Annotated in this window: 55 protein-coding genes (1 of these 55 cut by a window edge); 6 read left to right on the top strand and 49 right to left on the bottom strand. The window is 51.4% G+C overall.

All coding sequences use genetic code 11. From position 1 onward, the window contains the following. A protein-coding gene (locus ACYVUT_RS03900) for an Mbeg1-like protein (RefSeq protein WP_484500006.1) crosses the window boundary here: on the top strand, positions 1–786 show its end. The gene continues 822 nt to the left of window position 1, outside the view; 786 of the gene's 1,608 nt are visible here — the last part of the coding sequence; its start codon lies off the left edge, out of view; its stop codon occupies positions 784–786. A gap of 49 nt (positions 787–835) precedes the next feature. On the opposite strand, the gene yihA is transcribed toward ACYVUT_RS03900, so the two are convergent. From yihA to rpsO, 7 genes are all read right to left on the bottom strand, one after another. Then, positions 836–1,438 carry a ribosome biogenesis GTP-binding protein YihA/YsxC gene (gene yihA, locus ACYVUT_RS03895; protein ID WP_484500005.1) on the bottom strand — a complete coding sequence of 201 codons (603 nt, stop codon included), beginning with the start codon at positions 1,436–1,438 and terminating at the stop codon, positions 836–838. Beyond that, entirely contained in the window at positions 1,428–2,681 is a 1,254-nt protein-coding gene (gene clpX / locus ACYVUT_RS03890; RefSeq protein WP_300616115.1) for an ATP-dependent Clp protease ATP-binding subunit ClpX, read from the bottom strand. The genes yihA and clpX overlap by 11 nt, the downstream gene beginning before the upstream one ends. A gap of 152 nt (positions 2,682–2,833) precedes the next feature. Then, on the bottom strand, positions 2,834–4,162 hold the full coding sequence (gene tig / locus ACYVUT_RS03885) for a trigger factor (protein ID WP_439776201.1): 1,329 nt from the start codon (positions 4,160–4,162) through the stop codon (positions 2,834–2,836). A 182-nt stretch (positions 4,163–4,344) separates the two neighbouring features. Then, on the bottom strand, positions 4,345–5,535 hold the full coding sequence (gene tuf / locus ACYVUT_RS03880; protein WP_300616111.1) for an elongation factor Tu: 1,191 nt from the start codon (positions 5,533–5,535) through the stop codon (positions 4,345–4,347). 181 nt (positions 5,536–5,716) lie between these two features. Next, positions 5,717–6,550 (bottom strand): tetratricopeptide repeat protein, encoded by an 834-nt coding sequence (locus ACYVUT_RS03875; RefSeq protein WP_484500004.1) that lies wholly within the window; start codon positions 6,548–6,550, stop codon positions 5,717–5,719. Beyond that, entirely contained in the window at positions 6,537–8,405 is a 1,869-nt protein-coding gene (locus tag ACYVUT_RS03870) for a ribonuclease J (protein ID WP_484500003.1), read from the bottom strand. Before ACYVUT_RS03870 ends, ACYVUT_RS03875 begins: the two co-directional genes overlap by 14 nt. A 220-nt stretch (positions 8,406–8,625) precedes the next feature. Beyond that, positions 8,626–8,895 (bottom strand): 30S ribosomal protein S15, encoded by a 270-nt coding sequence (rpsO, locus tag ACYVUT_RS03865; RefSeq protein ID WP_002879084.1) that lies wholly within the window; start codon positions 8,893–8,895, stop codon positions 8,626–8,628. A gap of 203 nt (positions 8,896–9,098) precedes the next feature. On the opposite strand from rpsO, the gene rpsT reads away from it, so the two are divergent. Continuing rightward, positions 9,099–9,350, top strand: coding sequence for a 30S ribosomal protein S20 (gene rpsT, locus ACYVUT_RS03860; protein WP_270448164.1), 252 nt, complete (start codon positions 9,099–9,101; stop codon positions 9,348–9,350). Between the two features lie 89 nt (positions 9,351–9,439). On the opposite strand, the gene holA is transcribed toward rpsT, so the two are convergent. The 9 genes from holA to typA form a co-directional block, all read right to left on the bottom strand. Continuing rightward, positions 9,440–10,429, bottom strand: coding sequence for a DNA polymerase III subunit delta (holA, locus tag ACYVUT_RS03855; protein ID WP_484500002.1), 990 nt, complete (start codon positions 10,427–10,429; stop codon positions 9,440–9,442). Positions 10,430–10,458: 29 nt separating this feature from the next. Then, positions 10,459–12,669: a DNA internalization-related competence protein ComEC/Rec2 gene (locus tag ACYVUT_RS03850; protein WP_484500882.1), complete on the bottom strand. Its 2,211-nt coding sequence runs from the start codon at positions 12,667–12,669 to the stop codon at positions 10,459–10,461. Between the two features lies 1 nt (position 12,670). After that, positions 12,671–13,417, bottom strand: a complete 747-nt coding sequence (locus tag ACYVUT_RS03845; RefSeq protein WP_484500001.1) for a helix-hairpin-helix domain-containing protein — start codon at positions 13,415–13,417, stop codon at positions 12,671–12,673. A 120-nt stretch (positions 13,418–13,537) separates the two neighbouring features. Beyond that, positions 13,538–14,578, bottom strand: a complete 1,041-nt coding sequence (locus ACYVUT_RS03840) for a SepM family pheromone-processing serine protease (RefSeq protein WP_484500000.1) — start codon at positions 14,576–14,578, stop codon at positions 13,538–13,540. Further along, positions 14,568–15,062 (bottom strand): pantetheine-phosphate adenylyltransferase, encoded by a 495-nt coding sequence (gene coaD, locus ACYVUT_RS03835; RefSeq protein ID WP_484501484.1) that lies wholly within the window; start codon positions 15,060–15,062, stop codon positions 14,568–14,570. Before coaD ends, ACYVUT_RS03840 begins: the two co-directional genes overlap by 11 nt. Next, positions 15,063–15,614, bottom strand: coding sequence for a 16S rRNA (guanine(966)-N(2))-methyltransferase RsmD (gene rsmD, locus ACYVUT_RS03830; protein ID WP_439774750.1), 552 nt, complete (start codon positions 15,612–15,614; stop codon positions 15,063–15,065). It abuts the gene before it with no gap. Further along, the gene (locus tag ACYVUT_RS03825; protein WP_439774751.1) at positions 15,611–15,952 is read right to left on the bottom strand and encodes a YlbG family protein; all 342 of its coding nucleotides are present in this window, start codon (positions 15,950–15,952) and stop codon (positions 15,611–15,613) included. The genes rsmD and ACYVUT_RS03825 overlap by 4 nt, the downstream gene beginning before the upstream one ends. Next, complete coding sequence (locus ACYVUT_RS03820) at positions 15,942–17,147, bottom strand: FtsW/RodA/SpoVE family cell cycle protein (protein WP_484500881.1); 1,206 nt, start codon at positions 17,145–17,147, stop codon at positions 15,942–15,944. The genes ACYVUT_RS03825 and ACYVUT_RS03820 overlap by 11 nt, the downstream gene beginning before the upstream one ends. Positions 17,148–17,253: 106 nt before the next feature. Beyond that, entirely contained in the window at positions 17,254–19,125 is a 1,872-nt protein-coding gene (gene typA / locus ACYVUT_RS03815) for a translational GTPase TypA (RefSeq protein WP_270448173.1), read from the bottom strand. Between the two features lie 221 nt (positions 19,126–19,346). Between typA and def the strand changes: the two genes are divergently transcribed. From def to rnjA, 3 genes are all read left to right on the top strand, one after another. After that, on the top strand, positions 19,347–19,901 hold the full coding sequence (gene def, locus ACYVUT_RS03810; protein WP_484499997.1) for a peptide deformylase: 555 nt from the start codon (positions 19,347–19,349) through the stop codon (positions 19,899–19,901). Between the two features lie 187 nt (positions 19,902–20,088). After that, the gene (locus ACYVUT_RS03805; RefSeq protein ID WP_439774754.1) at positions 20,089–20,322 is read left to right on the top strand and encodes a DNA-dependent RNA polymerase subunit epsilon; all 234 of its coding nucleotides are present in this window, start codon (positions 20,089–20,091) and stop codon (positions 20,320–20,322) included. Beyond that, positions 20,312–21,991, top strand: a complete 1,680-nt coding sequence (gene rnjA, locus ACYVUT_RS03800; RefSeq protein ID WP_439774755.1) for a ribonuclease J1 — start codon at positions 20,312–20,314, stop codon at positions 21,989–21,991. The genes ACYVUT_RS03805 and rnjA overlap by 11 nt, the downstream gene beginning before the upstream one ends. Before the next feature lie 59 nt (positions 21,992–22,050). On the opposite strand, the gene ACYVUT_RS03795 is transcribed toward rnjA, so the two are convergent. The 26 genes from ACYVUT_RS03795 to ACYVUT_RS03670 form a co-directional block, all read right to left on the bottom strand. Then, positions 22,051–23,397, bottom strand: coding sequence for an FAD-dependent oxidoreductase (locus ACYVUT_RS03795; RefSeq protein ID WP_484499996.1), 1,347 nt, complete (start codon positions 23,395–23,397; stop codon positions 22,051–22,053). A 168-nt stretch (positions 23,398–23,565) separates the two neighbouring features. Beyond that, positions 23,566–25,953, bottom strand: a complete 2,388-nt coding sequence (recD2, locus tag ACYVUT_RS03790; protein WP_484501483.1) for an SF1B family DNA helicase RecD2 — start codon at positions 25,951–25,953, stop codon at positions 23,566–23,568. Positions 25,954–25,966: 13 nt separating this feature from the next. Continuing rightward, positions 25,967–26,620 carry a tetratricopeptide repeat protein gene (locus tag ACYVUT_RS03785; RefSeq protein ID WP_439775537.1) on the bottom strand — a complete coding sequence of 218 codons (654 nt, stop codon included), beginning with the start codon at positions 26,618–26,620 and terminating at the stop codon, positions 25,967–25,969. Further along, the gene (locus ACYVUT_RS03780) at positions 26,620–27,279 is read right to left on the bottom strand and encodes a histidine phosphatase family protein (protein WP_484499994.1); all 660 of its coding nucleotides are present in this window, start codon (positions 27,277–27,279) and stop codon (positions 26,620–26,622) included. Before ACYVUT_RS03780 ends, ACYVUT_RS03785 begins: the two co-directional genes overlap by 1 nt. A 99-nt stretch (positions 27,280–27,378) precedes the next feature. Then, positions 27,379–28,506, bottom strand: a complete 1,128-nt coding sequence (mnmA, locus tag ACYVUT_RS03775; protein ID WP_484501482.1) for a tRNA 2-thiouridine(34) synthase MnmA — start codon at positions 28,504–28,506, stop codon at positions 27,379–27,381. 4 nt (positions 28,507–28,510) lie between these two features. Next, positions 28,511–28,852 (bottom strand): DUF1831 domain-containing protein, encoded by a 342-nt coding sequence (locus ACYVUT_RS03770; protein WP_270448187.1) that lies wholly within the window; start codon positions 28,850–28,852, stop codon positions 28,511–28,513. 54 nt (positions 28,853–28,906) lie between these two features. Continuing rightward, a complete protein-coding gene (locus tag ACYVUT_RS03765; protein ID WP_439775533.1) occupies positions 28,907–30,070 on the bottom strand; it encodes a cysteine desulfurase family protein in 1,164 nt (387 codons plus the stop codon). Further along, the gene (locus ACYVUT_RS03760) at positions 30,071–30,769 is read right to left on the bottom strand and encodes a 5'-methylthioadenosine/adenosylhomocysteine nucleosidase (RefSeq protein WP_484501481.1); all 699 of its coding nucleotides are present in this window, start codon (positions 30,767–30,769) and stop codon (positions 30,071–30,073) included. A 19-nt stretch (positions 30,770–30,788) separates the two neighbouring features. Continuing rightward, positions 30,789–31,007 (bottom strand): hypothetical protein, encoded by a 219-nt coding sequence (locus tag ACYVUT_RS03755; RefSeq protein ID WP_439774639.1) that lies wholly within the window; start codon positions 31,005–31,007, stop codon positions 30,789–30,791. A gap of 3 nt (positions 31,008–31,010) precedes the next feature. After that, positions 31,011–31,568 carry an NUDIX hydrolase gene (locus ACYVUT_RS03750; protein WP_439774638.1) on the bottom strand — a complete coding sequence of 186 codons (558 nt, stop codon included), beginning with the start codon at positions 31,566–31,568 and terminating at the stop codon, positions 31,011–31,013. A 15-nt stretch (positions 31,569–31,583) separates the two neighbouring features. Beyond that, complete coding sequence (locus ACYVUT_RS03745) at positions 31,584–31,793, bottom strand: cold-shock protein (RefSeq protein ID WP_484501480.1); 210 nt, start codon at positions 31,791–31,793, stop codon at positions 31,584–31,586. After that, positions 31,793–34,588 carry an isoleucine--tRNA ligase gene (ileS, locus tag ACYVUT_RS03740; RefSeq protein ID WP_484501479.1) on the bottom strand — a complete coding sequence of 932 codons (2,796 nt, stop codon included), beginning with the start codon at positions 34,586–34,588 and terminating at the stop codon, positions 31,793–31,795. Before ileS ends, ACYVUT_RS03745 begins: the two co-directional genes overlap by 1 nt. Positions 34,589–34,876: 288 nt before the next feature. After that, a complete protein-coding gene (locus ACYVUT_RS03735) occupies positions 34,877–35,704 on the bottom strand; it encodes a YlmH family RNA-binding protein (protein WP_484502042.1) in 828 nt (275 codons plus the stop codon). Further along, entirely contained in the window at positions 35,704–36,006 is a 303-nt protein-coding gene (locus ACYVUT_RS03730; protein ID WP_300615333.1) for a YggT family protein, read from the bottom strand. The genes ACYVUT_RS03735 and ACYVUT_RS03730 overlap by 1 nt, the downstream gene beginning before the upstream one ends. Beyond that, on the bottom strand, positions 36,006–36,452 hold the full coding sequence (locus ACYVUT_RS03725; protein WP_484499983.1) for a cell division protein SepF: 447 nt from the start codon (positions 36,450–36,452) through the stop codon (positions 36,006–36,008). Before ACYVUT_RS03725 ends, ACYVUT_RS03730 begins: the two co-directional genes overlap by 1 nt. Positions 36,453–36,466: 14 nt before the next feature. Beyond that, entirely contained in the window at positions 36,467–37,822 is a 1,356-nt protein-coding gene (ftsZ, locus tag ACYVUT_RS03720; RefSeq protein WP_484501478.1) for a cell division protein FtsZ, read from the bottom strand. Positions 37,823–37,837: 15 nt separating this feature from the next. Continuing rightward, complete coding sequence (gene ftsA, locus ACYVUT_RS03715) at positions 37,838–39,220, bottom strand: cell division protein FtsA (RefSeq protein WP_484501477.1); 1,383 nt, start codon at positions 39,218–39,220, stop codon at positions 37,838–37,840. Positions 39,221–39,278: 58 nt separating this feature from the next. Then, on the bottom strand, positions 39,279–40,124 hold the full coding sequence (locus tag ACYVUT_RS03710) for a cell division protein FtsQ/DivIB (protein ID WP_484501476.1): 846 nt from the start codon (positions 40,122–40,124) through the stop codon (positions 39,279–39,281). 23 nt (positions 40,125–40,147) lie between these two features. Next, positions 40,148–41,260 carry an undecaprenyldiphospho-muramoylpentapeptide beta-N-acetylglucosaminyltransferase gene (gene murG / locus ACYVUT_RS03705; RefSeq protein WP_439775581.1) on the bottom strand — a complete coding sequence of 371 codons (1,113 nt, stop codon included), beginning with the start codon at positions 41,258–41,260 and terminating at the stop codon, positions 40,148–40,150. Position 41,261: 1 nt separating this feature from the next. After that, a complete protein-coding gene (gene murD / locus ACYVUT_RS03700) occupies positions 41,262–42,644 on the bottom strand; it encodes a UDP-N-acetylmuramoyl-L-alanine--D-glutamate ligase (RefSeq protein ID WP_484499979.1) in 1,383 nt (460 codons plus the stop codon). A 6-nt stretch (positions 42,645–42,650) separates the two neighbouring features. After that, positions 42,651–43,610, bottom strand: a complete 960-nt coding sequence (mraY, locus tag ACYVUT_RS03695; protein WP_484499231.1) for a phospho-N-acetylmuramoyl-pentapeptide-transferase — start codon at positions 43,608–43,610, stop codon at positions 42,651–42,653. A gap of 7 nt (positions 43,611–43,617) precedes the next feature. Beyond that, positions 43,618–45,780: a peptidoglycan D,D-transpeptidase FtsI family protein gene (locus ACYVUT_RS03690; RefSeq protein WP_484501475.1), complete on the bottom strand. Its 2,163-nt coding sequence runs from the start codon at positions 45,778–45,780 to the stop codon at positions 43,618–43,620. Then, positions 45,780–46,136 (bottom strand): cell division protein FtsL, encoded by a 357-nt coding sequence (ftsL, locus tag ACYVUT_RS03685; RefSeq protein WP_439776254.1) that lies wholly within the window; start codon positions 46,134–46,136, stop codon positions 45,780–45,782. The genes ACYVUT_RS03690 and ftsL overlap by 1 nt, the downstream gene beginning before the upstream one ends. 11 nt (positions 46,137–46,147) lie before the next feature. Next, the gene (gene rsmH, locus ACYVUT_RS03680; protein ID WP_484501474.1) at positions 46,148–47,092 is read right to left on the bottom strand and encodes a 16S rRNA (cytosine(1402)-N(4))-methyltransferase RsmH; all 945 of its coding nucleotides are present in this window, start codon (positions 47,090–47,092) and stop codon (positions 46,148–46,150) included. Between the two features lie 2 nt (positions 47,093–47,094). Beyond that, entirely contained in the window at positions 47,095–47,526 is a 432-nt protein-coding gene (mraZ, locus tag ACYVUT_RS03675; protein WP_003619156.1) for a division/cell wall cluster transcriptional repressor MraZ, read from the bottom strand. Positions 47,527–47,657: 131 nt separating this feature from the next. Further along, positions 47,658–47,987: a DUF3397 domain-containing protein gene (locus ACYVUT_RS03670; RefSeq protein ID WP_439776256.1), complete on the bottom strand. Its 330-nt coding sequence runs from the start codon at positions 47,985–47,987 to the stop codon at positions 47,658–47,660. Positions 47,988–48,104: 117 nt separating this feature from the next. On the opposite strand from ACYVUT_RS03670, the gene ACYVUT_RS03665 reads away from it, so the two are divergent. Beyond that, on the top strand, positions 48,105–48,227 hold the full coding sequence (locus ACYVUT_RS03665; protein WP_439774665.1) for a DUF4044 domain-containing protein: 123 nt from the start codon (positions 48,105–48,107) through the stop codon (positions 48,225–48,227). A gap of 58 nt (positions 48,228–48,285) precedes the next feature. Here ACYVUT_RS03665 and mreD read toward each other — a convergent pair whose 3' ends face one another. From mreD to ACYVUT_RS03630, 7 genes are all read right to left on the bottom strand, one after another. Next, complete coding sequence (gene mreD / locus ACYVUT_RS03660; RefSeq protein WP_484499975.1) at positions 48,286–48,825, bottom strand: rod shape-determining protein MreD; 540 nt, start codon at positions 48,823–48,825, stop codon at positions 48,286–48,288. Further along, positions 48,825–49,676, bottom strand: coding sequence for a rod shape-determining protein MreC (mreC, locus tag ACYVUT_RS03655; protein WP_439774667.1), 852 nt, complete (start codon positions 49,674–49,676; stop codon positions 48,825–48,827). Before mreC ends, mreD begins: the two co-directional genes overlap by 1 nt. A 51-nt stretch (positions 49,677–49,727) precedes the next feature. Further along, positions 49,728–50,732, bottom strand: coding sequence for a rod shape-determining protein (locus ACYVUT_RS03650; RefSeq protein ID WP_004560533.1), 1,005 nt, complete (start codon positions 50,730–50,732; stop codon positions 49,728–49,730). A gap of 90 nt (positions 50,733–50,822) precedes the next feature. Beyond that, a complete protein-coding gene (locus ACYVUT_RS03645) occupies positions 50,823–51,437 on the bottom strand; it encodes a JAB domain-containing protein (protein ID WP_439774668.1) in 615 nt (204 codons plus the stop codon). Positions 51,438–51,485: 48 nt separating this feature from the next. Further along, on the bottom strand, positions 51,486–52,166 hold the full coding sequence (locus ACYVUT_RS03640) for an HAD family hydrolase (protein WP_484499974.1): 681 nt from the start codon (positions 52,164–52,166) through the stop codon (positions 51,486–51,488). Positions 52,167–52,191: 25 nt separating this feature from the next. Then, positions 52,192–53,457, bottom strand: a complete 1,266-nt coding sequence (locus tag ACYVUT_RS03635; RefSeq protein WP_484499973.1) for a bifunctional folylpolyglutamate synthase/dihydrofolate synthase — start codon at positions 53,455–53,457, stop codon at positions 52,192–52,194. Between the two features lie 4 nt (positions 53,458–53,461). Then, positions 53,462–56,101 (bottom strand): valine--tRNA ligase, encoded by a 2,640-nt coding sequence (locus ACYVUT_RS03630; protein ID WP_484499972.1) that lies wholly within the window; start codon positions 56,099–56,101, stop codon positions 53,462–53,464. Positions 56,102–56,188: the final 87 nt, after the last annotated feature.

Genomic DNA, 56,188 nt, shown 5'->3' with positions numbered 1-56,188 from the left:
TACAACCAGCTGATCAACCAATGGATCGGATCAGCCAGCCTGGAAGAGCGGGAAGCCCTAACCCAAGACCTCTTTGACGCCCTGGCGGCCAGCGGGTCCAGCAAGATCAACCAGCTGGCTAAAAACGGCTTTGGGGGCTTCGGAGCCATCCTTTTATCAGTGACCAACTCTTCAAGGCGGACCAAGTTTATTTTGGGTAACCTCTTTTCTTCTATTTGGCAACTGATCAAAAATCAGCAGATTGGGGCCGCCCTTTTCAGCCGGGATACTCTGACTGGCTGGCTCCTGGTCCTGCTTGGCATCATCAGTCTTACGGCACCAGACTATGCCTTCAAGGCCTTCGGGATTTTGGCCGCGGTCGGGGGGATTATCTTCAGCGTCAACCATATTCTCTCGGTCTCTGTTTCGGCCTTTAAGCCCCAGCAAAAGCGCTTCTTCTTGATCACCTACCTGGTCTTGTTCGCGGCCTCTGTAGCGCTTTTATCGAGCAATCAGCTATTAGTTTTTTTGGCCCACTACTTCTTGGGAGCCTTCCTGCTTTTCTATGCCTATGGCCGGACCCGCAAGATTATTTTGCGCAAGCAGACCGGGGTCTTTAGAACTATCATCACCGTGGCTGAAGCCATCATTTCTTTTGCCTTGGGGATCATCGTCATCATCAACCCAGAATACTTCAACCACCAATCAATCATTGAGATCGGGATCCTCTTGATCATCTACGGAGCCTTCAAGCTGATTGCCGAACTCTTTAACCACCGGCCGCAAATGCCGAAAAAACACCGGTAAACGCAAAATGCTCAAAGGAATAATCCTTTGAGCATTTTTGTTTTGTCTGCTATTCTTCGTCCAGTCTGGCCTCAATCCAGTTCTTGACCTGGTCAACATTCAGCTTGGTCACTGATGAAAATGGCAGGAAGGTCACATTGTCCTTGTTCAAGTTCAAGTGCTTTCTGAAGGCCGCCTCGGTCTTGTTGAAGGCGTTCTTCTTGATCTTGTCCATCTTCGTGGCCACTACTAAAATCGGCAGGTCCAGATACTGGGCATAGTCATACATGGCAATGTCGTCGGCAGTCGGTTCGTGGCGGCCGTCAATCAGCAAAATCAAGCCCTTGAGGTAGGCCCGGGTTTCCAGGTAGTCCTGGATCATTTCCCCGAACTCTTCTCTCTGCTTCTTGGAAACCTTGGCATAGCCGTAGCCTGGCACGTCGACCAGGTAAAAGTCAGCTTGGTCGCTGTCGACCCGGTAGAAGTTCAAGGTCTGGGTCTTGCCCGGCGACGAGGAGGTCCGGGCCAGGTTCTTTCTTTGCAAAAGGGTGTTGATCAAGCTGGACTTACCAACGTTTGACCGGCCAGCCAGGGCTATTTCATCCAAGCCGCCTGCTGGGTACTGGCTGGCTTTAACCGCGCTGACGGCAAATTCTGATTGGTTAATGATCATCGGCAACCTCTTCCAGTTCACGGCGGATCACCTTTGGCTCGCCCATCCCGGTAATCGTTTCCGGCGTGATGATGACCTTGCTGATGTCGCTTTCGCTTGGCGTCCGGTACATGATGTCCATCATAGCATTTTCAATGATGGTTCTAAGGCCTCTGGCCCCCATTTTCCGTTCAATAGCCAGGTCAGCAATCTGCTTGACGGCAGCTGGTTCAAATTCCAGGTCAACCCCGTCAAGGGAGAGCAACTTCTGGTATTGCTTGATCAAGGCATTCTTTGGTTCAGTCAAGATCCGGACCAAATCGTCGCTGTCCAGCCGGTCCAAGGTAGTGATAATTGGAATCCGGCCGATGAATTCTGGGATCAAGCCAAACTTGACCAAGTCACCGGTCGTCAAGAAGCGGTTCCAGTTGTCGTCGTCAACCTTGCCGGATTCTTGTTCTGCCCCGAAACCGATGGTCTTCTTGCCCAGCCGGTTCTTGACGATTTCTTCGATACCGTCAAAGGCCCCGCCGACAATGAAGAGGATGTTGGTGGTATCCATCCGGATCATTTCCTGCTGCGGGTGCTTGCGGCCGCCCTGCGGCGGAATAGAAGCAATGGTCCCTTCCAGGATCTTCAAAAGAGCCTGCTGAACCCCTTCACCAGACACGTCCCGGGTGATTGAAACATTTTCTGATTTCTTAGAGATCTTGTCGATTTCGTCGATATAAATGATCCCCCGCTGGGCTCTCTCCAGGTCGTAGTCAGCATTCTGCAGCAGCTTAAGCAGGATATTCTCGACGTCTTCCCCTACGTAGCCGGCTTCAGTCAAAGTAGTCGCGTCCGCGATCGCGAACGGCACGTTCAAAATCCTGGCCAGAGTTTGAGCCAGGTAGGTCTTGCCTGACCCAGTTGGCCCGATCAAGGCAATGTTAGACTTTTGCAGTTCAGTTGAAGAATCAACATCCATTTGACTGATCCGCTTGTAGTGATTGTAAACCGCCACGGACAGAACCCGCTTGGCCCGGTCCTGGCCAATCACGTACTGGTCCAGTTCTTCTTTAATTTGCATTGGCTTGGGAAGCTCGCGCGCTTCCTTCAGTGAATCCAGACGCAGCTCATCATCAATAATCCGCTTAGCGAGTTCAATGTCCTCGTTGCAGATGTATACGCCGTTGCCGGCAATCATTTTCTTTACTTGGCTGGCAGACTTGCCGCAGAATGAGCATTTCACTTCTTCTGGATCTGTAAACTTAGTAGCCATGTATTCCCTCCTCTATTTGCTAAAGACTAGATTAGCATAAATACGGGCAACTTGCGCGAAATTAGCCTTGTATTTTTTCTTCCATCTTGGCAAAAGAAAACCCCAAAAGGGGCAGGTGCCACTTCTGGGGAATTCAGGCTATTGACAGGCGATTACTTGTCTTCTTCTTCGTCTTCGCTGCCTTCTTCAAGCTTAGCCTTAGCTACTTGCTTAGCGCTGTCAGTGATCAAGTTCATTGCCTTGCGAACGTTGATGTCGTGAGCCAGCATTTCGTCGCTCAAAGCGTTGCGAACTGCCTTTTCGCTCATGTTGTAGCTGTCTGCCAGGTCCTTGATTTCAGCGTCGATTTCTTCCTTGCTTGCTTCGAAGCCTTCCTTGGCTACGATTGCTTCCAAAACAAGGTTGGTCTTAACGCGTTCAGCTGCGTTTGCTGACAATTGGCTGCGCAGTTGGTCTTCAGTCGTGTTAGTCAACTTGAAGTAGGTTTGTGGGTCAATCCCTTGACGTTGCATGTCGCCCAAGTATTGGTTGAGTTGGTTGTCAACGTCTTCTTGAATCATCACGTCAGGAATTTCTTCAACAGTAGCGTTCTTGACTGCAGTAGTGATGGCCGCTTCTTGGATAGCTGCCTTGGCTGCTTCTTCCTTTTCAGACTTCAGTTCAGCCTTGATCTTTTCCTTCAATTCGTCAAGAGTTTCAACTGAGTCGTCAACGTCCTTGGCAAATTCGTCGTCAAGTTCTGGCAATTGCTTTGCCTTAACTTCGTGGATCTTGGTTGCGAAGTGAGCTTCCTTGCCAGCCAGGTCCTTTGCGCCGTAGTCTTCTGGGAAGGTTACGACAACGTCAACTTCTTCGCCAGCGCCGTGACCAACCAGTTGGTCTTCAAAGCCAGGGATGAAGGTGTTTGAGCCCAATTCCAGGGAGTAGTTTTGAGCTGAGCCGCCGTCAAATTCAACGCCGTCAACAGTACCAACGTAGTCGATGGTTACAGTGTCGCCATTTTCAGCCTTGTCGTTCTTCAAAACCATTTCAGCGTTTTGTTCTTGGCGCTTAGTCAATTCAGCGTCGATGTCCTTTTGGTAAACGCGGGTGTTTTGCTTTGGTACTTCGATTTCAGTGTATTGGCCAAGTTCAACTTCTGGTTCAACCGTTACGATTGCCTTCATTTCCCAGGCCTTGTTCTTGTCCATTGATACAGGAACGATTTGAGGTTGGCCAACTGCCTTGATGCCAGTTTCCTTAACAGCAGCGCTGTAAGCTTCTGGCAAAGCAAAGTTCAAAGCGTCTTCGTAGAGAGCTTCTTCACCGTAGTATTGGTTGAAGATTACACGGGAAACGTGACCCTTACGGAAGCCAGGTACACGCAAGCTCTTCTTTACGCGGTTAAAAGCCTTGTCCAGGCTCTTCTTGATTTCATCTTGAGAGATTTCAAAAGAAAGTTCACCAGTAGTCTTACCGGTAGTTTTCCAGTTAGCAGACATTAATCAAATACCTCCAATGTCTATTTTGAGTTTGCTACTTTGCATACTTAAATATCTTACCTTAAAGCCGGTCAAAAAACAATGAAAGTACTACAAAATAGGGCTTTTTTGGATAAAAAAAGGCGTTCTTCTGAGAAGAACACCTTTTTACACTGTTAGAACTAAAATTCAAAAACTAAAAATTAGTCGTCAATTTCAGTAACTTGGCCGGCACCAACAGTTCTACCACCTTCACGGATAGTGAACTTAGTACCAACTTCGATAGCGGCTGGCTTGATCAAAGTAACTGAGAATTCAGTGTTGTCACCAGGCATAACCATTTCAGTACCTTCTGGCAATTCAATTTCACCAGTGATGTCAGTGGTGTGGAAGTAGAATTGTGGACGGTAGTCTGAGAAGAATGGAGTGTGACGGCCACCTTCGTCCTTGCTCAAGATGTAGACTTGACCCTTGAAAGTTTCGTGGGTCTTGATTGAGCCTGGAGCTGCCAAAACTTGACCACGAACGATTTGGTCACGGTCGATACCACGGAGCAATACACCAACGTTGTCGCCGGCTTCACCCAAGTCAAGAGTCTTGTGGAACATTTCCAAACCAGTTACAACTGAAGTCAAGACCTTTTCTACCAAACCAACGATTTCAACGCTGTCGCCAACCTTAACAGTACCACGGTCGATACGGCCTGAAGCAACAGTACCACGACCTGTGATAGTGAAGACGTCTTCAACTGGCATCAAGAATGGCTTGTCAGTTTCACGTTCTGGAGTTGGGATGTATTCGTCAACAACGTCCATCAGTTCTTCGATCTTCTTTTGAGCTTCTTCGTCGCCTTCAAGAGCCTTAAGAGCTGAACCACGAACTACAGGAACATCGTCACCTGGGTAACCGTATTCTGAAAGCAAGTCTCTTACTTCCATTTCAACCAAGTCGATCAATTCTGGGTCGTCAACCAAGTCGCACTTGTTCAAGAAGACTACGATGTAGTTAACACCAACCTGACGAGCCAACAAGATGTGTTCACGAGTTTGTGGCATAGGACCGTCAGTTGCGGCAACAACCAAGATAGCACCGTCCATTTGAGCGGCACCAGTGATCATGTTCTTGATGTAGTCGGCGTGGCCTGGGGCGTCCATGTGGGCGTAGTGGCGCTTTTCAGTTTCGTATTCAACGTGGGCAGTGTTGATAGTGATACCACGTTCCTTTTCTTCTGGAGCTGCGTCGATTTGTGAGTAATCTTCAGCTTGTGCCAAACCCTTCTTAGCCAACACAGTAGTGATAGCTGCGGTCAAAGTAGTCTTACCGTGGTCAACGTGGCCAATAGTACCAATGTTAACGTGTGGCTTAGTTCTAACGTAATGTTCTTTTTCTGCCATTAAAATGACCCTCCTGAAATTTTACAAGAAGTCCGTTGAGACAAAACTAACGGATGATTCTCTGTTGAATATTGTACTACTTTCCTAAGAAGTACGCTAGTAGCAATAGCGCAACTTCTTGAAAATATCCAAAAATGATTATACTAAATGCCGGCAAAAAGTAAAGTGATTTGCAAAAAGATTAATCAGTATTTTTCTGATAGATTTTTTCCAGCAAGTTCTGGCTCTCCCCGCCCCGCTTTTGCCGCAAAAAGCCGGTCAGGTCCCGGGCAAAAGCATCGGGATTAGTGACATAATCCCCCTGGCAGGGGTAAAGCTGGCCAAAAGCGTAATTCCCCTCAGCCAGAATCAAAGGCAATTCGCTGGGGCGGTTTTGGTAGCGGCTGGCCAGAGAAGCGATAAATTCCCGGTAGACCGGGTCCTGCTTAAGCAAATCTGTTTCCGCCGGTACAAAACTCTTCAAGTCCCCCAGGATCATGACCTGCATCTCTTCTTTAACCCCAAGCTTGACCAGGTCCTCGCAAACCGCCAGGCGCAAGGCATAATTGGCCAAAGGATCCAGCAAAAGGCTTCTGGCAAAGGCCAGGTAGGTCGGCAAGTCCAGCTTTAAGAGCTGCTCATACTGACTTTGGCTGACTGCCTGCGTTTTTCTGAAAGCAAGCAGGATTTTCTCTTGTTCTTGCTTTTCTGCTGGCAAAACTGGAAAGTCGATCTCTCCCTCAGTCAAATGCTTGACTTGGAGGGCTTCGATCAAATAATTATTGGCTGCCAGGACTTGGCCATACTCGTCCCGTACTTTATCCCGGGAAAAAAGATCAGGCAATGCCTTGATAAGGGCATAAGCCTGATCTTCCTCCTTGTTTAAGCGCAAAAGGCGGGACAATTCTAGGGCCAGGTCTTCGTCAAAGCCCAGCCTCAGTGCCTCTTCCAGGTGCCCGCAAGCAGCCTGGTAGTCCCCGTCTGCTTCGGCCCGTCTGGCCAATTTCAGCAGGTTCTCTTGGCTAACGCTTGTCATCTGCCTTGTTTTCCTTCTTGCTCTTGTTTACCGGCTTCTTGCCCTTTGCTGCTGGCTTCTTGCCAGACTTGGCAGTCTTATTTGCCGGCTTGGTCTGCTTCTTGCGGTTTGTACGCTTCTTAGCAGTCTTTTCCTTGGTGCCTTCAGCCGCGTCTTCGGCCTTCTTCTGCATTGCCCGGTGCCGGTTCTGGTTGACTTCCATAACGACTGGCAAAACGACTGGCCGGCGGTTGGTCTGCTTGTAAAGGAACTTCTCCAGACTGGAGCGCATGTCCTGCTTGAGCTCAGTCCAGTCGAACTTCTTGTGTTCAAAGTTGGCCTGGATGGCGTCCTTGATGACCTGGATTGAGTCGTTCATCAGCTTGTGGTTGGCCTTGATGTAGACAAAGCCCCGGCTGGTAACTTGCGGTTCGGAAACGATCTTCTTCTTCTTGCGGTCAATCGTGACTACGGCGATGAAGATCCCGTCGTCTGACAAAACTTCCCGGTCGCGCAAAACGATGTTGCCCACGTCGCCGACCCCGGATCCGTCGATCATCGTGTCTTCGCCTGGTACAGCATCCCCGCGGAAGAACTGGCCGCGCTTAGTGTCGTATTCCAGGCAGTCCCCGTTTTGGGTAATGTAGACGTCGTCTGGGTCCATCCCAGTTTCAACGGCTAAGTCCTTGACTGCTTCCAAAAGCCGGTAGTCCCCGATTACCGGAACCAGGATCCGCGGCTTCAAGAGGTCGATCAAGGTCTGCAGGTCCCGGCCAGTCGCGTGGCCGGAAGTGTGCATGTTGCGGCCAAGTTCAATAACCGTGCCGCCAGCCCGGTAAACCATATCGCTGGTGATGGCCACCGTGGTTTCAACGGCATGTGACGGGGTCGTGGCGATAAAGACCAGGTCCCCTTCGTGGATGGTGATCATCCGGTGGCGGTTGTTGGCCATCTTCTGCAGGGACTGGAGCGGTTCGCCCATCCGGCCGGTTTCCAGGATGACCGTCTTTTCATCCGGCACGTCCTTGAGTTCCTTGACCTTCATCAAAAGCCCGTCCGGCACTTCCAGGTATCCCAGCTTCATGGCAGTGTGGACGATCTTGGCCACGTCCCGGCCAGTCAAAAGAACCCGGCGGCCGGTAGCGGCAGCGGCGTTAAAGACCTGCTGAACCCGGTTCAAGTTGGAAGCCTTGCCGGCCACGATGATCCGGCCCTTGGCGTTTCTGAAGACATTGGTGATGTAGGCACCTACTTCATTTTCGCTGGCGTTCGGGAAAACCGCTTCAGCGTTGGATGAGTCCGGCAAAAGGGCCAAAACGCCGTTTTCAGCGATTTCAGCCAGCCGGGTCATGTCAGTCCGGTAAGCTGGCCGGGCTGAAGGATCAAACTTAAAGTCACCGGTGTAGACGATCTGCCCTTGCGGAGCATGGATGACAATCCCCAAAGAGTCCGGCACTGAGTGAGTGGTGTGGAAGAAGGACACGCTGGCATTCTTGAAGTCGATTTCCGTATCGGCGTCGATAACGTTGAAAAGCTGGTTGTTCCGCCGCTTGTTTTCTCTTTGCACGTCGATCTTGGCCAGTTCGATAGTTAATTTTGAGCCGAAAACCGGAATGTCCCAGTCTCGCAGAATGTATGGCAAAGCCCCGATAGAGTCGGCGTGGCCGTGGGTCAAAAAGATCCCCGCGACTTGGTCACCATATTGCTTGAAGAATTCCATGTCCGGAATTACCACGTCGATCCCGAACAATGAGCTGTCCGGGTACTTGAGGCCGGCGTCCAAAACAAAAATTTCATCGTTTACCTGAACGGCAAACATGTCCTTGCCCTGCTCGCGGACCCCGCTGAGAACCATGATTTTTAACTTGTCTGACATAAACCTCTCCTTTTCGTAATCATGTTAAATCAATTCTTTGTCTGATAGATGCTTTATATGGATCTGTCGATCAAAACGCTTATAATCTTTTTAATTTTAACATAAAGGGCATGAGCATGATAGTCACTAAGCCTGCAAAGGAAAAGAAAGAAAAGTGAAAAGCAAAAAAGAGAAAAAGAAAAGAGGCCGGGAAAAGCCCAGCCTCTTGATGAGTCCTTGATTAACGACGCAGACCCAAACGAGCGATCAATGCACGGTAACGTTCCAGGTCGTTTTCTTGCAAGTAGCGAAGCAAGTTACGACGGTGACCGATCTTCTTCAACAGACCAACGTATGAGTGGTGGTCGTGTGAGTGTTCACGCATGTGTTGAGTCAAGTTGTTGATGTCTTCAGTCAAAACAGCAACTTGTACTTCTACGGAACCAGTGTCGCCTTCGTGGGTTGCGTATTCCTTGATGATTTCGTTCTTTCTTTCTTTTGAAACTGCCATGTTTCTGCACCTTTCTTTAAAAAAATTGCCCCGGACAGCGTCAGCCGTTAGGTGAAACGTAAAGACAACGTCCGAGGTTCACATAACAAATATAATCATACCCGATTTTTTAGAAAAAGCAAGCAAAATTTCTTCTTGCATCTGGCGCCGGCTTTCAGTATAATAATTTAGTGAATTTCAATCAGTTATTGGAGGTGAACCTAATGCCACAAATCAAATCTGCTATCAAGCGTGTTAAGACTCAAGCTGTTGCTAACGAACGCAATGCTGCTCAACTCAGCACTATGAGAACTGCCGTTAAGAAGTTCAAGGCTGCTCAAGCTGCTGGTGCGGACAACGCCTCCGAATTACACGTTGCTGCTATCCGTGAATTGGACAAGGCTGCTTCAAAGGGCTTGATCCACAAGAACAAGGCTAACCGTGACAAGAGTCGTTTGGCTAAGCTTGCTAAGTAATTAAACTAGCAATCAACAAAAGAGCGAGAAACAATTCGTTTCCCGCTCTTTTTCTTTTGCCTTTTTCTGTATTTTGTTTCTCTTTTTGCCTAGCAGGTCAAGATAAAAGCCTTTAAAAAGCGGCTGCCCTGGCAGACCCCGCTCTTGTAGCGGTAGTCCAGCTGGATCAGCTGAGCCAGCATCCGCTTCAGCTGGCCGACTTTCGCCCTGGACTTCAAGGCCGTCTTGACCCGGTAAGGGTGGGCGGACAATTCCTTGGCGATCTCGCTTTCACTCCGCCTTCTCTGCCCCATCACCTTCACGCAGAGCAAAAATTCGACCTGGCTGAAAAAGACCGCGACCAGCTGCAAGGGGTAGGTTCCTTCCCGCAGCTGTCCGTCCAGGCGGTCAATCGCCTCTTGGTAGTCACCTTTTAAGGCAGCTTCCAAAATAGCAAAAACATTCTGGTCCAGGCTAAGGTCGATGTTCCGGTCCACCAAGTCCCGGCTGATTTCCTGGCCGTCGCTGATGGCCTTCAGCTTGTTGTAATTGCCCAGGGCCGCGTCCAGAACCTGGTCGCTTCTCTCCATGAGGAGGTCCATGGCCCCCTTGCCAAAGCGGTAGCCTTCCGCCTTGACTAATGCCTGCATGACTCGGCCGCTTTCATAGCTTTTAACCGCGGTAGAGACTGCATTGAAGCTCTTTTCCACCTGCTTGGTCAGTTTCTTGCGCCGGTCCAGCTTCTCATAGCTGGCTACTAAAACGATCACATCGTCGATTTGGTCCAGGTGGCTGAAGATTTCCAGCAATTGGTCCCCTTGCTGCTTATACTTGGCTGGGAATTTCCCCGTCAAAAAAATTGGGTTCTTGACTAAAACCAGTTTTTGCTGGCTGAAGAGGCTAGCCTCCGCCAAAGCAGCGATCAAGTCGTCCAGCGGATCGCTCTCGCAGTCGACCGTCACCTTCTCCAGACCGTGAAAGGCTGCCTGCTGGACATAATTGTGAGCCAGATAGTCATTTAAAAAAGCATCCGGTCCCTGCAACAGGACATTTGGGTTGCCTGCCTGGCTGTTGGGAAACAGGGATATTAAATTTGGCAAGCCGCTTTCCTCCCTCTAAAAGTAAGTCTTTAATAATGATAACATACCCGCCGCCCTTCCAGAAAACTGCTGAAGTATTCCTTGCTGCCGTAATGCCAGCTGATCATCCCTTCCGTTTGGGTATTGAGGTAGGGAATCCCCAATTGGTGCAATTTGGCTAAAGTTTCCGGCTTGGGGTGGTGATAGCGGTTGTTTCGGCCGGCTGAGATAAAGACTAATTTCGGTTGGATTGCCTGCAAAAATACAGTTGAAGAAGACGTATCGCTGCCATGGTGGCCAAGTTTGAAGTAGTCAATTTTTAAATCCGGATACTTCTTGATAATTGCCTCTTCACCTGCCTGGTCCAGGTCACCGGTAAAGCCCCAGTTTTTCCTGGCCAAGCGGCAAGTGAGTGACAAAGAGTCCTTGTTTTCCCCTTTTCCCGCTACTTCTGGGTGCAGAACCTGGAAATTGATCGCTTCTTTTACCTCCATCCCTGCCTTCAGCTCAATCAGCTTGGTCTTTGCCACCCGGCCGGCTATCCTGGCCCGAAAGCTGGGATTTTGAATAAGGCCGGCCCCCATATAAAGGCGTTTGACTGGCATTTCTTCTAAAAGCGGCCCCAAGTCACCAACATGATCAGCGTCCTGGTGGCTGACGAAGACACCGTCAATCTGGCTGATTCCCTGGGATTTTAGCAAAGGAATAGTAATCCGGTCAATCTGGGGCTGGCTCTGCTTCTTTTTGCCAAAAGTCAGCTTGCCCCCGGTATCGATCAAGTAGACCCGGCGCCTAATGGGCGTCGTTAAAAGGATGCTGTCGCCCTGGCCCACGTCGATAAAAGAGACCTGCCCCTCCAAAGGAAAATGGATGCTGACAAAAATTAAGAGATAAACTGCCGCCAGAATATGGCGGTATTTCTTTTTACTCGTAATGAGATACAGGAAGGTCAAAGCAAATAGCAGGGCCAGCTGCCAGCCCTTGACCTGGCCATAGATCAACTGGCCAAAGCCGGTTTTGGCTATATTGGCCAATAGGCCTTCCGCCGTCTCCAAGATTTTTTCAAAAATTGCCGTCAGACCGGGCGGAGCCAGCAAAGCCAGTCCGGTCAAAGGCATGACTATGTAATTGAAATAGGGCACGACCAAAATATTGTAAAAAATCGTACAGACATTGACCTGGTAGAAAAAGTAAAGCAAAAACGGCGTCAGCAGGCCGTTCAGCCAGAAGGCCTGCCTGAAGTTTGGCAATTTCGCCGTCAAGACCAGGCCCAGGGCCAAACAATAGGTCAAGATCCCGCCCGTTTCCAGCAAAAGGCGGGGAGTAAAAAGCTGCTGGCAGCAATAGGTCAAGCCCAGCAAATCCGCCCGGCCGATCCGCCGGCCCTTAAAAGCCAGGCCGGCAGAAAAAAGATAGCTGAGAGTCGCCCGGATAAAACCGGGCTGACCCGCGCTCAAGAAGACCTCAAAAGCCAGCAGGCCGCAGGAGGCGGCAAAAACTTCCTCCTTGGTCATGTGCAGGCAGCTGCCTAAAACTGCCAGGGCAAAGACATAAATACCCACGTGCATCCCCGAAATGCTCAAGATATGGATAACCCCCAGATCCCGGTAGGTATTCAAGTTGGCCTGGTTGTCCCCAGCCGGATTTTCCGCCAAAAGCAGTTCACTGGCAAAAAAGGCCAAGAGCCGCGGCAGGCGCTTAAGATAAGCTTGAATTTTCCAGCGCAGGCCATGCAGGCGGGTCAAAAGACTAACCGGAGCTGGCCTTACCTGATAATTAGCCAGCTTGACCTGCCGGTAGACATGCTGGCTGGCTAAATAGTGGCGGTAGTCAAACTGGCCCGGATTGGTCGCCGGCTCAATCTCGCTGACGGCTCCAGAAACATCCGTTAAGTAAATGCTCTGCCCATTTTCAAGCAGAGCTAGTGCCTCCCTGCTTGCCGGCCCGTAAACCTGCACTTGCTGCGTCGCAGTCTGCCCCCGCCCGCTTAGCCAGCCGTCAGTAATTTTCACCTGGTCAGGATAAAGGCGGATGTCACCTGCCGGCTCGCCCGGCTTCACCTGGTCTTTAGCCAAGACTAAAGCCAGCAGGAGCAAGAAAGAAAGAGCAAATTTAAATAAGCCTCCATATTTTCCCTTGAGCAAAAACAGCAGATAAAGCAAGGCAGCCAAGGCCAAGAGCCTTCCCCATTTTTGCAATTGAAAGACCCCACACAAGCTGACGCTGGCCAAGGCCAAAAGAAAGTAAAAACCGGCTTCCAGGCTAGATCGTAAGCTGATCCTTAATTGCCGCGAAGGTCTTGTCGCCAATTCCCGACACCTCTTTCAACTCATCAATGCTCTTAAAAGACCCTTTTTCCTGCCGGTAGGCAATGATCTGCTCAGCCTTCTTTTCCCCGATCCCGTTCAGCTTCTGCAGATCGGCCGCCGTGGCCGTGTTCAAGTTGATCAAGTCACCAGAAGCTGCGCCAGAAGTTGAAGAAGAAGCTGATGAAGAAGCAACAGAAGAAGCCGGAGTAGTTGCCGAGGCTGAATTAGCGGTCTGGGCCGCTTCCACCTTCTCCCCCTTGCCAGGGATGTAGATCTTGTCCTGGTCTTTTAACAGCTGGCTGCGGTTGATGGCCTTCAATTGGGCATCCTTGGTTAAGCCCCCGGCCTTTTCAATCAAGTCTTCCAGCCTTGCCCCGTTTTTCAACCGGTAGACCCCCTGGTGCTTGACAGCTCCTGAAATATCGCAGACTACTTCGCTATTTGCCGCGGAAGCCGCCGAACTGGCGCTGGAAGCCACTGAACTGACACTGGAACTTTGCAGGCTCTGGCCACTATTCTCACTCATGCTCTGGCTGCTGGACAAAAGAGCTGAATTGTCAGCGGCTGGCTGCCGGTTGACATAGTAAAAGCCCCCTAGCGCCAGCAAAACGATTATGATGTACATTTTCTTTTCGGTCAGCCAGGCAAGCAGGTCCTGCAGCTTTTGCTTGCCTTCCGTTTTTTCGTTTGACTGATTCATTTTTATCACCTCAATAACTAGTACGCCAAATACAGCCTTTTTTCCTAAAAAAGCCGGGAAAATTTACTGAGGCAAAAAAGAACCGAAGACTGGCTTCGGTTCTTTTAATCTGTTTGTTCTTTACTTGTAGTGCTTTTGCAGGTATTTCAAAGCATCGTCAAAAGTTGCCACCGGCACGATCTTCATCTTCGTGCCCAGCTTCTTGGCCGTTCTTTTGGCCACGGCGTAGTTGGTCTGGGACTTCTTGACCCCGGTTTGGTCGGTTGGGGCGAAAAATACTTCTGCTCCTTCCTTATCCGCGGCCACGACCTTCTTGTCCACGCCGCCGATGATGCCGACCTTGCCGCTTGCGTCGATCGTCCCCGTCCCGGCAACCTTATGGCCCTTGGTCAAGTCCTTGCCAGTATAGTTCTGGTAGCAGGCCAGGGAGAACATCAGACCAGCTGACGGGCCGCCGATGTCGCCCGTGCTGATGGTGGTCTTCGGGCTGACTTCAACCTTGACTCTTTCCACCATGCTGATTCCGATCCCCGGCTTGCCGGTGCCTTTAACCTTGACGATTTTCCCGGTAAAAGTCTGCTTTTTCCCGGACCGCAAGACCGTAATCGACACCTTCTGCCCGATCTTCTGCTTTTGCAGGTAGCTCATGAAGCCCTTGACGGACTTGAACTTATGCCCGTTGGCCGCCACGATCGTGTCCCCGATCAAGAGCTTCTTTTTAAAGCTGGAAGTAGACTGCAGATCCATCACATATACGCCCTGATACTTCAGCTTGGGTTTAAGCCCTGCCTTCTTAGCCGCGTAATAGATTGCCGTCTGCTGGCTGGTCTGCATGTACCATTCCTGCAGCTGTTCATATTGTTCAGTGCTTGACCCCCCGGTCACTTCATCCATGGTCAAGCGGTCTTCATATGGCTGGGTAAAAGACCATAAATAGTCGCCTAAAACCGCCCGTCTTTCGCTCACGGTCACGAAGTAGAGGTTGTTCTTGGGCTTAACCCCGGTGGTCTTTAAATAGTCGCCGACCGGCAGGGCATCCCCTGGCGCCTCAATCACGTACTTGGTCGGCATAAGCAGGACCAGGGCCAGCAGGATGACTGTAAATAAGCCAACCAGGGCCCGGCGCCACTGTTTGCTTTGTCCGTCTTTTTTAACTTTCACTTTGCAGCTTCTCCTTCAAGGCTCTGGCAGCCTTTTTGGGCAAAAAGCGGTCCAAGTCGCCCCCAAACATGGCAATTTCCTTCAGCATGCTCGATGCCAAAGCACTATTGGCCGCTTTAGCCATAAATAACACAGTCGGCAGGTCCGGGGCTAGCTCCTGGTTCAGCTGGGCGATCTGCTGCTCATAGAGAAAATCGCTGCTGTTTCGGACCCCGCGGACCAGGACTCCGGCCCCCAGCTCCTTAGCCAGGTCAACCGTCAGCTGGCCAGGCCGGGCCAGGACCTCAACATTAGTCAGTCCTTGTTCTTTTACCGCGGCCTGGATCAAGTCCACTCGCTCATCTGGCGTGAAAAGCGCCTTTTTTGAGCTGTTGGTCATTACCACGACCAAGAGGCGGTCAAAGACCTTCGCTACCTGCTCAATGGTATCCATGTGTCCGTTGGTAATGGGGTCAAAACTCCCCGGAAATAGCGCTGTCGTCATCTATTCTGCCCTCTGGTAAATTCTTACGATGGTCTTGCCCATATGGTGGTCTTTCAAAAGGTCAAAGCCTGAAACAGGCGGCAAGTCTGTCTGCTCATCAGTTTCCACGACTATCCTGGCTCCAGGATTGAGCAGGCCCAAGGAAGCAAGAGCGGTCATGTCCTTGACCATCTGCTGCTTGGCATATGGCGGATCCAAAAAGACCAGGTCAAACTTCCTTTCCTGCTCAGCGAAAACCTTCAAGGCCACTTTAGCCGGCATGGTGAAGACCTCAAAGCGGTCCGGCTCCTTGGTTAGGTCCACGTTTTTCCTGATGATCTGGCAGGCCGGCCGGCTGACGTCGTTTAATACCGCATGGTCGCAACCTCTGGAGACGGCTTCAATGCCCAAAGCTCCGCTGCCCGCGTACAGGTCCAGGACCTCTCCTCCAGCAAAAAACTGGCCTAGGGAGTTGAACAAGGATTCCTTGACCTTGTCACTAGTTGGCCGGGTCTTTTGGCTCTTGAGTGTAAACAGATTCCGCTTGGCGTATTTTCCAGAAATGATTCTCACTTGATCCAGTCCTCTTTATCTGTCTGATTTAACTTCTCTTCGGCCTCCTTGGCCATGTCGCTGATCTGCTGCTCAATCTTCTGATTGTCCAGGTCCAGGGCATCATTTTGGGAAAATTCAACCTTCTTGACAAAGCTAAAGCTCCGCAGCTTGCTAGCCGTTTCTTCCGCCTCTTCCTGGTTGACGTACAGAATCAAATAATGCAGCTTTTTGGAAAAATAAACGATGTCCCCGAACCGGCGCAGCTTGAACTGGTCGTTGTTGACATTGCGCAGGTACACGATCAGACTGGTCCGGCTGGGAATCTCCTGCTCTTTTAATTCTTGGTTAATACTCATCAGCTGCTTGCACCTCCTGTCTGATTTTTTCTTCCGCGGTAACATTTAAGACCAGGCCAATAGCGGCCGACAAAACCCAGAGTGATGACCCACCATAAGAGATAAAGGGCAGAGTCACCCCAGTGATCGGCATCAGGCCTAATACCGCGCCAACGTTAAATAAAGTCTGGAAAAAGATAATTGCGGTCACCCCGAAGCAGATCAAGGTGGAGTACTGGGACTGGGCCTTGACCCCCCGCTCCATGATCAAAAGCATCAGGTAAAAGAGCAGGCCCAGAACTAATAACGCCCCCAAAGAGCCGACTTCTTCGGCGATAATCGACAAAATAAAGTCCGTGTAAGGTTCTGGCAGATAGCCCCGCTTCTGGATGCTGTTGCCCAGGCCCAGGCCAAATAAACCGCCGTTGTGGATAGCGTAATAGGAATTGACCAGCTGGGCCCCTTCATTAGCCGCTGTCTTAAACGGGTGCAAAAAAGCGATGAAACGCTTGTAGACGTAAACATCCTGCAAGAAGCTCGGGTTCCAGGCCACAATCAAGCTGAAACCCCCGACGACCAGAACGGTGATGCCGATTAGACTCAAAAGAGCGTAGCCGGTTGGAATACCGGAAACTGAGTACATGATCAAGACCAGGCAAAAAAGAATGGCTGTCCCCCCGAAGTCTGGCTCGATCAAGACCAGAATCATCAAAAAGCCTGCTACTAAAGCCGTTGGCAAAAGCTGGGAAATGATATGCCCGCGCACTAACCGCCCATCGGCTTTAGCCAGCATCCGGGCCAGATACAAGAGCAAGACCAGCTTGGCCAGTTCCAAAGGCTGGATGTTGATCGGGCCCAGGTTGATCCAGCCCTTGGCCCCGTTGACTGCCTGGCCAAAAGCCCTGACGTAGACCAATAATCCAGCCACGATTAACAGCAGCCATAAGAGCAGCTTGCCCCGCCTTAAGTAATCCAGGTTGATGCTGTAACAGGCCAGGCAGATCAAGATCCCGAAAAAGGCGTAAATCAGCTGCTTTTGCCCATAAACCGTGGCTTTAAAACCGTTGATTAGCAGGATTTCTGAACTGGCTGAATAGACCGCGATCACCCCGATCGTCATCAAAAGCAAGTAGACGATGAAGATCCGGTAGTCGAAATATTTGAATGTCTCTTTTATTTTGGCAATTTTGCCAGCTCCCGTTTTATTTTCCTTCACGCTTTTCACTATTTCCCCTCATTAAAAATAATCGTCGCTTTTCATTATAAAACAAAAAAGCCCCTCCTCCTATAAATAGGGGGAGAGACTTACCAAAAAATAACAATTAGTTGGTCTTGGCCTTCTTCTTGTCAAACTTTTGCCGTTCTGAAGTGTTCAAGATCTTCTTCCGCAGGCGCAGGCTTTCTGGAGTTACTTCACAGTATTCGTCATCGTTCAAGAATTCGATTGATTCTTCCAAAGTCAAAGTTTTTGGCGTTCTGATGGCAGCCGCGTGGTCCTTACCAGAAGCACGGGTGTTGGTCAGGTTCTTGCCCTTGGTTACGTTGACAGCGATGTCACGGTCACGGGAAGATACACCAACGATCATCCCTTCGTAAACTTGCACGCCGGCACCGATGAAGAGCTGGCCACGTTGTTCAACTGACTGCAGGGAGTAAGTAGTTGACTGACCCTGGTTGATGGAAACCAAAGCACCGTTGCGCCGGCCTGGGTTCCAGTTCTTAACGACTGGCTTGTATTCGCTGAAGGTGTGGTTCATAATCCCGTAACCACCAGTTGCGGACATGAATTCGTTGTTGTAGCCGATCAGACCACGGGAAGGAACTGAGAATTCCAAGCGGGTCTGGCCGTTGCCCTTGGAAACCATGTTCTGCATTTCACCCTTGCGTTGGGACAAGCCGTCGATAACTGAACCAACGTATTCGTCTGGCACATCGACTTGGACAGCTTCGTATGGTTCGCACATTTGCCCGTCAACTTCCCGGTAGATAACCTTTGGCCGTGACAGTTGCAGTTCGAAGCCTTCCCGGCGCATTTCTTCAACCAGGATGGACAGGTGAAGTTCCCCACGGCCTGAAACAGTCCAGGCGTTCAATTGATCCGTTGGTTCAACCTTCAAGGAAACGTCAGTCCGGGTTTGCCGCAAAAGCCGTTCTTCCAGCTTGGCTGGAGTAACCTGGCTGCCTTCCCGGCCGGCGAATGGTGAGTCATTGGCCACGAAGTCCATTTGCAGAGTCGGCGGGTCGATCCGCAGAATTGGCAAGGCTTCTGGGTTTTCCTTAGAAGCGATGGTTTCACCGACGAAGATGTCATTGATCCCGCTGATGGCGATGATGTCGCCAGCCTTGGCTTCCTTGATTTCGTTTCTCTTCAGACCGAAGTAACCAAAGAGCTTGGTCACGCGGAAGTTTTGCTTGGAACCGTCAAGCTTCATGACAGTAACTTCGTCGCCGACCTTGATCTTGCCCCGGTAAACGCGGCCGACACCGATACGGCCAACGTAGTCGTCCCAGTCAAGCATGGTGATTTGGAACTGCAGAGGTTCGTCTTCGTTGTCAAGTGGAGCCGGAATGGCCTTGATGATGGTGTCGAAAACCGGGTCCATAGTTTCTTCCTGGTCAGCCGGGTCGTCTGAGTAGCTGGAAGTACCGTTCAAGGCAGAAGCGTAAACAACTGGGAATTCAAGTTGTTCGTCGTTGGCGCCAAGTTCGATGAAGAGTTCCAGGACTTCATCCAGAACTTCAGCTGGACGAGCACCAGGACGGTCGATCTTGTTAACGACAACAACTGGCTTAACGCCGGCTTCCAGGGCCTTTTGCAAAACGAAGCGAGTCTGCGGCATTGGGCCTTCGTAAGCGTCGACCAGAAGCAGGGCACCGTCAACCATGTGCATGATCCGTTCAACTTCCCCACCGAAGTCGGCGTGGCCTGGGGTGTCCAGGATGTTGATGGTCGTGCCCTTGTAGCTGACCGCGGTGTTCTTTGACAGAATCGTGATCCCACGTTCACGTTCAATGGCGTTGGAGTCCATTGCCCGGTCTTCCAGGTTCATGTGTTCTGGTAAAGTGTCTGACTGCTTGAGCAGCTGGTTAACCAGGGTAGTCTTACCGTGGTCGACGTGCGCGATGATCGCGATGTTTCTGATGTTTTCTCTTCTCTTTTGATCTGCCAAAAATGTTTCCTCCCCGTTCCTCATAAAAAGAACTGTGACAAAAGCACAGTTCCCTTTAGCCTTAGATAGTAGGCTGGCCGAAGTAATCAGTTTATATTTTTTACAATCATCTATTGTACAACCACTCTTGGACCTGGTCAACAAATTTCCTTTAGTTTACAAAGGCTTTTCAGAGAATGTTTAACCATAAGGTGCGTTTTTGTGGTAAAAATATATTAGCGATTATTTTAAAAGGAGAAACGAAATTGATCTTAATGAAAGATATTGTCCGCGACGGTGATCCCGTTTTGCGGCAAGTTGCTCAAAAATTGACTTTTCCATTGTCAGACCACTACCGCAAGCTGGCCGATGACATGATGGAATATCTGGTAAACTCACAAGATCCAAAGATTGCCGCCAAGCACCAGCTCCGGGCCGGGGTCGGCCTGGCTGCCCCGCAGGTCGGTGAAGGCGTGTCCATGGCTGCCCTCTTGGTTCCAGATGACAAGGGTGAAATTATCTTTAAGGAAGTTTACGTCAACCCGGAAATTATTTCTGAGTCCGTCCGCAAGACCTGCCTGGGCGAAGGCGAAGGCTGCCTCAGCGTCGACAAGGTCATCGACGGCTATGTTCCGCGGCCAAACAAGGTTACGATTCACTACTGGACAGTTGACGGCGAGGAAAAGACCATCCGCCTCAAGGGCTACCCAGCCATCGTTTCCGGCCACGAAATCGACCACTTGAACGGCCACCTCTTCTACGACCGAATCAACAAGAAGAACCCATTTGCCCTGGATGAAGATACCATCGTCATCTACTAGGCCCAAGAGTCCAAGCCAGCCCGCTTCGTCCTGGCTTGGACTTTTTTGTTCTCTTTTTCCTTATAGGCAAGTTCTGTTTCTATACTTGCTTTTCTAATTATGCTAAACTTTAATTAGCTATTGAGTATTTTTGTCAAAATTTCTCAAACAGAGATCGAATTACAATTAAACAATAAGGAGATTTTTTATGATCTACAAAGTTTTATATCAAAAGGACAAGATCGTTAACCCACGCAGAGAAACGACCCAGACTCTCTACATGGAAGCCGACAACGTTGTCCAAGCCAGAGCCCTCGTTGAACAAAACACCCCCTACAACATCGAGCTCATCCAAGAATTAACTGGCAACTCCTTGAAGTACGAACAAGAACACGCCGACTTCAAGCTGACTGCCTTCGGCCAAGCTGACAGTGAAGATTAAGCAAAACGAAGTAGCCGTTTTCGCGATCGGGGGATTACACGAAATCGGCCGTAACATGTACTGCGTCCAATACCAAGACGAAATCGTCATCATGGACTGCGGCATCAAGTTTCCAGAAGACGAGCTGCTGGGGATCAACTATGTTATCTCCGACTACTCCTACCTGGTCAAGAACCGGGAGAAGATCAAGGCCCTGGTTGTCAGCCACGGCCACGAAGACCACATCGGCGGGATTCCCTTCCTGCTGGAAAAGATTCCGGAAATTCCAGTCTACGCCACGCCTTTTGCCCTGGCCCTGATCAAGAGCAAGTGTGAAGAACACGGGATCCTGGACCGGACTGAACTGCATGAGGAACATGAAGACACGGTTTTGACTTTTGACAAGCTCAGCGTGACTTTCTTCAGAACTACCCACTCAATCCCCGACACTTTGGGGATTGCCGTCCACACTCCGCTTGGCGCGGTTGTCTTCACCGGTGACTTCAAGTTCGACTTGACCCCAGTCATGAACCAGCCGGCCCCTAACTTCCAGAGAATGGCCCAGCTGGGTGAAGAAGGCGTTTTGGCCCTCTTGAGCGACTCAACCAATGCGGAAGTGCCGCAGTTTACCAAGTCTGAGCGCTTCGTTGCCGGCTCTTTGCACAACATCATTACCGGCATTGAAGGCCGGATCATTTTTGCCACTTTTGCTTCCAACCTTTACCGGGTGTCAACCGCCATTCAAGCCGCGATCGACACCGGCCGCAAGGTGGCGATTTTTGGCCGGAGCATGGAGAACGGGATCCAAAACGGGATCGATTTAGGCTACCTGGATGTGCCGGAAGGCTTGATCGTTGATGCAGAAACGATCAACTCCCTGCCGCCGGAAAAGGTCATGATCCTCTGTACCGGTTCGCAAGGTGAACCTCTGGCCGCCCTCTCCCGGATTGCCAACGGCACCCACCGGCAGATCAAACTGAAGCCGCACGACACCGTGATCTTCTCATCAAACCCAATTCCAGGCAACACCTTGAGCGTCAACCAGCTGATCAACAAGCTGATGGAAGGCGGGGCCAACGTCGTCCACGGCCGGGTCAACAATGTCCACACTTCCGGCCACGGCGGCCAGGAAGAACTGAAGCTCATGGTCGAATTGTCTAAGCCAAAGTACATGATCCCGGTGCACGGGGAATACCGGATGCAGGTTGTCCACGCCCACCTGGCCCAGCAAGCAGGCGTGCCAGCAGAAAACACCTTCGTCTTGAAGAATGGTGAAGTAGTCTGCTTCAGCCCTGACGGGGCCAGAATTGCCGGTGACATTCACGTCAAGGACGTCTTCGTCGACACTTCCGGTGCCGCTGACGTCGGCAACATTGTTGTCCGCGACCGGCAGATCCTGTCTGAAGAAGGGCTGGTCGTTGCCGTAGCCACTGTTGACTACAAGCACAAGCGGGTCTTGGCAGGTCCTGACATCCTCAGCCGGGGCTTTGTCTACATGCGCGAGTCTCAGGACTTGATCAACGCGGCCCAGAAGCACGTCTACCATGTCTTGAAGACGGAAATGGCTAAGAGCGACAAGCCTAAGGACAGCGAAATCCGCAAGGCGATCGTCGAGAACCTGCAGGACTTCCTATACTCCCGCACCGAAAGACGGCCGATGATCCTGCCAATGCTGATCGAAAAGAAATAAAGCTTGATAGCAAAAAAGAACTCCTGCCGGAGTTCTTTTTTTATGCCCTTTGTCATTTTTTACTTGAAGAGGTCGTTGAAAGCCTCGCTCATGGTCGGGTGGGTGTAGATCTGATCACGCAGGAAGCTGTAAGGCAGCTTGGCCTTCATGGCCAAAGCGATCTGGTTGATCAGTTCATGGGATTCCAGACCGTACAGACTGGCCCCCAGGATCTGCCCGTTTGCCGGGTCAACCAGGGCCTTGAACAAGCCCCGGCTGTCCTTGGCTACTTTGGCCTTGGGGATGGCAGCAACTGGCAGCTTGAAGAGCTGGTAGTCGACCCCGGCCTTTTGGGCGGCTTTTTCATTGAGACCAACGGCTGACAAAGGCGGGGTAATGAAGACACTGGTCGGCAGGATTTGCCGGTCGCTGGCTTTCCGCTTGCCTTCGCCAAAAAGCTGGTCCTTGACAATTCTGAAGTCATCTAATGAAACATAGGTAAATTGCGGTCCGCCCTTGACGTCGCCCAGGGCCCAGACCTGGTCAGCGCTTGTTCTTAAGAAGTCATCAACCTTGATATTGCCTCGGTCGTCAGTTTCTACCCCGGCTGCTTCCAGGTTAAGGTCAGCTGTGTTGGCCTGCCGGCCAGCAGCAACCAGGATCTTGTCAGCCGAAGCAGTCATTTTTTCTTCGCCTAATTGGTAGTCAATTACGACCTTATCAGCTTCGTCGCTGACTTTTTCGATATCGGCACCTAAAATGAATTTAACTCCAGCCGCTTCCAGGTCAGCCTTGACAGCGGCTTTGATATCATCGTCTTCTCTTGGCAAAAATTCCGGACTGTGGTCCAAAACGGTTACCTGGCTGCCATAATTGGCAAACATGGCCGCAAATTCCAGGCCAATGTAGCCCGCCCCCAGGATCAAAAGTTCTTTTGGCAGGTCCTCCAGGTCCATGGCCTGGGTGGAATCCAGCCGCTTTTTGCTCTCTTTTAAGCCAGGAACAGGCGGCAGAACCGGGCTGGCCCCAGTGTTGATAAAGATCCGTTCACCCTTAAAAATCTGCTTGCCAGCCGGACCCATGACTTCAATTTCCTTTTCGCCGATGAAGCGGGCCTGGCCGTCAAGCACGGTCACCGTCTCTTCCTGAGCCAGCATCTGGTAGTTCTTCTCCCGCAGCTGAGCCGTCATCTCATTTTTGCCAGCTACTGCTTCAGAAAAATCGCTGCCGGCTGCTGCTTCCAAAATCAAGCGCTTGGACGGCAGGCAGGCGATGTTGATGCAGGTGCCCCCGTACATTTTCGGTGACTTTTCAACCAAAAGGACTTCTTCGCCCTGCTGGCCCAGGAACTTGGCCAAGGTCTTGCCCCCCTTGCCGAAACCAATGATGATGTTTTTGACTGTCTTTCTTGTTTCTTTTTCCGTCATTTTTTACCCAACTTTCTTCAAGATTAACTAACTTTTTGTAAGTTATGCTTAGTATATCCTATCTCTTCTCTCTTGTCAGTACTTTGCTTACAAAAAGTAACATACTTAAGTTTTAGGCAAAAAAGAAAGGCTGGTCAAGCCAGTCTTTCTGTCAAAAAGTTCATTTAATTAGTTCTGCGGCCCTTTGGTCCGGACGATTTCTACCAGATTCTTGCATCCTTGAACCAGGTCCTCCATGCCGACCATGGGGGAAATCTCCGCCCGGCTGATCCGGGCCCCGGTCAAGATGTAGTCTTCAGCTTTTTCTTCTGAGGAATCATTCTTATCCTTTTCCGTGGCTTCTTGCTCTTTGGCTTCTTCAGGCTTAAAGCGTTCCTTCAAAAGCCAGACCAGGTTGGTCCGCCGCTCATTGCCCTTGACCCGCATGGCCTGGGCAAAAGCCTGCTCCTGGCCAACCATGACCAGCTTCTGGGAAGCCCGGGTGATGGCCGTGTACAAAAGGTTCCGCTTGAGCATGATATAGTTCTGCATGGTTAAACAGAGAATGACCAAAGGAAATTCCGACCCCTGGGACTTGTGGATGGTGATGGCATAGGCCCGGGTCAGATTGTTCAAGTCAGCTTGCGTATAGGCCACTTCCTTGCCGTCAAAATTGACCAAAAGCTTGACCTCATCATCTTCGTCTTCCATTATTTCCGGGTCAACGGAAGCAACCTTGCCGATCTCGCCGTTGTAGATCCCCCGTTCCGGGTCATTTTGCAGCTGCAGGACACGGTCGTTCAAGCGGAAATTTTCGCCATGGGCTTCAACTGCTTGATCATTGCCCTTTTCCGGATTAATTACCTGCTGGAGGGTGTCGTTCAAGCTGTTGATCCCCCCGTCACCCCGGTACATGGCACCCAGAACCTGGATGTCGTCTGCCGCAAAGCCGCTCTTTAAGGCTGCCCGGGTGATCTGCTCGACAGCGCTAGGCACGGCATGGGGCGGGCAGGGAATAAAGGAGTAGCTGGCCGTTTTTTGCAAGAGGACAGCCGGGTTGGCCCCTTCATTAACCGCGTGAGCCAGAGGAATAATCGTTGAATCATCTTTTTGCCGGTGGACCACCTGCAATTGGCAGGTTGGAATGAAGTCCGCCTCAATCAAGTCAGCAAAAACTTTCCCTGCCCCAACGGATGGCAATTGGTCCTTGTCGCCGACAAAGACCAGGTGGCGGACATTGCTGATGGAGCTGAGCAGTTTTTCAAAGAGGTAGATGTCAACCATGGACATTTCGTCGACGATCAAGATCTCCCCTTCCAAATCATTCAGCTCCATCTCCTCGCTGTTGTCGATCCCCAGGCCCAAAAGGCGGTGGATGGTCTTGGCCGGATAACCGGTCACTTCCCCCATCCGCTTGGCGGCCCGGCCAGTTGGGGCAGCCAGGAGAATTGCTTCTTCAGCTTCTTCTTCGTCCATGTCGGCCAGGTCCTTTAAAGCCAGCAGGATCCCGTCAATGATGGTCGTCTTCCCGCTCCCTGGCCCCCCTGTCAAGATTGATACCGGACTGGTTACCGCGTTCTTGATGGCCTGCTTTTGCTCAGGATCATAGCTGATCCCCAGCTTTTTTTCAGCCCGCTTGATGGCCTGGTCCAAGTCCTTGTCTTTGTAGTCCTCTTCCTTGCCCTTGGCCAAAAGGTCAGCCAGGTCAGTCACGATCTCACTTTCCACTTGAAATGGTCCAAGCAGGCTGGCCCGGCCATCTTCCACGACGACCTTTTTCTTGTCTTGCAGGTCATTGACCGCTTCAGCCAGGCGGTCATAATTGATATTTGTCAGTTCCTTGGCCGCCGGCAAAAGCTGATCCAGTTCCAGATAGGTTTCCCCATCCATAGTCAAGGCCTGGAGCAAAACGGCCAGGATGCCGCCATTAGCCCGCTCCAAACTGTCAAGGTCAATGCCAAAGCCAATTCCCAGATGGTCGGCCTGCTTGAAGGAATAGCCGGTCACCTCGCCTAAAGGCAGGTAGGGGTCAGCCTGCAGTTTTTTCAAGGTCTGGTCATGGTACTTCTGGTAGAGGCGGCCGGCCACCTTGCGGGGAATCCCGTAACTGGCCAAAGTCATGGCCAGGTCGTCAAAAGAGTCCATCTGGGCCAGGCCAGACAAGAGGCTGTCTTTTTGCTTTTGGGAAAGATCCAGCTTGGCAATCAAGGCCGGATCAGCTTGCAGGCTCTTCAGGCCTCCGCCGCCCAGCTGGTCAACGATTTTTTCCGCTGTTTTGGGCCCAATGCCGGGGAACTTGTCAGAAGACAGGTACTTGACCACCCCGCCGGTTTCTTTAGGCAGGGCTGGCTGGCAGCCAGTCGCTTGAAACTGCAGGCCATACTTGGGGTGAGTGACCAGTTCACCGGTAAAGCTGTATTCCTGGCCAATTTCCAGGTCTCCGAAGGTCCCCGTCACCTTGATTTCGTCATCGTCGTAGCCGGCCAGAGGCGTATTTACGGCGACCAGCAAGATCTTGTACATATTTTGCGCGTTTTCATAAATCACGCTCTTTACTTCACCGCTAAACTCGGTCATTTCCCGCTCCTTATTATTCTTTACCTGCCCCTGCCTTTCCCTGGCTCAAAAGCTTCAGCAGGGACTCATATTGATCCTTGGCTTTTTGATAATATTTGGGATCCTGCTCCTTGGATTTGGCAAAAAATTCTTCTGCCTTGTCCCGGTCTTGGCTGAAATAAGTGAGACCCAGCAAAAAATTCAGCTTGCTTGTTCTCTGCCCTTCAGCAATCTCCAGGTAGCTGGCCCGGGCAGACTCTAGTTCTCCCAGGGCCAGCCAGATGTCACCGATGAGTTCTTTTACCCGGTCGTCGCTCTCTTTGATCGACAAGGCATAAGCCAGAGCCTTCTGGCTTTGGCCCAGCTTAAGGTAGACCAGGGCCTTTTGGTACATGGTCATGTCGTCATCCGGAATCTGGGCCAAGCGGGCCAGGGCCTGGTCAAAGTCGCCCAAGGCGTAGTCACAGACAGCCAGGTCATAGGTCAAGGCCTGGGGGTCTTCCGCGATCCCCCGCGCCTTGGTCAAAAGCTCCCTGGCTTGCTCAGCGCTGCCCTGGTCGAGAAGATAAGTTGCCAGCTGCAAGTAATTGTCAGTTTCCCGGGGATTATGGTCGATTTTTTCAATCAAGGCATGAATCGCCTGGTCGACTTTTCCTTCTTCATAAAGCTGATTGATCTTTTGCTCCATTACAAACCATCCGTTTCTGACATTTTATGTCCTAAAGGAGTAACGTCTGACCACTTGACCAATTTAAAGTCTGCCCCGGTATCCTGGCTTTCCAAAATTGAAACGCTGGTGTTGTAGATGACTCCATTTTTCCGCAAGTTTGCCAGGTCATAGCCCAAAAGCGCCCCCATGATAGCTGACAAAACTGCCCCGTGGCTGACCACCAGAACCTTGTCGCTGTCTTTCGGGTACTTCTTGGCCATTTCCCGGCCGAAGTCCAGGCCCCTCGCCATGGCATGCTCATAGCTTTCACCCTCTACGACGCTATTGTCATATTTGTCCGGGTGATGCCAAAAATTGTCGATCTCCTGGGGATAGAGCTTCTCCGCCTCTGCATACTTCATCCCTTCCAGCTTGCCCAGGTTCATTTCCCGCAAGCGTTCATCGATATGCAGGGGCAGGCGGATCCCGGCCGCATCAATCAGCCCTTGGGCCGTCATTCTTGCCCGGTCCAGAGGACTGGCGTAAACAGCCTTAAAATGTTCCCCTTTTAAATAACGTCCCAGCTTCTCAATGTCGGCCAAACTTTCCGGCAGCAATTTTGAATCGCCTTGTCCGCCCTGGAAGCGCTGCTCCAGGTTCCACTGAGTCTTGCCATGTCTTACAAAATATATTTCCATAATTTTTATCGCCTCTCGTAACTATCGCTATTTATTATAGCAAAAGCCTAACCCCAAAAACACGAACAAGGCCAAGTCCGCTGGGACTTGGCCTTGCCGTTAAACTAATTGCAGCTTTTTGTCATCCTTGAAGGCAGCGTCAATGTTTCCGCCGCCTAGGCATTCCTCGCCATCGTATAAAACCAGGGCCTGGCCCGGGGTAACCGCCCGGGCTGGCTCGTCGAAGTAGACGTCAGCCGTCTTGCTGTCCGCGTGATACTTGACAGTAACGCCGACATCGCACTGCCGGTAGCGGAACTTGGCGGTCGCCTTAAATTCCGTATCTTGGTCAGGATTGCCGGTAAAGAAAGTCATGCCGGAAGCCTGCAGGCGGTCAGCGTAAAGGCGGGGGCTGTCATAGCCCTGCTCAACGATCAGCTGGTTCTTTGCCAGGTCCTTGCCCACGACAAACCACGGAGCAGTGGACTGCTTGGTTGAACCCAGGCCCAGGCCCTGCCGCTGGCCGATCGTGTAATACATGAGGCCAGCGTGCTGGCCGACAACCTGCCCGTCCGGAGTAACCATGTCCCCGCCTTGGGCTGGCAGGAATTCGCTGAGGAAGTGCTTGAAGTTTCTTTCCCCAATGAAGCAAATCCCAGTTGAGTCCTTCTTCTTGGCGTTGACCAGGCCGGCTTCTTCGGCAATCCGCCGCACTTCCGGCTTAGTCAGGTCCTGCAGGGGGAACATGACCCGCTTGATCTGTTCTTGGGTCAATTGACTTAAGAAGTAAGTCTGGTCCTTGTTGCCATCCTTTGGCCGCATCATGTGGGTCACGCCATTTTCATCAACCATGGTCTTGGCATAGTGACCCATGGCCAGGTAGTCAGCGTCCAGGGCCAGGGCATATTCCAGGAAGGACTTGAACTTGATCTCGGTGTTGCACATGATGTCGGGATTAGGCGTGCGGCCAGCCTTGTACTCCTTCAAAAAGTACTGGAAGACCCGCTCCCAGTATTCTTTTTCGAAGTTGATCGAATAGTAAGGGATGCCGATCTTGTCGGCAACCTTTTTGACGTCTTCGTAGTCTTCAGTTGCCGTGCAGACACCATCATCATTGGTATCATCCCAGTTCTTCATAAAAACGCCGACGACGTCGTAGCCTTGCCGCTTGAGCAAAAGGGCTGCTACTGAAGAGTCAACCCCGCCGCTCATGCCGACAACGACTCTGATCTTGCTATTGTCAACCATTAAATCAATCCTTCACTTCGCTTAAAATCTTCCGCTCCTCCAGGTCCTTCAAGATATAGTCCAAAAGTTCAACCGTCGGAGCCAGCTGCTTGTTTTTAAAAATGTTTACCTTCTTCAGGCCGCTTGGATCCGTAACGACCATAGTCAAGCCGGACAAGTCACTCTTGATCGTCATCTTCAGCTTGGTCGTCGCGTTGTAAGGCGATTCGTTGTAAAGTGGGTGCTCGTAGACGAAGTTGCCCCGGGGGGTCTTCTGGAAGCCAGCGTCAATCAACGCATACAGCTTCACGTCTGGATTAAGCATGAACTTCCGCTTGTCGCCATTGATCATCACAGTATTAGCCATAAAGTAAAACCTCGCTTATTAATTGTAAGTACATTCCTTCAAAAAAGCAACTATTTAGTCTTCCCGCTTCCGGTCCTGCAGCTTGCGGGCCACCTTTACCAAGGCATCCGCGAAAGCTTCCACTTCTTCCGCCGTGTTGTAGCGGCCAAAAGAAATCCGGATCGATTCGCTGACCTTTGGCGAATCCTGGCCAAACATAGCCGTCAAAACGTGTGACGGGGTCAGGCTGCCGGCCGTGCAAGCAGAACCGCCCGACACTTCAAAGCCGGCCAGGTCCAGGTTGGCCAGAAGGACATAAGTGGACAGGCCGTTTAAGCGCAGGTTCAAGACATGGTGAGAAACCAGGCCGGTCAAGGGGCTGTTGACCTCGTAGGCTACCCCGCTTTCATCCAGCCGGCTCAAGACAATCTTCTGGAAGTCAGTGTACTTGGCCTGCAGGTCAGCCTTGGATTCAGCTTGCACTTCAGCTACTGCCTGGCCAAAGCCGGCGATCCCCGGCACGTTTTCCGTACCGGCCCGCCGTTTCAATTCCTGGTCGCCGCCATAAATCCGGTTTGGCAGGCGGATCCCGTCTCTTTCATACAGGAAGCCCAGGAATTTCGGCCCATAGATCTTGTGGGCTGAGGTCGACATAAAATCGATTCCCATTTCTTCAACATCCAGATCGATGTTGCCCAGACCCTGGACAGCGTCAACGTGGAAGAAGGCATTGCTTTCCTTGACGATTTGCCCGATTTCCTTGAGGGGGTTGATGCTGCCAACTTCGTTGTTGACCGCCATGACTGAGACCAGAATCGTGTCGTCTCTGATGGCCTCGTGCAGCTGGTCAAGGGAAATGTGCCCGTCCCCGTCAACGTCCAGGTAGGTCACTTCGTAGCCGAGTTCTTCCAAGTGCTGCATTGATTTTAAGACTGATTCATGCTCGATCTTGGTCGTAATCAAGTGCCGGCCCACGTCTTTCTGCATTTCCGCCACGCCAAAAATTACCGTGTTGTTGCTTTCTGAACCGCCGGAGGTAAAAATAATCTCCTGGTCCTTGGCATTGATGGCCTGGGCAATCGTGTGCCGGGCCGTTTCCACGGTGTTGCGGGCCTTCCGGCCCAGAGTGTGGGTGCTGGAAGCATTGCCGAAGTCATTGGCCATTTCATCAGCGATCACGTCAATGACGGTCGGTGACATCGGCGTCGTTGCCGCGTTGTCAAGATATACCTGCTTCATTTACAAATCATTCTCCCTTAAGTATTCCACGATCAGTTCTGCCGCCTGGGCACCAACCTTTCTGACAAAGGCGGCAAAGTCATTGTCGGCATCTTCATCCCCATTATCGGAAATTGCCCGCAAAGCAATCAACGGCACGTTAAAGTGGTAGGCCACTTGGGCAAAAGCCGCCCCTTCCATTTCCACGCACAGGGCAGTTGGGAAATTGCCCAGAATTTCATCTTTTTGCGCCTGAGAGGAAATAAAGGAGTCCCCGGTCACGACCAGGCCTTCCTTGTAGGCTACGCCCTTTTTGGCCAAAAAGTCCTTGAACTTGTCTCTTTCCGCGCTGTCCAGCTTAAAGCGGGCCGGTTCCTGCGGAATCTGCCCTTCGACATAGTTGCCCGCTGAAGTGTTGTGGGCATCGTGATAGGCAAATTCGCTTGGCAAAACCAGGTCCATCCGCTGAACATCTTTTTGCAAAGACCCGGCTGACCCGGTCATGATGACCAGGTCCATCTTTTCTTTGGCCAAAAGGCTGGTCAGGTTCATGGCCGCCTGGACCTTGCCGATCCCAGTCAAGCCCAGGTAAAGATCGTTGCCGGCAACGGAAAAATGCTCGAATTCAGTTGAACCGAACATTTCTTTTTTACCTGAGGAAAAGTATTGATGATAAAATTCAGCTTCTTCAGCCATTGGCACAACGATTGCAATTTTCATCGGTAATCCTCAATTCAATTTAAAATTTCAATAAAATTACCCAAACCAGGATGATTAAAAGGCACACGACCAGGATAGCAAAATTCAGCCTTTTTTTCAGCCTTTCTGCCTTCAGGGCTTTCTGCTCCTGGTTCTGCTTAAAAGCAGGAAAAGCAGCTGAATCAGCTGCTTCCTGTCTATTTGCCTTTTCTGCTTGTTCTGCCTGGCGGCGGCGGTAATCGGAACGTTTCTCTGTCATAGTCTAACCTTCTGAACCGGTCAGCAGCATGTTTTCCCATACGGAAATAGCATAAATGGTCTTCGCGTCGACAATTTTGCCCTCTGTCAACAGGTTCTTTAACTCTTCAAGACTGTACCATTCTGCCGTTAAAAATTCGTCCTCGTCCAGGTCCAGCTTGTCAGCCACTGGGCTGAGCGTGTCACAGTAGAAGAGGTACAGCTTTTCATTGCAAAATCCTGGTGAAGTGTAGAATTCGGCAACCTTTTCCCAGTATTCGGCTTTCAGGCCGCCTTCTTCATTTAACTCCCGCTTCATTGCATCCAAGGGACTCACGTCGGTAGCGTCAACCATTCCGGCTGGAATTTCGAGAGTCAGCTGCTTGATTGCTTCCCGCCATTGCGTAACCAGGAGCATCTTCTTTTCATCGTTGATGCAGATGGCCGCTGAGGCAGGCCGGTGGTCGACCAGCTCTCTGGAGGCGGTTTTCCCATTTGGCAGCATCACGTTTTCAACCCGCAGGTTGATGAAGCTGCCGTGGAAAGCCTCCTTCGTTGAAATTTCAGTTTCCTTTAAATCCATATGTCATTCCTTTGCTTAGTCTTTGGCCAAGTAAACGTTGATGCACTGCAGGCCGTGTTTACCTTGGGCAAGCTGGTATCTCACCCGCTGGCCGACTTCAAGCCTCTTATAGCCCTCCTCCTTGATGGTGGTATAAAAGACAAAATATGATTTGTGATTTTGATCGTCTTCGATAAAGCCGAAACTTGCTTTTTCGGCAAATTGCTTTACAACTCCGGTCCGCATTAGTCTTCCAAGCCTTCTTCAAGTACTTCCGGGTGATCGCTGACCACGATAGATGCGCAGCGGCCGCACAATTGCGGCAGACGGCTGTCAGCACCCAGGTCAGTCCGGTACATCCGGCAGCGTGGGCAGACTTCGCCTTCGGCCCGGCGGACAAGGACGCTGGCGTGGTCAAATTTCTTGGCGTCAGCCGGTACTTCTCCTTGACCCATGACCAAGTTGGACACGATCAAGATTTCCCGGAAGTCTTCACCAGCCAGCTTGTCCAAGGCAGCCTTGATTTCTTCACTTGGGTAAACGGTCACGCTGGCTTCGAAGGACTTACCGATCAGCTTTTGGTCCCGGGCTTCTTCCAGAGCCTTCAGAACGTCATCGCGGAGCTTCATGAATTCGCCCCAGCTTTCCTTCAAGGCGTCAGCATTAGCGTAGTCTTCGATTTCAGGGAAGTTGGACAGGTAGACGTCTTCTTCATTTTCCTTCAAGTAGCCCCAAACTTCGCCCATGGTGTGCGGCAAAATTGGTGCCAGGATCTTAGCCAGCTTGACAGCGGCATCGTAGATCACCGTCTGCATTGACCGGCGGGCGTGGCTGTCCTTGCCTTCGATGTAGAGGACATCCTTGGCAAAGTCCAGGTAGAAGGCGGACAGGTCGTTGGTGATGAACTTGAAGACCAGCTTGTAAACGTCAGCGAAGTCATACTTGTCGTAGTTGACAATGCTTTCGGCAACCAAGTCGTTGAGCTTGACTTCCAGGTACTGGTCGATCTTGCGCAGGTCCTTGTAAGCTACCCGGTCCTTTTCCGGATCAAAGTCAGCCGTGTTGGCCAGCATGTAGCGGAAGGTGTTTCTGATCTTCCGGTAGCCTTCTGAAACCTGGCGCAGGATGTCCATTGACACGCCAACGTCACCGGATGCGTCAACGGAAGCAACCCAGAGGCGGATGATTTCAGCCCCCATTTGCTTGATGACGTCGTTAGGAGCGATCGTGTTGCCCAATGACTTGGACATCTTCCGCCCTTGCCCGTCCAAAGTAAAGCCTTGAGACAGGACTGACTTGTAAGGAGCCACCCCGTTAGTCGCCACGCTGGTGATCAAACTGGAGTTGAACCAGCCCCGGTATTGGTCGCTGCCTTCCAGGTACATGGAAGTCGGGTAGTGGACGTCTCTGCCCAGAGCCTGAACCCCGCTCCAGGATGACCCGGAGTCAAACCAAACGTCCAAGATGTCAGTTTCCTTGGTGAACTTGCCATTTGGTGAGTGTTCTGAAGTAAAGCCTTCTGGCAAAAGTTCTTCAACCGGGTGGGTGAACCAGGCGTTGGAGCCTTCCTTGGCAAAGAGGTCAGCCACGTGTTCGATCGTTTCATGAGTCACGATAGCCGTGCCGTCTTCAGCGTAGAAGATCGGCAAAGGCACGCCCCAGGCACGTTGGCGGGAAATTACCCAGTCGCCCCGGTCCTTGATCATGTTGTAAAGACGGGTCTTGCCCCAGGCCGGGTAGAAGGTGGTTTTTTCAATCTGGTCCAGGATCTGGTCTCTGAACTTGGAGATTGAGGCAAACCATTGAGTGGTTGCCCGGTAGACTACCGGCTTCTTGGTCCGCCAGTCGTGAGCGGCGGAGTGGACAAAGGTGCTGTAGTGCAAAAGGTTGCCGGCAGCTGCCAGTTTTTCCTTAACGATTTCGTTGGTATCAGTGTAGAACTTGCCAACCAGGTCCGGGTCAGGGATTTCTTCAGTGAAGCAGCCCTTGTTGTCCATTGGTGACAAAACGTCAAAGCCGTAGCGCATGGCGGTGTTGTAGTCGTCTTCACCAAAGCCGGAAGCGGTGTGGACCAGGCCAGTACCATCATCGTCAGTAACATAGACGGCTTCCATCAAAAGGCTGTCGCGGCCTTCGATGTAAGGGTGCTTGGCCACCATGTATTCCATGTCCGTCCCCTTAAGGTGCTGAACAGTCTTGTAGTCGTCCCAGCCCAAAATTTCGGCTACGGCGCTTAAGCGGTCAGTGCCAACAACGTAGCGGCGGTCGCCGACTTCAACGACTGAGTAGTCAAACTTCGGGTTGACGGCGATCCCTTGGTTGGAAGGAATAGTCCATGGAGTGGTCGTCCAGATCAGGAAGTAGGTGTTCTCTTCACTCAGCTTGCCCTTGCCGTCCTTGACCGGGAAGGAGATGTAGATTGATGGTGATTCCACGTCGTGGTATTCAACTTCGGCTTCAGCCAAAGTTGATTCACTGGACCAGGACCAGTAAACCGGCTTCTTGCCTTGGTAGATGTAGCCATTTTCGTACATCTTGCCGAAGACCCGGATTTCAGCAGCCTCAAATTCCGGCAAAAGGGTGATGTAAGGGTGGTCCCAGTCGCCCATGACGCCCAAGCGCTTGAAGTCGGTCCGCTGCTTTTCAACCTGCTCCATGGCAAACTTCCGGCACAGTTCCCGGTAAGCAGCCCGGTCCATGGTCTTGCGGTCAACGCCTTGCTTGGTCAATTGCTGCTCAATTGGCAGGCCGTGGGTATCCCAGCCTGGAACGTAAGGAGCATAGTAACCTTCCATGTTCTTACTCCGGACGATGATGTCCTTGGTGATCTTGTTCAAGGCGTGACCCATGTGGATGTTGCCGTTGGCAAATGGAGGGCCGTCGTGAAGGTCGAATCTTTCATGGCCTTCGTTAAGCTTCAAGCGTCTTTCGTAAAACTTCTGGTCTTCCCAGTTCTTTTCCCATTCTGCTTCCCGCTTGGGCAGGTTGCCCCGCATCGGGAACTTGGTCTTGCCCAGGTTCAGCGTATCCTTAACCCGCATATGTAAAAATCCTTTCGCTAAAATAAAAAGCCTCATCCTAAAATAGGACGAGACTATCGTGGTACCACCTAAATTGAGCCCCGAAGGGCCCCACTCCTGCCGGCTTATCGTGCCGGCCCCCGTTCAGACCAATCGGCAGCTGATCGCTCGCCGGCTTGTGTTAATCTTCCACCATCATTAACTCGCTAAGGTCGCCTTTAAGCAGGACTGTCAGTCTGATTTATTAATCGTAATTATGTAAGAGATAAAAAAACAATGAAAAAAGTTTTCTATCTACAGTAAAAGAGTTTAAGGCATCAACCGGCCCTTTGTCAAATATTTATTGCTTTTTGCTGGCCAATACTGGCCTTCCAGCCGGAGGCGGCATTTTTTGCTGGGCTGAGCGGACAAGAGCTTGACCCGGCCAAAGCGGCGCAGGCTCAAGATGTCCCCGACTTTCAGCAGGCTTTCCCCCTTCATTTCTTCATGCCAGTTTAAGCGGACCTCGCCAGCTTCCAAAGCCTCTTTTACCTGGCTGCGGGATTTATTGCTTAGAGCCGCTAAAACCGCGTCCAGGCGCATAGAGGACGCCACAGCAGTAATAGTCTCGGAATTGTCCTCTGCTTCTAAGCGGTCTTTTAACGGCTTCTCTTTGAGGCGGACCTTGACCGGCCCCATCCGGTCGATCTGACTGGCAAAAAATTCGGCCAGTTCTTTTTCCGCGAAAAACTGCCATCGGCCTTGCCCATCCGTAATGATGTCGCCAAAGGTGCCGGTCTTTACCCCGGAATTGGCCAAGCTGCCCAGAATCTGGCTATGGCGGAGGCTGGCGAACTTTTGCGGATAGGCAATTTCAAAAAGCTGAACCTGGTAGTCATCTGGCTTCAGGTTCTCCCATTCAAGACTAATGTAGAGACGGCACTTTTCTGCTTCTTCATAGCCGCCAAAAGCCTGCACGATGGCTTCCCCGCCAGCGATCGTCTCCATGATCTGCCTTTGCCGGGGGTCCAGGAAGTCGGTCAAGACAGCTTGACCGGTAAACAAAAGGCGATTAAAAAGACCAACAAAATGGTCAATTGTTGGTCTTTCTTCAATTGCAAAATGTGGGTAAAAGCTGCTGGCTTGGCGCTTGTCCATCATAGGAAAATCCTCCCTAAAATGTTGAAGAGCCAGCCCAAGGCAACGCTTTGGACAAAGTAGATCACAAACAAGGCAATCATCGGTGAGATGTCAATGCCAGTCGCGTAGATCAAGCGCAAGATCGGCCCCTGCCTAAAAAGGTTGACAAAGGGGTTGACAATTCGGTCAATCCAACGGCCAACCGCTGATTCGCTGATCGCCGGAATCCAAGACATAAAGGCATCAATAATGATCAAGAGGCTGTAAGCTTCACAGATGAAGTAGAGCAGCCGGTACAAAAAAACCAAAAATGTTTGCATTAACCTAAAGTATCTTTCTTATCAAGCAGTTCAGTGATCTTGCCGTCAGTTTCAAACTTCGGCGGGGTAGCCAGGAAGATCTTGTCGCCAACGCGCTGGATTTCACCATTGAGGGCGTAAACCGTCCCGGTGATGAAGTCAACCACCCGGCGGGCAGAAGCATCGTCCATCCGGCTGAAGTTGATGATGATCGCCTTTTGGTTGAGCAAGTTCTGAGCTACTTCCTTAGCATCAGAGTAAACCCGCGGTTCGTAAAGAACGATCTTGCTTGGGCCGCTGCCAGCTTGGCCGGACTTGATGGATACGACATTGCTGTCGCGGTTGTTGCTTGGCCGGTAGCTGTTTTGCATCTCTTCTTGTTCTTCGTAGCGGTCTTCGTAGCTGTCTCTTTCCTCGTAGGAATCGTTATCGCCGAAGCCGAAAAAGTCTTTCAATTTGTTGTTCATTTATTCTGCCTCCTTTACCGGTCCCGGCGATGCTTGAAGAACGGAATGTCGTCATCATCATCGTCGTCGTAATCGGTGTTGATGTCAATTTGTGAAATCGTGCTGCTCGGATCAGCATCCAGCTTTGCATCTTTTTCTTCAGCCTGCCGCTTCTGTTCTTCTGGGTTCTGCCGTCTTGAGTAGTCATCGTCGTTGAGGCCCCAAACGCTGATTGGGTCCATCATGGCTGGCTTCTCTTCCTTAACCGGGCTGGCCGGCTTGACTTCTTCTTGCACTGGAGCTTCTTGCACTGGAGCAGCTGGAGCTGCTTCTTCTGGATTCAAGATCTTGGGAGCAGCTGGCTTTTCTCTAGGAGCGCTCACCTGGTGGCCGCGACCTGGCAACTGCTTAGACGCAGCTGCTTCAGCTTCGTCGTCAATCCCGGTTGCAATCACCGTAACCACGACTTCATCGCCAAGGTTAGGGTTGATGGCCGTACCGAAAATAATGTTAACGTCTTCGCCGGCAGCAGTTGAGACGATTTCTGAAGCATCCTGGGCTTCAAACAGGGTCAAGTCCGGACCGCCAGTAATGTTCAAGAGGACCTGCTTGGCCCCGTCAATTGAAACTTCCAGAAGTGGTGAGGAGATCGCCATCTTGGTTGCTTCCACCGTCCGGTTTTCACCGCTGGCCCGGCCGATCCCCATCAAGGCTGCCCCCTGGTTTTCCATGACCGTCTTGACGTCGGCGAAGTCCAGGTTCACGTAGTCAGTTGAAGTGATCAAGTCGGAAATGCCTTGGACACCCTGCTTGAGGACGTTGTCGGCTTCCTTGAAGGCTTCCATCATCGGCGTCTTCTTGTCAACGATTTCCAAAAGCCGGTTGTTGGCAACGATGACCAGAGTGTCAACGTATTCCTTCAGCTTGGCGATCCCGTCAGCGGCATTCTTGGACCGCTTAGGGCCTTCAAAACTGAATGGGCGGGTAACCACCCCAACCGTCAAAGCACCGGTTTCCCGAGCAATTTTGGCGATCACCGGGGCTGCCCCGGTACCAGTACCACCGCCCATGCCGGCAGTGATGAAGATCATGTCAGCGCCTTTAAGCGCGTCTTCAATCGTTTCTTCGCTTTCTTCAGCGGCCTTTTGCCCGGTTTCAGGATGTGAACCTGCCCCCAAGCCCCTGGTCAGTTTCGGCCCCAGCTGAATCTTAACTTCAGCGTTGTTGCTGTTCAAAGCTTGTACGTCGGTGTTGGCCGCGATGAAGGAGACGCCCTGCACGCCGTCTTCAATCATCCGGTTGACGGCATTGCCGCCCGCCCCGCCAACGCCAATTACTTTGATAACTGCGTTGTTGTTGTCATCTGAATCAAAAGTAAAATCCAAAGCCATCTACGTTTACCACCCTTAATCAAAGAACTTTCTGAAAAATGCAGCTAAGCCCTTGTTTTTATTTTCGTTATTATTAGTCTTTTCTTCATGCCGGGTTTCAGTGTCTACTTCCCCATCATGCTTAGTCTTATTATAAGCTAATTCAGTGTCATTTTCAGCTTTCCGCGTCACTCTTTTAGCATTTTTTTGACTATTTCCGCCGCTGGCCGGCCGCTCGTTGGAAGCAAGAGCTGAATCATGATAAATCACGGTGTTGGCTAGGTAGCCAATATCGCTCAGCTGGTTGGCATAGTTGACGATCCCGTAAGCCACTGAATAAACCGGGTTGCGCAGGCCAATCTGGGCAGGCTGGTAGATCTTGGCCTTGACGTCATAGTCGGCCGCTACCAATTCATCGATCCCGGCCAAAAGCGCGCTGCCGCCAGTAATGATGACCCCGGCCGGCAAGGACAGGGCATCATGGTTGTACAGGCCCCGGCCGACCCGGCGCAGGATCTGCTGCAGGCGGGCGTTGATGATCTCACTAAGATACTTCTCGCTGACCAGGTTGTTTTCGTCCTTGCCCACGGCTTTAACTGCAAATTTTTCATTTTCAGAAGCCAGGTCTGGGTCGGCATAGCCGTAGTCCCGCTTCAAGGCTTCTGCATCGCTCATGGTCGTTGACAAAACCACTGAAATGTCGTGAGTGATGTCAGCTGCCCCCTTTAGGTCAACCGTGGCGTACTTGATCTGGCCGTCGCGGATAACCGTGGCAGTCGTGCTGCCGCCGCCCATGTCCAGCAGAATTGCCCCAAAGGTTCTTTCAGCTTCATCCAGCGCCACGCTGGAAACGGCCATCGGTGCCGGAACAAAGAAGTTGTTCCGGATGCCGGCGTGCTTTAAAACCGTGTTGATGTTGTGAATCTCCGCTGACGGCGCCGTCATTACCAGCCCTTGCACCAAGAGGGAGCGGGCAATCATGGTCCGCGGGTCGTCAACGTCCTTTTCCCCGTCAATCAAAAAGCGGCTTGGGAAGAAGGCAACTGCCTGCCGGTCCTTTTTCTTGGCGGCCTTGATGGCGGCATACATCACCTGTTGCACGTCTTCATTGGCAACTTCTTTGCCAGAATCAGAAATATTGACCAGACCAGTCGCATTTTCCAGCTGCAGCATGCTGACTGGCAAAGCTGTCACCACTCGGTTGATCTTGCTGTTGGTTTTCTCGCTGACCTGCTGGATCGCGTTCTTGACAGATTCGGCAACTTGATCGATATCAACGATCTTGCCATGCCGCATCCCATGCGTTGGCGCGGCAACTGCCCCGTAAACCTGCAGCTCTTGATGAGCGGCGTCGGCAACAACGACTTTGATGCTCGTGGTCCCAATGTCCAGACCAACTAACAAAGTTGAATTATCCAAGTTTCCTTCCCCCAATTCTAATATTTAGATAATATCATAATTCTTTAAAGATACAAAATTAAGACAAGCCGTAGGCCTTTTTTTCCGCGCTGGTCAAAGGACGGGTAAAGGCACCGACTTCCATGTCAATGACACTGTTGGTTGTCAAATCCTGTTTAATCGAGTTATAGTACTTAACCTTGGATTTTATCGTCTCAGTGTTGCCGATTATCACATTGCCATCTTTCATGACCAGAATCATCTGGGTTTTGCGCCTGGTATTGCCAGACAGCATCTTGACCTGCTTTTTGAAATATTCAGGAAAAGAGTTAAAAATTTTAAGGTTGGTCTTCAAGGCCACCTGCTTGCTGTAGCCAATAAAGAGCGGCTTATCATGATCCACCTCGCTCCAAGCCAGGCTCTTGGTGCCTAGTTCCCCATTAGCGAGAATCTTCCGGTAGCTGGACCCATCCTTGATGTAGCCAATCACTTTCCGTTCATGCACCTGCATGTTCAAAGTGTTCAGCCCCTTTACTGATAAAGTAACTGAAGCAACTTCGGGGTATTTAGCGGCCAGCTTCTTGCTGATCTTCTTTTGGCTGCGCAAGGCATCGACCACCTTGTCAGAAGCCTTGATCTGGGCTACTTCAACCATGCTTTTGCCATCCAGGTCATCGGCTCCGAGCACCCTGACCGTCGATACGTCAGCCAAAGGCGAAACGTAGTAGGCTAAAAAGGCTATGGCCAAAAGGCAGACGGCCATGATCGAGCCCAGCCGGGTCAAGAGGCCCCGCCTGCGCTCTTTTTTAAGCGAAGTAAGCTGGCTCGACAATTTCCGCCCTTCCTGCCCCTGGCCAGGTTCGTGGCGTAAAAATTTAGAGAGTTCCTCTTCTGGATCTCTGCGGGTTATCCGTTTGCGAGCCATCGCTTCCTCCTAATCTTTTTTCATCAGTTCTTCTTGGCAATTTCCTTCATGACCTTGATGACCTGGTCAGAGGCATCTGGCACGCCCAAGGCTTTGGAAGCCTGCCGCATCTTTTCTGCATAGCTTTGGTCCAAAAGCAAGTGGTCAATTGAAGACACGAAGGTGTTTTCATTCAGATCATCTTCAGCAATCACCAAAGCTGCCCCGGCCTTTTCCAGGTCCATGGCGTTCTTCATCTGGTGGTTGTGGGTGACGTTTGGACTTGGGATCAAGATCACCGGTACGCCTAAAGCCGTGAATTCAGCCAGACTGGTTGCCCCGGACCGGGAAACAACGCAGGTCATTTCCGGCAAAAGGCCTGGCATGTTGGCGATATACGGCACGACCTTGATGGAGTCGCCGTAGTCAACATCAGCCAGCTTTTTCTCAATGGCGTCATAGTAGTAGGTACCAGTGGCCCAGATCACTTGGTAAGGCTTCTTCTTCAGCTCCATCAAGGACTTGAGCATAACCCGGTTGATGGCCAAAGCCCCCCGGGAACCCCCAAAGACCAGGACCGTAGGAATCTGCGGGTTAAGGCCCAAGTCTCCCTCCAGGTCAACCGGCTTGGCGTTTAAGCTCAAAACCTGCTGGGAACGCGGGTTGCCAGTCTTAACCAGCTTCTTCTTTTCCGGAAATTCCTTGGCCGCGTCATCAAAAGTGTAGCAGATCTTGTCCACATAGTGGCCTAAGAACTTATTGGCCACCCCGACCACGGAATTTGACTCGTGGATCATGGTCGGGATTTTCATCTTGCTGGCTTCATAAACGATCGCCCCACTGACGTAGCCGCCCGTGCCCAGGACAACGTCCGGCTTAAAGTCAGCCAGGATTTCCTTGGCCCGCTTGGTGGCCTTCAAAAAGAGCTGGATGGTCTTAACATTGTTCAGCAGGTGCTTTCTGTCAAAGCCCTGGATGTCAATGGTCTTAAAGTTGACCCCGGCGGCTGGCACGATCTTGGATTCCAGCCCCTTCTTGGTGCCGACGAACAAAATCTCATCGTCTTGGCAGATGCCTTCTTCCTTCAGGCGTTCAATCAAGGCCATGATGGGATAAATGTGGCCGCCCGTGCCGCCACCAGAAAAAATAACTCTCATTTTATTTCTCTTCCAATTCTTTTACATACTTGACAAAATATTCGCCGCGTTCTTCAAAGGTCTTGAACTGGTCCCAGGAAGCGCAGGCCGGTGAAAAGAGCAGGACGTCGCCAGCTTCAGCCAGCTTGGCTGCTGCCTTGACCCCGTCATGCAGGTTGTCAACGACCACAATAGTCTTGATCCCGGCCTTTCTGGCCGCGTCAGCCAACAGGTAGCGGGTTTCCCCATAGGTCACGATGGCCTTAACGTGCTTTTTAAACAGATCGATCAGGGAGTCAAAGACAAAGCCCCGGTCAAGGCCGCCGGCCAAGAGAACTTCCGGCTCTTTGAAGGACTGGATGGCCACGGTGGCAGCCTCGATATTGGTTGACTTGGAGTCATTGTAGACCTTGACCCCGTCAAGGGTCGTCACGTACTGCAGGCGGTGTTCAGCCCCGGTAAAGGTGGACAAAACGGCCGCGATGTCGTCCTTGCCCGCCCCCATCAGGCTGCTGATGCCGATGGCAACCAGGGAGTTCTGCAAGTTGTGGATCCCAGGCAGCTTGATGTCGGCAATCTTCATCATCTTTTCATCGCCATGCATCAAGTAGTCCTGGCCGATGTAGAAGTCAGCTGCTGAATCAGTTTCACTGAAAGTCAGAATCTTAGCGTGGGTTGCCTTTTCTTCCTTGGCCAGGATGTCTTTTTGGTCAAAGTTGGCCAGGAAGTAGTCGCTATCCTTTTGGAAGCGGCCAATGTTCAACTTGGCGTCAACATAGTTGTCAAAAGTCTTATGGTAGTCCAGGTGAACATTGTTGTAGATGTCAACGATGGCCGCTACCTTTGGCTCAATGTCGGTAACCCCCATCAGCTGGAAGCTGGACATTTCCACGACCAAAAGGTCGTCTGGGCCGGCCTGGTCCAAAACTACTTCAGAAATCGGCCAGCCAATGTTGCCGACCGCGTAAGCGTGGTGGCCCTGCTTTTGCAGGTAGTGGTCCATGATCTGCTGGGTCAGCATGACCGTAGTGGTCTTGCCGTTTGACCCGGTTACGCAGACATAAGGTGATTCGCTGGCACTTAAAGCAACTTCAGGTTCAGTGATGACAGGAACCCCTTTTTCGCTGGCCTTGGCCACCATCGGGTTCTCGTAAGGGATGCCGGGGTTCTTGACCAGGTAGTCAAACTTTTCCTGGTCAAACAGGTCAACCGGGTGACTGCCGCCAATTACTCTGACGCCCAGGTCAGCCAACTGCTTGGCCTTAGGGTCAGCCGTAAGGTCCGCCTTGTCATTTAAAGTCAGGCGCGCGCCAAGCTTTAAAAGCAGCTTGCTGACCGCGAAGCCGCTCCGGCCCAGACCTAAAACAAGAATGTTTTTACCAGCATATTTATCGATTTCTTTCATCGTTAATTATCCCCAAATCATCAAATAAATTCCGCTGCCAATCAGCCCAACCAGCCAGAAGACCAGGTCGACCTTCCATTCGGACCAGCCCAGCATTTCGAAGTGGTGGTGGATTGGCGTCATTTTAAAAATCCGCTTGCCGGTCGTCTTAAACGAAGCAACCTGCAGAATAACGCTGGCCGTTTCGCAGACAAAGACGATCCCGATCAAAAGCAGAGACCATGGCCGGCCCAGGAAGATGCTGACCGCTGCTAAACCGCCCCCAAGGGCCAGGGAACCGGCATCCCCCATAAAGATCTTAGCCGGCTTGTGGTTGAACATGAAGAAGGCTGCCAGGCCCCCCATTACCGCCATGCAGAAGACTAAAACGCCAAAATTCTGGCTCTTGAAGGCCAGCCAGGCGTAAGTTCCGTAAGCGATAAAGGACAGACCGGTTGCCAGGCCGTCCAAACCGTCTGAGAGGTTGACGGCGTTTGAAAAGCCAACCAGCCAGAAAACTTCAAACAAGGTAAACAGGGCCATGTTCTTGACCACCCCGGCAAAAGGCAGGTAGAGGCCAAAGTCAAAATTGTCACTGGCTGCCAGCAAAACGATCCCAGCGGCTACGACCAGCTGCAGGGCCATTTTTTGCCAGGCTCTAAGGCCCAGGTTCCGCTTGAAAAAGAGCTTCAAGCCGTCATCCAGGAAGCCGATAACCCCGTAACCCAAAAGGGCAACTAACAAAATCCAGACTGTCTTGGTCAGCTGGCCCTTATAAGCACAGATGGCGATCGTTGCCACAGCGGCTGAAAGAACGAAGACCGTTCCCCCCATGGTCGGCGTCCCCGACTTCTTTTCATGCCACTTTGGCCCTTCACCGCGGATCTGCTGGCCTTCGTCGTGGCTTCTCATCCAGATAATCAGCCATGGCAAAAGCAAGGCGCTTAATACCAGTGAAATCATAAAAGCAATCAAACTTGCTTGCATCGATCTATTACTCCTTTAACTCTACTTTCAATTTCGTCCCTGATTTAACAGTTGTCCCCTCAGCCAGGCTTTGCGACTTGACCTTGCCGCTGCCCGACAGCTGCAGCTTGATTCCAGCCAGGGAGGCATAAGCCTCCAATTTGCTTTCGCTCCAGCCAGTCAAATCCGGCAGGGTGATCTTGCCGCTAGTTAAAACAAAGACAGTGCTGCCAACGGATACCGTTTCGCCCGCTGCTGCCTTTTGGCTGAGAACCTTGGACCCGGTCCCCAGCCGAACCAGATTGAGGCCGTTTGAGGTCGCGGTCTTCTTAGCCTTGGCGTAGGTCATGCCAGTAAATTTAGGCACCTTGACCACGGCTGAAGCTGACTTGTCACCCTTGTTCAACAGAACCAGCCGGCTCATCATCGGCTTGAAGATCTGGGCCAGGATGGTTTCTGCCCCACTGCCTAAACGGCTTGGCTGCTTCATGGTCAAGTAGATGCAGTAGCGGGGATTGTCGGTCGGGGTAATCCCTACGACTGAGAAGATGTAGTTCCGGTCCCCGGTCATGTAGCCGCCGGTTGCCTTGGCGATCTGGGCCGTCCCGGTCTTGACCCCGAAGTCCTTGCCCTTCATGTAGTAGGTGTGGCCCGTTCCAATTTTTTCATCCAGAACCTTCTTCATGTTCTGCATAACTACTTTTCTGGTCTGGGCCGTAAAAATTTTCTTGCCGACCTTCTGAACCTTGTAGCTCTTGACCGTCTTGCCGGAAGAATCGGTAATTTTTTCCACCAATTGCGGTTTGACCATCTGCCCGTTGTTGGCCAGGGCGCTGTAAACCTGCATCATCTGCATGACGTTGACCGTGACCCCTTGACCAAAGGAAGTTACCGCCTGGTCAACTGGGCTGGAGAAGGACAAGCTGCCGGATACCTCACCTGGCAGGGTGATCCCGGTCTTGTGGGTAATGCGGAACATCTTGAGGTACATGCGCCAGAGCTTGGCCCCCATCTTTCTTTCCAAGTAGACCATCCCGACATTGCTGGAACGAGGGAAGGCCTGGGAGTATGGAATCGTCCCCCATCCGGACTTCTGCCAGTCATAGATGGTGGAGCCAGAAACAGTAATTGACCCTGACCGGTAGTAGGCATTGGGATTATAGTTGCCGCTGTTGACCGCGGCTGCCAGAGACAGGATCTTGAAAACAGAACCAGGCTCATAGCTGGACTGGACCAGGAGGTTGCTGCCCGCCTTGCTGATCCCGGCCTTGGTCTGGGAATTGAAGGTCGGCCGCTGAGAGGCTGCCAGAATCTTCCCGGTCTTCAAGTCTTCAATAACCGCTGTCATGGCTTTAGGCTTGTAGTTTTTCTGCACCTTGCTCATATAGGTTTCAAGGGCGCTTTGCAGCTGAGAGTCAATCGTCAAGTAGAGATTGTCCCCGTCTTTGGCTGCCTTGTAGGAATGAGAACCGCTTGGCAGCTGGTTTTCCGTGGAGTCAACCATGCTGGTCTCATAACCGTTGGTCCCTTTGAGGATCTTGTTAAAGTAGGCTTCAAGCCCCGTGACCCCTTCCAGTTCCGTCGCCTGGCTCTTGGAATTGGTCTTTGAAACCGTGTAGCCGACCACGTTTGAGGCAAAAACCCCATTTGGATACAAGCGGGACGGCGTTTCCATGAACTTGATCCCGGTCAGGTGCATGGCCTGGATCTTCTTTTTCTCAGTCAAGGTTAAACCGGATCCTGCTGTCCCGAACTGTACCTGGAAGGTGTTCTTGTTTTTTGGATTCAGATACTTGAGGATTTTCGCTTTTGAAATTGGCAAAACCGTGGCCAGCTTTTCAGCTGTTTTTTCCTTGTCCTTGACATAGAGCGGTTTCTTATTGGAGTCGACATAAGTCTTGTCCAAAATCGCGTAAACCGTGTAGGTGTGAGAGTCCTGGGCAATCACCAGGCCGTTTTTGTCATAAATAGTGCCCCGGTTAGCCGTCAAAACAGTGTTGCGGCGGTAGATCGCGGCAGTTCTCTTGCTGATGTCCTGACCGTCAATGGTCTTGGAAATCGACAGATAGAGCATGCGGCCGGCAAAAAAAAGAAAAACCAAAGCAACGACTAGCTCTAGAATTCTCCCAACTGTAAAGCGATAGCCGTGTGCTCTGGATTTTATTTTTCTTAAATTAGTGGTCTTCTTCATTAGCGAATTGTCCTAATGTTATTTTCACGCAACTTCAGTCCTTGACTTTGGGCGATCTTGTTCAAGCGGGTATTTGACGATAGCTCGCCAATTTCCTGCTGCAAGTCAGCCGTTGCGTTCTTTTGCTTGGTAATTGATTCCTTGACATTGGTTAACTGCCGCTGGGCGTAAGTCGCCGAAACGCTGGCAGACACGTTCAAGGTAATCAAGGCTGCTGCTCCAAGCAGGCCCAAGGCTGCCAGCAGCTTTTCAAAAGCTGAGTATGGCACCTTCTGCGGGTCAACCACCAAACGAGGACTTTTCCGGGCTTCCTCTTCTGGTTCGTAATTATATTTTCTAACTGTGTTTCCAGCCATTGTGGTCCTCTTTATAATTTCTCTGCTACTCTTAATTTTGCACTGTGTGACCGGTTGTTTTCCGCCAGTTCTTCTTCGCTAGCCGTAATTGGCTTGCGGTTGACCAGGCGTAAAGTTGGCTTGATCCCTTCGGGCACAACCGGCATCCCGCGGGGAATTTCAACTTCTGAATACTTCTTGAAGGTTTTCTTGACGATCTTGTCTTCCAAAGACTGGAAGGTAATGACGCTGATCCGGCCGCCGGGATTAAGCAGGCTGATGGCTTCTTCCAAAGAGGCCTGCAGAACGTCCAGCTCGTGGTTGACTTCCACCCGGATGGCCTGGAAGCTCTTCTTGGCCGGGTGGCCGCCGCTGCGGCGGGCTGCTGCCGGAATGGCTTCCTTGATGATCTCTACCAGTTCAAAAGTAGTTTCGATCGGCTTGACCCGTCTTCTTTCAACGATCTTTCTGGCGATCTGCCGGGAAAACTTCTCGTCGCCATAACGGTAAAGAACGTCAGCCAGCTGCTTTTGGTCATACTGGTTGACCAGCTGATAGGCGTCAAAGTCCTGGCTTTGGTCCATCCGCATATCTAATCTGGCATCAAAACGGTAGGAAAAACCGCGCTCAGCCTGGTCCAGCTGCGGGGATGAAACACCCAGGTCATAGTAGATGCCGTCAATGCCGCTGATGCCCAGCTTGTCCAGTTCTTCTCTTAAGTGACTGAAGTTGTTGTGGACCAGCTGCAGGCGCGGCTGGCTGTCTTCTTTTAAAAAGTCAGCAAAATTGCTCTGGGCGGTGTCAATCGCGTACTGATCCTGGTCGAAACCAATCAGATTTCCTTTATCCAGCTTACTTAGCAAGTATCTTGCATGCCCGCCCCCGCCAAAGGTGGCATCTACGTAAGTGCCACCGCTTCGAGGGGCCAGGTTGTCAATTGTTTCGTGCAATAACACGCTAGTATGCTTAAATTCCATCTTTATAACTCGATATCGTCCAAATCTTCCGCAATTTCATCATAGCTTTCATTGGCTTCGTCAGAATACTCTTCCCAGCGCTCCTTGGCCCAGATTTCAATCCGGTTGGAGACGCCGACAATGACGCATTCTTTAACCAGGCCGGCATGCTTCTTCAAGGTGGGGGACAAGTTGATTCTCCCCTGCTTGTCGAATTCACCTTCCATGGCGCCCGAATAAAACATCCGGGTAAAACTCCGCGCGTTCTTCTTCGTCAAAGGAAGCTTGGCCAGCTTGGCCTCGATCTTGGCCCATTCCGTCAAAGGATAGCCAAAAATGCAGCCTTCCATGCCCCGGGTCAAAACCATGGCTGGCCCAATCTGTTCGCGCAGCTTTGCCGGAATGATCAAGCGGCCTTTGGCGTCCAAATTGTGCTGGTATTCGCCCATGAACATGGCAGGCTCCTCCCTTCTGTTAACAATTTACCACAAATCCCCACTTTAAACCACAATATCTGAAAAACACAAGCAGATTTCCGAAAAAATTAAAAAACTGCCAGCCGCCAAGGGCGGTTGACAGTTCTCATTCAGATTAAAACGACCAAAAGTAGTCCGCAGTACCAAAAGAAACTGCAGGCATCAAGATAGGACCAGAACTGGCGGAACATTTTCCCCAGGGAAATGTTCTTATTGATCATGGCCCATCTGATCGCGGCCAACAGTATCAATATGAAGTAAAGCAGAAAACCGGCAGGCAAAAAGGAAGGCACGCCCTTTAAATTGGTCATCAGCTGGCAGGCATAGATCAAAAAGAAAGGCATAACGTCGTAGCCTCTAAAAGCGGCCTTGGGCCAGATCAAGTTGACCAGGTAGGCGGCGGCCAGGCCAAAGACCGGCAATAAGAATATCATCAGCATAATTTTCCTCCATCTGCTAGCTAGTTTAACACAATTTTATTTTTCTCTTAAAGTGCAGCAAGCAAATTGCAAATCGCCGCCAAAAAGGTTATAATCACTCTCATATAGGAGGCTTCTATGGCACGTAAAAAGAAAAAGTCGACATTTCAAAAGATTGAGAATTTCATGGTAGTTCTGATGGCTTTAATCACGCTCTTTGGCGTGGCAGCATCAGTCATTTACTACTTAACTGCCCAATAAACCGGCAATACGCTCAAAAGCGGTCAGCTTCACGCTGGCCGCTTTTTTTATGCGCTTATTAATACCGGTAATTGTCCAAGTCAACCAGGAAAGGATAAGATCTGGCCAGCTTGGCCCAAAGCCAGTAGGTCAACAGGCTGATCCCGGTTGTCCAGCCAGCCGTGTACAACAAGCTGAAGCCAATCGCCTTCAAGGTCAGATCCGTCCAGCCAATCAACCGGAAAACCAGCCAGGTATAAAGGCAGGCAACGGTAATCGCCAGAATGTTGCCCAGCAGACGGAAAACGAAGAGTTCGGGAAAGACCCGGGCATACCAGCGGCCAAATGCCGACAGGGCTGGCAGGATAAAGGTATAGATCCCGATGATCCCCCAGAAATAGAGATCAGCAACCACCCCGGCAACCAGAGCCAGCCAGATTTCTTTTTCATTCCGGTCATCTTCATAAGCGATGATCAAAACGGAAATTGGCAGGATCAAGAGCCCTGCCCGGCCATGCTGGTAGGTCAAGGCCGGCTGCAGGTAAACGGACAAAGTCCCTTCCAAAACCATGGCCAGGTAAAGAGCGATTGCCAAAACCCATTGCTTAAAAATCCGCATTAGCCAGCCACGCTCCTTTTGACGACCGTTACCACGGACGCGTCGCTCAAATTGCCGGCCGGCTTGATCTTGATCAAGTCAGACAGACCAAAGCTGTCCTTGGTGGTTTCCGCCACCGTCCCGATCAAGAGCCCTTTTGGCGAAGTCCCGCCCAGGCCACTGGTGTAGACCTTGGTCCCCTTCTTCAGCTTGCTTGAGCTGGAGGCCTGGGTGAAGGTCAAAGTTCCGCCGGACTGCACGCTAATGATCCCGTGAAGAACCTTGCCCGTGTCAGTCGTGGCTTGCACGGCAAAGCGGTTGGCTGAGCTGTCAGTCGTGGTAATCAGTTCCACCTTGCTCGTAGCCGCGTCGACTTCCAGGATCCGGCCAATCACGCCGCCGCCAGACATAACTGCCATGTCCTTCTTTAAGCCTGAGCTCTTCCCCTTGTCAATGGTCAAGACTTCTGACCAGCTGTCGCTTGAGCGGGAAATTACTGAAGCAGTCGTTGTCGTATAGCCGGTCAAGGTCTTCTTGATTCCAGCCGCTGCCTTCAGCTGCTTGTTTTCCTTTTCCAAGGCAGCGTTTCTGGCTTCTACTTGAGCCAGTTCAGATACTTTCTTCTTTAAATGGCTGTTTTCGTCAGCAGCGTTCTTCAAGTCATTGACACTGTCGATTCCGTCAGTAAACCAGGAAACCGGCACGCTCACGATTCTTGAACCAACAGAGACGATATCATTGCCCAAGCGCTGGATTAAAAGCGGCGCGCTCAAGTTGTTTCTCAGCATCACCGTTGAGCCAAGCAGGGCTGCTAAAAGCGCCACGGTTCCAAAAGCCGCCAGCATTTTCCTGTTTTGAAAAAAATTCTTCATAGACACCTATCCAAATATAAAAACCGGCCCGGAGGCCGGTTTTCTTATTTCTTATCTGCTAGTCTTCCGCATTACGTCCAGGTGCTTCAAAGATTCACCGGTACCGATTGCTACACAGTCAAGCGGATCTTGAGCGATGAAGACCGGCACCTTGGTCGCGTCAGAGATGACTTCTGGCAAGTTCTTGAGCAGGGCACCACCACCGGTCAGGACGATACCATGGTCAATTACGTCTGCGGCAATTTCAGGAGAAGTCAATTCCAAAGTTTCCTTGATCGCAACAATGATGTCTTGAACAACGTCTTGAATAGCAGTTGCAACGTCAACGGCACTGATTTCCAATGACTTCGGCAAACCTGACACCAGGTCACGGCCGCGGATGGTCATGGATTCGATTTCCTTGGCTGCTTCCACGGAAGCTGAACCGATTTGGATCTTGATGTCTTCAGCGGTTCTTTCACCGATCAGCAGGTTGTACTTGCCATGAACGAAGTTGGTGATTGCTTGGTTGAACTTGTCACCAGCCTGGCGAATGGAAGTTGAAGAAACGATCCCGCCCAGGGAAATAGTGGCTACGTCAGTCGTACCACCACCGATGTCAACAACCATGGAACCAGTTGGTTCCATAACCGGCAAACCGGCACCGATAGCTGCGGCAAATGGTTCTTCAATCACATAAGCTTCTCTGGCGCCTGCCACCCGGGCAGCGTCAATAACTGCGCGCTTTTCAACTTCAGTGACGCCTGAAGGCACGCAGATCATGACTGAAGGCTTGGAATTGCCGACCGTCTTGCCCATGAAGTACTTAAGCATGGCCGCGGTCGTGTCGTAGTCAGCGATAACCCCGTCCTTCATCGGGCGGATAGCCACGATTGAGCCTGGAGTTCTGCCGATCATTTCCTTGGCTTCTGAACCAACTGCAATAACTTCGCCAGTCTTGGTATTCTTGGCAACGACTGAAGGCTCACGCAAAACGATGCCTTTGCCTTCAACGTAGACCAGGGTGTTGGCGGTACCCAGGTCAATGCCGATATTCTTTGAACCTAATCCAAACACGGATATCTCTCCTTATTTACTCGCTTAATCTTGCTTAATTATAGCATAATGCCCGTGAAAGTCATGGATTGGTACAAATTTTAGCTAATTTTAAAACAATTCCCTCTCCCGCAGGCTCAAGTATTCGCCTCCGCCGATGATGAAATGGTCCAGAAAGGTGATCTTCATGATCTTGCTGGCTTTTTTCAAGCCCTTGGTCAGTTCCAGGTCATTGTCTGACGGAGTCAGCGCCCCGCTGGGATGGTTGTGGGCCACAATAATGCTGGCGCAGCCGTAGACCACCGCCCAGCGGAAAATTTCTCTGGGGTGGACCCAGGACCGGTCCAGGGTGCCTTGGAAAAGCATTTTTTCCCCCAACAGATTCTGCTGCTGGTCAAAATACAGGACCCAGAACTGCTCCTGCTTTTGCCCCAGCAGCTTATTGGCCAGGTAATTGCCAATCTTAGAGCTGCTGGCCCAGTCAGAGCTGCGCCGCATGTCAGTCCGCCGCAAACGATCCATGGCCACCTCGATGGTCAAGGCCAGGTCATTGGAACAATCGGGGCCTGAGGCATAGTCCAAGATGTCCTTGAAGCTGGCAATGTGCTTTTGGTCCAGCAAGTGCAACAGATCATCCAGACTCTGGCAGGGCAGCTGGTCAAAGAGCAGCTTGAGCAGGTCACGGTCACTTTCAACATAATAGTAGTTTTGCGTAGTTTCAGTCATTTGACTTTCCTCCTTATTTTTACGCTCTACTACTAATTACGCCAAAAACTAGGAAATTTTTTTCAAAAAGTCAAAAAAGTCCGGACAAATCATTTGGGCCCGCGCCCGGTCTTCTGCTGTAGCAGGCTTAAGGTCCGGAATCATAACGCAATCAATCCCGGCATTTTCCGCTGCCTCGACCCCCATGCTGGAGTCTTCAAAAATCAAGAGCTGGTCTTTACTAAGGCCGCTGCGCTCCTGGGCAGCCAGATAGAGGTCCGGGAAAGGCTTGGAGCGGAGTTTTTTCTCAGCAACTTCATCATGGGTAACGATAAAGTCAAAGCTGTTCCGGCAGCCGGTCACCCAGAGATTGTGGTCAACCACGCTTTTATAGTTGTTGCTGGCAATCCCGATCGTTAAGCCCAGATCGTTAAAGCGCTCCAGGGCCTCCTTGACTCCGGTCTTCAGCTTCAGCTTGCCCTGGTCGGTCCACTCCCAGACCAGGTCGTCAGTCCGCTTGACAAAAGCCTGGCGGACCTCATTGCTTGGAAAGTATTTTTCGTAAAATTCATCCATGGCCTTGACGCTGGCGCCAACCAAGCCCAAGTAAGTATCATCGCTGATGCCCAGCTTGTATTCCCGGGCAGCCTGGATGTTGGCCTTCCAGTAGAGCTCTTCGGAGTTGACCAGGAGTCCATCCATGTCAAAAATAACCCCCTGCTTGTCCGTCTTTAAAGCTTCAACACGCATATTTTTCCTCTTTCATCTTTCATCCTCAGTCCACCTGCAGAAGCTGCAGAACCGCGCTGACCAGGTAAAAAGAACCCGTAACCAAGATCAAGTCTTGGTCGCCAGCTTCCGCCATCACTTGCTTTAAAGCTTGGTTCAAATCACCCTCATAGGCAAATTTTTCCTGGGCCCAGGCCGGAAAGTCAGCCTTTTTGGCAGCCCGCGGGTAGGCCAGGCTGGTCAAGGTTACTTTTTCGTCCTTCAGCAAGGCTAAAAAGTCGCTCAAGTCCTTGTCCTTCATCATGCCGGCTAAAACCAAAAGCCGGCCGCCCTTTTCTTTGGCCAGGCCGCGGGCATATGCCGCAAGCTCGCGGCCAGCCTGGACATTGTGAGCCCCGTCCAGCAAAAAGCTGCATCCCGCCTTTTCCAAGCGCTGGTAGCGGCCAGGAACCGTCGTTTTGGTCAAGGCTTCTTCTGCTGCCTTTTCGCTTAAAGCAAGAGGCAATACGGCAAAAGCCGCCAAAGCCATGGCCGCGTCTTTAGCTTCAGGCAGGGGCCAGGCCGGCAATTGGTATTTTTGTCCGGCAACTAGCAGCTCATAGCCTGTTTTTTCTTCCTTAACCTGGAAGTCCTGGCCCAGCCAGTAAGCAGGACTGGCAGTTTTGGTGATTTTTTCTTCAACGATTCTCCGCACGCTGGCCGGAATATCGCCGAGAATAACTGGGACAGCCGGCTTGATAATTCCGCTCTTTTCTTTAGCAATGTCCGCCAAGGTCGGCCCGATGATCTGTTCATGGTCAAGGCCAATTGTGGTAATCAAGCTGACCGCGGGCGTTATCACGTTGGTCTTATCATGCTCAGCCCCAATGCCAACTTCAATAACCGCGTAGTCGCATTTTTGCTTGGCAAAAAAGAGAAAGGCCATCGCGACTTCATATTCAAAGGTAACCAGGGCAAAATTCGCCTCTTCTTCGCGCAGGCGGCCGACCGCTGCTTCAACTTCGTTGGCAACGGCCAAGAGGTCCTCATCCGCAATTGCCTGCCCGTTCAGCTGGATTCGCTCGTTAAAACGGATGATAAAGGGCGAAACAAAAAGGCCAGTCTGCTGACCGGCCTTTTGGAGCAGATTGCTCAGGTAATATGCAGTTGAGCCCTTGCCGTTGGTTCCCGTAATGTGGCAGCACTTGACCTTGTCCTGGGGATCGCCCAGAGCCTTGAGCACCCGTTTGACATAGGTCAGGTCGCTCTTTTCGTGCAAGCGCGGCAAATGATAGAGGTAAGCGGTAAGTTCATTAACTGTCTTAAATTTCACGTCTTTAACGACTTTCTTTCAATTCCTTGATGCGGTCGCGCACGCCGGCCAGCTGGCTTTCGTATTCAGCCAGCTTGCCCTTTTCCTTTTCAACCACGGCAGCTGGAGCGTGGTCAACAAAGCCCTTGTTGGCCAGCTTCTTGCTTGCCCGGTCGACTTCAGCTTCCAGGCGGGCTTCTTCCTTGCCCATCTTGGCGATTTCTTCATCCAGGTCAACCAGTTCTGAAAGCGGCACGAAGATTTGGGCCCCCGCGATGACAGCCGTCTTGGCTAATTTCGGAGCGTTGATCTTGCCGGAGATTTCCAGCTTCTTCGGGTGCAGGAAGTTTTCCACGTATTCCATGTTATCCCGCAGAATTGCTTCATTCTCTTCGTCATCAAGCTGGATCAAGATGTCGATAGCGCTGGACATTGGAGCGTTCACTTCCATCCGGATGTTCCGGACAGCCTTGATGATTTCGATCAAGAAGGCCATGTCTTCATCAGCCTTGGCGTTGTCAAATTCATCGTGGGCTTTCGGGTAAGCAGCAGTCATGATGGACTTGCCTTCATGCGGCATGGACAGCCAGAGCTTTTCAGTCACGAATGGCATGATTGGGTGGATGAGGCGCAGGATCTGGTCCAGAATCCAGGTCAAGTTAGCCTGTTTTCTGGCCTTCAGTTCTTCATCGTCGCCGTAAAGGGCAACCTTGGAGATTTCGATGTACCAGTCACAGAAGTCATTCCAGATGAAGTTGTACATTTCCCGACCGGCTTCCCCGAATTGGAATTCGTCAAAGAGACGGTTGGTTTCCTTGACAGTGTGGTTCAAGCGGTCAAAAATCCAGGCATCAGCCAGGTCAAACTTGCTGGTGTCCGGCTTTTGGGCAGGCTTGGCGTCTTCCGGCAGGTTCATGATCACGAAACGGCTGGCATTCCAGAGCTTGTTGATGAAGTTCCAGGCAGCGTCCATCTTGGTGTAGCTGAAGCGGGTGTCCTGGCCAGGCGCGGTCCCGTTCAAAAGGAACCAGCGCAAAGCGTCGGCGCCGTACTTGTCAATGACGTCCATTGGGTCGATCCCGTTGCCCAGGGACTTGGACATCTTCCGCCCCTGCTCGTCTCTGATCAAACCGTGCAAAACGACATTGTCAAATGGCCGCTCGCCAGTGAAGTGCAGGCTTTGGAAGATCATCCGGGAAACCCAGAAGAAGATAATGTCATAGCCAGTTACCAAGGCGTTGGTTGGGAAGTAGCGCTTGAAGTCAGCAGAGTCTTCATCCGGCCAGCCCAAAGTTGAGAATGGCCAGAGGGCACTGGAGAACCAAGTGTCCAGAACGTCCTGGTCTTGTTCCCAGTTTTCAATATCTTCTGGCGCTTCCTCACCGACGTACATTTCCCCGGTCTGCTTGTTGTACCAAGCAGGAATCCGGTGACCCCACCAGAGCTGACGGGAGATGACCCAGTCGTGGACGTTTTCCATCCACCGCTCTAAAGTGCCTTCAAAGCGGTCTGGCACGAAGTTGACTCTGCCTTCGCCCTTTTGGTTTTCCAAAACCTTGTCAGCCAGCGGCTTCATCTTGACGAACCATTGAGTGGACAGGCGAGGTTCAACTTGCACGCCGGAACGTTCAGAGTGACCAACTGAGTGGACGATTGGTTCAACCTTGATCAGGTAGCCTTCAGCCTTAAGGTCTTCAACCAGCTGCTTGCGGCAGTCGAAACGGTCCATGCCGGCGTACTTGCCCGCCTTGTCGTTCATGGTCCCATCATCGTTCATCACGTTGATCCGTGGCAGGTCATGCCGGTTGCCGACTTCAAAGTCGTTCGGGTCGTGGGCCGGGGTAATCTTCACCAGACCAGTCCCGAATTCCGGGTCGACGTGCTGGTCTTCAATGATCGGGATCTCCCTGCCAACCAGCGGCAGAATCAGCTTCTTGCCAACCAAGTCCTTGTAGCGTTCATCCCCTGGGGCAACAGCCACGGCCGTGTCACCAAACATGGTTTCCGGCCGGGTAGTAGCAATTTCCACGCTGCCAGAACCGTCAGCCAGCGGGTAGTTGATGTGGTAGAAGGCCCCTTGGTCGTCCTGGTGGACAACTTCGATGTCAGACAAGGCAGTCCGCAGCTTCGGGTCCCAGTTGATGATGTATTCACCCCGGTAGATCAAGCCTTCATTGTAGAGCTGAACGAAAACCCGGCGGACAGCCTTGGATAAGCCCTTGTCCAGGGTAAAGCGTTCCCGGCTGTAGTCCAGGGACAGACCCAGCTTTTGCCACTGGCTCTTGATGATGTTGGCGTATTCGTCCTTCCATTCCCAGACCTTTTCCACAAACTTTTCCCGGCCCAGGTCATAGCGGCTGACCCCTTGTTCACGCAGGCGGGCTTCAACCTTGGCCTGGGTGGCGATGCCGGCGTGGTCCATGCCTGGCAGGTAAAGGGTGTCATAGCCCTGCATCCGCTTGTAGCGGATCAAGGTGTCTTGAATCGCCGTGTCCCAGGCGTGGCCCAGGTGCAGCTTGCCAGTAACGTTTGGCGGCGGGATAACGATTGAGTAAGGCTTGGCCTTCTTGTCGCCGGACGGCTTGAACAGGTCCTCGTCCAGCCATTCTTGATAGCGGCCAGCTTCAACCTCTTGCGGGTTGTATTTTGGTGCTAATTCTGTCATAAATTTCCTCCAATAAAAAAGTCCTAGACAAGTAAATGTCTAGGACGATATATAACCGCGGTACCACCTAAATTGAGCATAATGCTC

This window comes from Lactobacillus sp. WILCCON 0059 (assembly GCF_057197985.1).
The sequence above is the reverse complement of the archived record's forward strand: the minus strand, read 5'-3'. Positions and strand labels throughout refer to the sequence as shown.

What these genes read in the sequence shown, in the direction of transcription:
- yihA (WP_484500005.1), bottom strand. Translation starts at nt 1,438, where the DNA reads ATGATCATTAACCAATCAGAATTTGCCGTCAGCGCGGTTAAAGCCAGC.
- clpX (WP_300616115.1), bottom strand. Translation starts at nt 2,681, where the DNA reads ATGGCTACTAAGTTTACAGATCCAGAAGAAGTGAAATGCTCATTCTGC.
- tig (WP_439776201.1), bottom strand. Translation starts at nt 4,162, where the DNA reads ATGTCTGCTAACTGGAAAACTACCGGTAAGACTACTGGTGAACTTTCT.
- tuf (WP_300616111.1), bottom strand. Translation starts at nt 5,535, where the DNA reads ATGGCAGAAAAAGAACATTACGTTAGAACTAAGCCACACGTTAACATT.
- ACYVUT_RS03875 (WP_484500004.1), bottom strand. Translation starts at nt 6,550, where the DNA reads ATGACAAGCGTTAGCCAAGAGAACCTGCTGAAATTGGCCAGACGGGCC.
- ACYVUT_RS03870 (WP_484500003.1), bottom strand. Translation starts at nt 8,405, where the DNA reads ATGTCAGACAAGTTAAAAATCATGGTTCTCAGCGGGGTCCGCGAGCAG.
- rpsO (WP_002879084.1), bottom strand. Translation starts at nt 8,895, where the DNA reads ATGGCAGTTTCAAAAGAAAGAAAGAACGAAATCATCAAGGAATACGCA.
- rpsT (WP_270448164.1), top strand. Translation starts at nt 9,099, where the DNA reads ATGCCACAAATCAAATCTGCTATCAAGCGTGTTAAGACTCAAGCTGTT.
- ACYVUT_RS03845 (WP_484500001.1), bottom strand. Translation starts at nt 13,417, where the DNA reads ATGAATCAGTCAAACGAAAAAACGGAAGGCAAGCAAAAGCTGCAGGAC.
- coaD (WP_484501484.1), bottom strand. Translation starts at nt 15,062, where the DNA reads ATGACGACAGCGCTATTTCCGGGGAGTTTTGACCCCATTACCAACGGA.
- ACYVUT_RS03825 (WP_439774751.1), bottom strand. Translation starts at nt 15,952, where the DNA reads ATGAGTATTAACCAAGAATTAAAAGAGCAGGAGATTCCCAGCCGGACC.
- typA (WP_270448173.1), bottom strand. Translation starts at nt 19,125, where the DNA reads ATGAGGAACGGGGAGGAAACATTTTTGGCAGATCAAAAGAGAAGAGAA.
- ACYVUT_RS03805 (WP_439774754.1), top strand. Translation starts at nt 20,089, where the DNA reads ATGATCTACAAAGTTTTATATCAAAAGGACAAGATCGTTAACCCACGC.
- ACYVUT_RS03795 (WP_484499996.1), bottom strand. Translation starts at nt 23,397, where the DNA reads ATGACGGAAAAAGAAACAAGAAAGACAGTCAAAAACATCATCATTGGT.
- recD2 (WP_484501483.1), bottom strand. Translation starts at nt 25,953, where the DNA reads ATGACCGAGTTTAGCGGTGAAGTAAAGAGCGTGATTTATGAAAACGCG.
- ACYVUT_RS03785 (WP_439775537.1), bottom strand. Translation starts at nt 26,620, where the DNA reads ATGGAGCAAAAGATCAATCAGCTTTATGAAGAAGGAAAAGTCGACCAG.
- ACYVUT_RS03780 (WP_484499994.1), bottom strand. Translation starts at nt 27,279, where the DNA reads ATGGAAATATATTTTGTAAGACATGGCAAGACTCAGTGGAACCTGGAG.
- mnmA (WP_484501482.1), bottom strand. Translation starts at nt 28,506, where the DNA reads ATGGTTGACAATAGCAAGATCAGAGTCGTTGTCGGCATGAGCGGCGGG.
- ACYVUT_RS03770 (WP_270448187.1), bottom strand. Translation starts at nt 28,852, where the DNA reads ATGGCTAATACTGTGATGATCAATGGCGACAAGCGGAAGTTCATGCTT.
- ACYVUT_RS03765 (WP_439775533.1), bottom strand. Translation starts at nt 30,070, where the DNA reads ATGAAGCAGGTATATCTTGACAACGCGGCAACGACGCCGATGTCACCG.
- ACYVUT_RS03760 (WP_484501481.1), bottom strand. Translation starts at nt 30,769, where the DNA reads ATGAAAATTGCAATCGTTGTGCCAATGGCTGAAGAAGCTGAATTTTAT.
- ACYVUT_RS03755 (WP_439774639.1), bottom strand. Translation starts at nt 31,007, where the DNA reads ATGACAGAGAAACGTTCCGATTACCGCCGCCGCCAGGCAGAACAAGCA.
- ACYVUT_RS03750 (WP_439774638.1), bottom strand. Translation starts at nt 31,568, where the DNA reads ATGGATTTAAAGGAAACTGAAATTTCAACGAAGGAGGCTTTCCACGGC.
- ACYVUT_RS03745 (WP_484501480.1), bottom strand. Translation starts at nt 31,793, where the DNA reads ATGCGGACCGGAGTTGTAAAGCAATTTGCCGAAAAAGCAAGTTTCGGC.
- ileS (WP_484501479.1), bottom strand. Translation starts at nt 34,588, where the DNA reads ATGCGGGTTAAGGATACGCTGAACCTGGGCAAGACCAAGTTCCCGATG.
- ACYVUT_RS03735 (WP_484502042.1), bottom strand. Translation starts at nt 35,704, where the DNA reads ATGGACAAGCGCCAAGCCAGCAGCTTTTACCCACATTTTGCAATTGAA.
- ACYVUT_RS03730 (WP_300615333.1), bottom strand. Translation starts at nt 36,006, where the DNA reads ATGCAAACATTTTTGGTTTTTTTGTACCGGCTGCTCTACTTCATCTGT.
- ACYVUT_RS03725 (WP_484499983.1), bottom strand. Translation starts at nt 36,452, where the DNA reads ATGAACAACAAATTGAAAGACTTTTTCGGCTTCGGCGATAACGATTCC.
- ftsZ (WP_484501478.1), bottom strand. Translation starts at nt 37,822, where the DNA reads ATGGCTTTGGATTTTACTTTTGATTCAGATGACAACAACAACGCAGTT.
- ACYVUT_RS03710 (WP_484501476.1), bottom strand. Translation starts at nt 40,124, where the DNA reads ATGGCTCGCAAACGGATAACCCGCAGAGATCCAGAAGAGGAACTCTCT.
- murG (WP_439775581.1), bottom strand. Translation starts at nt 41,260, where the DNA reads ATGAGAGTTATTTTTTCTGGTGGCGGCACGGGCGGCCACATTTATCCC.
- murD (WP_484499979.1), bottom strand. Translation starts at nt 42,644, where the DNA reads ATGAAAGAAATCGATAAATATGCTGGTAAAAACATTCTTGTTTTAGGT.
- mraY (WP_484499231.1), bottom strand. Translation starts at nt 43,610, where the DNA reads ATGCAAGCAAGTTTGATTGCTTTTATGATTTCACTGGTATTAAGCGCC.
- ACYVUT_RS03690 (WP_484501475.1), bottom strand. Translation starts at nt 45,780, where the DNA reads ATGAAGAAGACCACTAATTTAAGAAAAATAAAATCCAGAGCACACGGC.
- ftsL (WP_439776254.1), bottom strand. Translation starts at nt 46,136, where the DNA reads ATGGCTGGAAACACAGTTAGAAAATATAATTACGAACCAGAAGAGGAA.
- rsmH (WP_484501474.1), bottom strand. Translation starts at nt 47,092, where the DNA reads ATGGAATTTAAGCATACTAGCGTGTTATTGCACGAAACAATTGACAAC.
- mraZ (WP_003619156.1), bottom strand. Translation starts at nt 47,526, where the DNA reads ATGTTCATGGGCGAATACCAGCACAATTTGGACGCCAAAGGCCGCTTG.
- ACYVUT_RS03670 (WP_439776256.1), bottom strand. Translation starts at nt 47,987, where the DNA reads ATGCTGATGATATTCTTATTGCCGGTCTTTGGCCTGGCCGCCGCCTAC.
- ACYVUT_RS03665 (WP_439774665.1), top strand. Translation starts at nt 48,105, where the DNA reads ATGGCACGTAAAAAGAAAAAGTCGACATTTCAAAAGATTGAGAATTTC.
- mreD (WP_484499975.1), bottom strand. Translation starts at nt 48,825, where the DNA reads ATGCGGATTTTTAAGCAATGGGTTTTGGCAATCGCTCTTTACCTGGCC.
- mreC (WP_439774667.1), bottom strand. Translation starts at nt 49,676, where the DNA reads ATGAAGAATTTTTTTCAAAACAGGAAAATGCTGGCGGCTTTTGGAACC.
- ACYVUT_RS03645 (WP_439774668.1), bottom strand. Translation starts at nt 51,437, where the DNA reads ATGACTGAAACTACGCAAAACTACTATTATGTTGAAAGTGACCGTGAC.
- ACYVUT_RS03640 (WP_484499974.1), bottom strand. Translation starts at nt 52,166, where the DNA reads ATGCGTGTTGAAGCTTTAAAGACGGACAAGCAGGGGGTTATTTTTGAC.
- ACYVUT_RS03630 (WP_484499972.1), bottom strand. Translation starts at nt 56,101, where the DNA reads ATGACAGAATTAGCACCAAAATACAACCCGCAAGAGGTTGAAGCTGGC.